Annotated in this window: 45 protein-coding genes, 1 tRNA gene and 1 rRNA gene (1 of these 47 running past the window's edge); 17 read left to right on the top strand and 30 right to left on the bottom strand. The window is 46.3% G+C overall.

Annotated elements, in window-relative coordinates; translation table 11 throughout:
* Positions 1-4,297 carry the 3' portion of a glutamate synthase large subunit gene (gltB, locus tag H6F77_RS17350; protein ID WP_190489796.1) on the top strand. Its footprint begins 404 nt before the window's first position, so only the last 4,297 of its 4,701 coding nucleotides appear in the window; its start codon lies off the left edge, out of view; it ends in the stop codon at positions 4,295-4,297.
* A gap of 115 nt (positions 4,298-4,412) precedes the next feature.
* Here the strand turns inward: gltB and H6F77_RS17345 are convergent, their stop codons facing one another.
* The 4 genes from H6F77_RS17345 to H6F77_RS17330 form a co-directional block, all read right to left on the bottom strand.
* Positions 4,413-5,456, bottom strand: a complete 1,044-nt coding sequence (locus H6F77_RS17345; RefSeq protein ID WP_309228869.1) for a polysaccharide deacetylase family protein — start codon at positions 5,454-5,456, stop codon at positions 4,413-4,415.
* 128 nt (positions 5,457-5,584) lie between these two features.
* Positions 5,585-6,580, bottom strand: coding sequence for a polysaccharide deacetylase family protein (locus H6F77_RS17340; RefSeq protein ID WP_190489795.1), 996 nt, complete (start codon positions 6,578-6,580; stop codon positions 5,585-5,587).
* A gap of 175 nt (positions 6,581-6,755) precedes the next feature.
* Positions 6,756-8,336: a bifunctional pantoate--beta-alanine ligase/(d)CMP kinase gene (locus H6F77_RS17335; protein WP_190489794.1), complete on the bottom strand. Its 1,581-nt coding sequence runs from the start codon at positions 8,334-8,336 to the stop codon at positions 6,756-6,758.
* Between the two features lie 126 nt (positions 8,337-8,462).
* Complete coding sequence (locus tag H6F77_RS17330; protein WP_190489793.1) at positions 8,463-9,620, bottom strand: septal ring lytic transglycosylase RlpA family protein; 1,158 nt, start codon at positions 9,618-9,620, stop codon at positions 8,463-8,465.
* 461 nt (positions 9,621-10,081) lie between these two features.
* Here H6F77_RS17330 and purM point away from each other — a divergent pair, with 461 nt between their 5' ends.
* The gene (gene purM / locus H6F77_RS17325; RefSeq protein WP_190489792.1) at positions 10,082-11,110 is read left to right on the top strand and encodes a phosphoribosylformylglycinamidine cyclo-ligase; all 1,029 of its coding nucleotides are present in this window, start codon (positions 10,082-10,084) and stop codon (positions 11,108-11,110) included.
* A gap of 1 nt (position 11,111) precedes the next feature.
* Here the strand turns inward: purM and H6F77_RS17320 are convergent.
* Positions 11,112-11,183 (bottom strand) — tRNA-Cys (locus tag H6F77_RS17320).
* 160 nt (positions 11,184-11,343) lie between these two features.
* Here H6F77_RS17320 and H6F77_RS17315 point away from each other — a divergent pair.
* Positions 11,344-15,351 (top strand): PAS domain S-box protein, encoded by a 4,008-nt coding sequence (locus tag H6F77_RS17315; protein WP_190489791.1) that lies wholly within the window; start codon positions 11,344-11,346, stop codon positions 15,349-15,351.
* Positions 15,352-15,541: 190 nt separating this feature from the next.
* On the opposite strand, the gene H6F77_RS17310 is transcribed toward H6F77_RS17315, so the two are convergent.
* Both H6F77_RS17310 and H6F77_RS17305 read right to left on the bottom strand, forming a co-directional pair.
* A complete protein-coding gene (locus H6F77_RS17310) occupies positions 15,542-16,219 on the bottom strand; it encodes a response regulator (RefSeq protein ID WP_190489790.1) in 678 nt (225 codons plus the stop codon).
* Between the two features lie 225 nt (positions 16,220-16,444).
* Entirely contained in the window at positions 16,445-17,143 is a 699-nt protein-coding gene (locus H6F77_RS17305; RefSeq protein ID WP_199321388.1) for a hypothetical protein, read from the bottom strand.
* Between the two features lie 188 nt (positions 17,144-17,331).
* Between H6F77_RS17305 and H6F77_RS17300 the strand changes: the two genes are divergently transcribed.
* The 3 genes from H6F77_RS17300 (at position 17,332) to H6F77_RS17290 (ending at position 19,718) form a co-directional block, all read left to right on the top strand.
* Complete coding sequence (locus tag H6F77_RS17300) at positions 17,332-17,634, top strand: slr0373 family blue light stress response protein (RefSeq protein WP_190489789.1); 303 nt, start codon at positions 17,332-17,334, stop codon at positions 17,632-17,634.
* A gap of 73 nt (positions 17,635-17,707) precedes the next feature.
* On the top strand, positions 17,708-19,219 hold the full coding sequence (gene ycf46, locus H6F77_RS17295) for a stress-responsive protein Ycf46 (protein WP_190489788.1): 1,512 nt from the start codon (positions 17,708-17,710) through the stop codon (positions 19,217-19,219).
* 142 nt (positions 19,220-19,361) lie between these two features.
* A complete protein-coding gene (locus tag H6F77_RS17290; RefSeq protein ID WP_190489787.1) occupies positions 19,362-19,718 on the top strand; it encodes a DUF1257 domain-containing protein in 357 nt (118 codons plus the stop codon).
* A 118-nt stretch (positions 19,719-19,836) separates the two neighbouring features.
* Here H6F77_RS17290 and aroF read toward each other — a convergent pair whose 3' ends face one another.
* The 5 genes from aroF to H6F77_RS17265 form a co-directional block, all read right to left on the bottom strand.
* Positions 19,837-20,895, bottom strand: coding sequence for a 3-deoxy-7-phosphoheptulonate synthase (aroF, locus tag H6F77_RS17285; protein WP_190489786.1), 1,059 nt, complete (start codon positions 20,893-20,895; stop codon positions 19,837-19,839).
* Positions 20,896-21,121: 226 nt separating this feature from the next.
* Entirely contained in the window at positions 21,122-21,604 is a 483-nt protein-coding gene (locus tag H6F77_RS17280) for a PAM68 family protein (RefSeq protein WP_190489785.1), read from the bottom strand.
* A 15-nt stretch (positions 21,605-21,619) separates the two neighbouring features.
* Positions 21,620-21,889, bottom strand: coding sequence for a 30S ribosomal protein S15 (rpsO, locus tag H6F77_RS17275; protein WP_190489784.1), 270 nt, complete (start codon positions 21,887-21,889; stop codon positions 21,620-21,622).
* A 228-nt stretch (positions 21,890-22,117) separates the two neighbouring features.
* Positions 22,118-22,558, bottom strand: a complete 441-nt coding sequence (ruvX, locus tag H6F77_RS17270) for a Holliday junction resolvase RuvX (protein WP_190489783.1) — start codon at positions 22,556-22,558, stop codon at positions 22,118-22,120.
* A 72-nt stretch (positions 22,559-22,630) separates the two neighbouring features.
* On the bottom strand, positions 22,631-23,869 hold the full coding sequence (locus tag H6F77_RS17265; RefSeq protein ID WP_190489905.1) for a GNAT family N-acetyltransferase: 1,239 nt from the start codon (positions 23,867-23,869) through the stop codon (positions 22,631-22,633).
* 330 nt (positions 23,870-24,199) lie between these two features.
* Between H6F77_RS17265 and cruF the strand changes: the two genes are divergently transcribed.
* Together cruF and cruG are read left to right on the top strand one after the other, a co-directional pair.
* Positions 24,200-25,123 (top strand): gamma-carotene 1'-hydroxylase CruF, encoded by a 924-nt coding sequence (cruF, locus tag H6F77_RS17260; protein ID WP_190489782.1) that lies wholly within the window; start codon positions 24,200-24,202, stop codon positions 25,121-25,123.
* A complete protein-coding gene (cruG, locus tag H6F77_RS17255; RefSeq protein WP_190489781.1) occupies positions 25,120-26,397 on the top strand; it encodes a 2'-O-glycosyltransferase CruG in 1,278 nt (425 codons plus the stop codon). Before cruF ends, cruG begins: the two co-directional genes overlap by 4 nt.
* On the opposite strand, the gene rnhA is transcribed toward cruG, so the two are convergent.
* On the bottom strand, positions 26,354-27,280 hold the full coding sequence (gene rnhA, locus H6F77_RS17250; RefSeq protein WP_190489780.1) for a ribonuclease HI: 927 nt from the start codon (positions 27,278-27,280) through the stop codon (positions 26,354-26,356). The genes cruG and rnhA overlap by 44 nt on opposite strands.
* 115 nt (positions 27,281-27,395) lie before the next feature.
* Positions 27,396-30,653, bottom strand: coding sequence for a CHAT domain-containing protein (locus tag H6F77_RS17245; RefSeq protein WP_190489779.1), 3,258 nt, complete (start codon positions 30,651-30,653; stop codon positions 27,396-27,398).
* 506 nt (positions 30,654-31,159) lie between these two features.
* On the opposite strand from H6F77_RS17245, the gene H6F77_RS17240 reads away from it, so the two are divergent.
* Positions 31,160-33,148 carry a DNA polymerase III subunit gamma/tau gene (locus H6F77_RS17240; protein WP_190489778.1) on the top strand — a complete coding sequence of 663 codons (1,989 nt, stop codon included), beginning with the start codon at positions 31,160-31,162 and terminating at the stop codon, positions 33,146-33,148.
* A gap of 50 nt (positions 33,149-33,198) precedes the next feature.
* On the opposite strand, the gene H6F77_RS17235 is transcribed toward H6F77_RS17240, so the two are convergent.
* Entirely contained in the window at positions 33,199-34,659 is a 1,461-nt protein-coding gene (locus H6F77_RS17235; protein ID WP_190489777.1) for a glycosyltransferase family 2 protein, read from the bottom strand.
* Complete coding sequence (locus H6F77_RS17230; RefSeq protein ID WP_190489776.1) at positions 34,613-35,587, bottom strand: radical SAM protein; 975 nt, start codon at positions 35,585-35,587, stop codon at positions 34,613-34,615. Before H6F77_RS17230 ends, H6F77_RS17235 begins: the two co-directional genes overlap by 47 nt.
* 497 nt (positions 35,588-36,084) lie before the next feature.
* Here H6F77_RS17230 and ebsA point away from each other — a divergent pair, with 497 nt between their 5' ends.
* From ebsA to rbsK, 3 genes are all read left to right on the top strand, one after another.
* On the top strand, positions 36,085-36,459 hold the full coding sequence (ebsA, locus tag H6F77_RS17225) for a type IV pilus biogenesis protein EbsA (RefSeq protein ID WP_190489775.1): 375 nt from the start codon (positions 36,085-36,087) through the stop codon (positions 36,457-36,459).
* A 26-nt stretch (positions 36,460-36,485) separates the two neighbouring features.
* Positions 36,486-37,574, top strand: a complete 1,089-nt coding sequence (locus H6F77_RS17220) for a phosphotransacetylase family protein (RefSeq protein WP_190489774.1) — start codon at positions 36,486-36,488, stop codon at positions 37,572-37,574.
* A 127-nt stretch (positions 37,575-37,701) separates the two neighbouring features.
* Positions 37,702-38,634: a ribokinase gene (gene rbsK, locus H6F77_RS17215; protein ID WP_190489773.1), complete on the top strand. Its 933-nt coding sequence runs from the start codon at positions 37,702-37,704 to the stop codon at positions 38,632-38,634.
* Between the two features lie 54 nt (positions 38,635-38,688).
* On the opposite strand, the gene H6F77_RS17210 is transcribed toward rbsK, so the two are convergent.
* Together H6F77_RS17210 and H6F77_RS17205 are read right to left on the bottom strand one after the other, a co-directional pair.
* The gene (locus H6F77_RS17210; RefSeq protein WP_242022239.1) at positions 38,689-39,948 is read right to left on the bottom strand and encodes an MFS transporter; all 1,260 of its coding nucleotides are present in this window, start codon (positions 39,946-39,948) and stop codon (positions 38,689-38,691) included.
* A gap of 398 nt (positions 39,949-40,346) precedes the next feature.
* Complete coding sequence (locus H6F77_RS17205; protein ID WP_190489772.1) at positions 40,347-40,814, bottom strand: MarR family winged helix-turn-helix transcriptional regulator; 468 nt, start codon at positions 40,812-40,814, stop codon at positions 40,347-40,349.
* Between the two features lie 176 nt (positions 40,815-40,990).
* Here H6F77_RS17205 and H6F77_RS17200 point away from each other — a divergent pair, with 176 nt between their 5' ends.
* Positions 40,991-41,638, top strand: a complete 648-nt coding sequence (locus H6F77_RS17200; protein WP_190489771.1) for a class I SAM-dependent methyltransferase — start codon at positions 40,991-40,993, stop codon at positions 41,636-41,638.
* 252 nt (positions 41,639-41,890) lie between these two features.
* On the opposite strand, the gene H6F77_RS17195 is transcribed toward H6F77_RS17200, so the two are convergent.
* The 4 genes from H6F77_RS17195 to H6F77_RS17180 all read right to left on the bottom strand — a co-directional run bounded on the left by H6F77_RS17195 (position 41,891) and on the right by H6F77_RS17180 (position 45,501).
* The gene (locus tag H6F77_RS17195) at positions 41,891-43,048 is read right to left on the bottom strand and encodes a tetratricopeptide repeat protein (RefSeq protein WP_190489770.1); all 1,158 of its coding nucleotides are present in this window, start codon (positions 43,046-43,048) and stop codon (positions 41,891-41,893) included.
* A gap of 109 nt (positions 43,049-43,157) precedes the next feature.
* Entirely contained in the window at positions 43,158-44,045 is an 888-nt protein-coding gene (locus H6F77_RS17190; RefSeq protein WP_190489769.1) for a 3'(2'),5'-bisphosphate nucleotidase CysQ family protein, read from the bottom strand.
* A 60-nt stretch (positions 44,046-44,105) separates the two neighbouring features.
* Positions 44,106-44,555: a hypothetical protein gene (locus tag H6F77_RS17185; protein WP_190489768.1), complete on the bottom strand. Its 450-nt coding sequence runs from the start codon at positions 44,553-44,555 to the stop codon at positions 44,106-44,108.
* Positions 44,556-44,619: 64 nt separating this feature from the next.
* A complete protein-coding gene (locus H6F77_RS17180) occupies positions 44,620-45,501 on the bottom strand; it encodes a sugar kinase (RefSeq protein WP_190489767.1) in 882 nt (293 codons plus the stop codon).
* 188 nt (positions 45,502-45,689) lie between these two features.
* On the opposite strand from H6F77_RS17180, the gene H6F77_RS17175 reads away from it, so the two are divergent.
* From H6F77_RS17175 to H6F77_RS27985, 3 genes are all read left to right on the top strand, one after another.
* The gene (locus H6F77_RS17175) at positions 45,690-47,954 is read left to right on the top strand and encodes an EAL domain-containing protein (RefSeq protein WP_190489766.1); all 2,265 of its coding nucleotides are present in this window, start codon (positions 45,690-45,692) and stop codon (positions 47,952-47,954) included.
* A 230-nt stretch (positions 47,955-48,184) separates the two neighbouring features.
* Positions 48,185-49,054: a 16S rRNA (cytidine(1402)-2'-O)-methyltransferase gene (rsmI, locus tag H6F77_RS17170; RefSeq protein ID WP_190489765.1), complete on the top strand. Its 870-nt coding sequence runs from the start codon at positions 48,185-48,187 to the stop codon at positions 49,052-49,054.
* Positions 49,055-49,091: 37 nt separating this feature from the next.
* On the top strand, positions 49,092-49,850 hold the full coding sequence (locus H6F77_RS27985) for a hypothetical protein (RefSeq protein ID WP_242022238.1): 759 nt from the start codon (positions 49,092-49,094) through the stop codon (positions 49,848-49,850).
* Between the two features lie 286 nt (positions 49,851-50,136).
* Here H6F77_RS27985 and H6F77_RS17160 read toward each other — a convergent pair whose 3' ends face one another.
* Entirely contained in the window at positions 50,137-51,198 is a 1,062-nt protein-coding gene (locus H6F77_RS17160; RefSeq protein ID WP_190489764.1) for a hypothetical protein, read from the bottom strand.
* A 555-nt stretch (positions 51,199-51,753) separates the two neighbouring features.
* Between H6F77_RS17160 and H6F77_RS17155 the strand changes: the two genes are divergently transcribed.
* Positions 51,754-52,098: a hypothetical protein gene (locus H6F77_RS17155; RefSeq protein WP_190489763.1), complete on the top strand. Its 345-nt coding sequence runs from the start codon at positions 51,754-51,756 to the stop codon at positions 52,096-52,098.
* 15 nt (positions 52,099-52,113) lie between these two features.
* Here H6F77_RS17155 and H6F77_RS17150 read toward each other — a convergent pair whose 3' ends face one another.
* The 7 genes from H6F77_RS17150 to rrf all read right to left on the bottom strand — a co-directional run.
* The gene (locus H6F77_RS17150; RefSeq protein WP_190489762.1) at positions 52,114-53,037 is read right to left on the bottom strand and encodes a nucleoside hydrolase; all 924 of its coding nucleotides are present in this window, start codon (positions 53,035-53,037) and stop codon (positions 52,114-52,116) included.
* 449 nt (positions 53,038-53,486) lie between these two features.
* Positions 53,487-54,113: a tetratricopeptide repeat protein gene (locus tag H6F77_RS17140; protein ID WP_190489761.1), complete on the bottom strand. Its 627-nt coding sequence runs from the start codon at positions 54,111-54,113 to the stop codon at positions 53,487-53,489.
* A gap of 118 nt (positions 54,114-54,231) precedes the next feature.
* Complete coding sequence (gene pckA, locus H6F77_RS17135) at positions 54,232-55,950, bottom strand: phosphoenolpyruvate carboxykinase (ATP) (protein ID WP_190489760.1); 1,719 nt, start codon at positions 55,948-55,950, stop codon at positions 54,232-54,234.
* A 47-nt stretch (positions 55,951-55,997) separates the two neighbouring features.
* Positions 55,998-56,147, bottom strand: coding sequence for a hypothetical protein (locus H6F77_RS17130; RefSeq protein ID WP_190489759.1), 150 nt, complete (start codon positions 56,145-56,147; stop codon positions 55,998-56,000).
* Positions 56,148-56,307: 160 nt separating this feature from the next.
* The gene (locus H6F77_RS28480) at positions 56,308-56,442 is read right to left on the bottom strand and encodes a hypothetical protein (RefSeq protein ID WP_255515783.1); all 135 of its coding nucleotides are present in this window, start codon (positions 56,440-56,442) and stop codon (positions 56,308-56,310) included.
* A gap of 887 nt (positions 56,443-57,329) precedes the next feature.
* Positions 57,330-57,476, bottom strand: a complete 147-nt coding sequence (locus H6F77_RS17125) for a hypothetical protein (protein ID WP_190489758.1) — start codon at positions 57,474-57,476, stop codon at positions 57,330-57,332.
* 81 nt (positions 57,477-57,557) lie between these two features.
* Positions 57,558-57,671: ribosomal RNA gene (gene rrf, locus H6F77_RS17120) — 5S ribosomal RNA — on the bottom strand; the annotation flags it as partial.

Genomic DNA, 57,671 nt, shown 5'->3' with positions numbered 1-57,671 from the left:
ATTAGATATAGTAGGCTGGCGAGTCGTGCCAGTGCAACCTCAAGTGCTAGGAGTGCAAGCGTCGCGGACGCAGCCCCAGATTGAACAGGTGGTAGTAGCTTCCCCGCTCTTAAAGGGAGATGAACTGGAGCGGCAATTATATTTAGCTCGTCGCCGAATTGTCAAAGCTCTATCTTCAGGAGGCGGCGATAGCTGGCCAGCCGTCAGCAGCCAGCCCGCCATGCGCAGCCCACAAGAGAGCCTTGATACCTCGGATTTTTACTTTTGTTCCTTTTCCTGCCGCACCATAGTATACAAAGGCATGGTGCGTTCAGCGGTTCTGGGAGAGTTTTACACAGATTTAAAAAATCCAGCGTATAAAAGTGCTTTTGCAGTCTATCATCGACGCTTTAGCACAAACACGATGCCCAAGTGGCCTTTAGCTCAACCAATGCGTATGCTGGGACACAACGGCGAGATCAATACGCTGCTAGGCAACATCAACTGGATGATGGCACGAGAAGCAGAACTCGACCATCCAATTTGGGGCGATCGCATTAACGATCTAAAGCCGCTCGTCCACATAGATAACAGCGACTCGGCAACGTTAGACAACGTGGCAGAATTGCTAGTGCGCTCTGGGCGCAGCCCGATGGAAGCGATGATGATTATGGTGCCGGAAGCGTACCAAAATCAGCCAGATTTGGCAAATCACCCAGAAATTGTTGATTTTTATGAATACTACAACGGCCTACAGGAACCTTGGGATGGGCCAGCTCTGCTTGTATTCAGCGATGGCAAGAAGGTAGGGGCAACTCTAGACCGGAATGGCTTGCGTCCAGCTCGTTACATCATCACCAAGAATGGGTATGTTGTAGTAGCTTCGGAAGCTGGTGTGGTGGAACTGCCAGAAGCCGAAATATTGGAGAAAGGTCGTCTCGGCCCCGGTCAAATGATTGCTGTTGACCTGGAAAACGGCGAAATACAGAAAAACTGGGAGATTAAGCAGCGGATTGCGTCCTCTGCACCTTATGGGGAATGGCTGTCTGCACATCGGCAAACAATGGCCGCTCAACCGTTTGGCGAGGCTACTCAGCTGGAAGGACAGGCGCTTCTGCAAAATCAAATGGCTTTTGGCTACACAACAGAAGATGTAGAAATGGTCATTACTGAGATGGCAGCTAGCGGGAAGGAGCCTACTTTCTGCATGGGTGATGACATTCCCTTAGCCGTTTTGTCGGAAAAGCCGCACTTGCTTTACGACTACTTTAAACAACGCTTTGCCCAAGTAACGAATCCGGCGATTGACCCTCTGAGAGAGGGAATGGTAATGTCGCTGGCGATGTCGCTAGGCGATCGCGCAAATCTGCTTGAAGTAAAAGCAGAGTACGCAGGGGTGTTAAAGCTGAATTCTCCTGTGTTGAACGATGCAGAACTGGAGAGCGTTCGCACCTCTGGTTTGGAAACGGCAACTTTGTCAACTTTGTTTGATATTGCTGCTGGGCCGGAAGGTCTAGAAACAGCAGTGCGGGCATTATGCAGAGGTGCTGCTGATGCTGTGCAAAACGGTAAGAAGATCCTAATCTTGAGCGACAGAAGCACTGGGGCTTTGGGTGAGGAAAAGAGTTATATTCCTCCCCTGCTCGCTGTGGGAGCAGTACACCATCACTTGATCCGTCAAGGTTTGCGCTGCAAAGCATCCCTAGTTGTCGATACAGCCCAGTGCTGGAGTACCCACCATTTTGCTTGTTTGATTGGCTACGGAGCGAGTGCAGTTTGTCCTTATTTGGCTTTAGAAACGGTTCGCAGTTGGTGGTCTGATTCTAAGACGCAAGCGCTGATGGAGCGGGGCAAAATTGCTAAGACTGCCATCGGCGATGCTCAGAAGAAGTATCGCAAGGCTGTAGAAGATGGTTTGTTGAAAATCCTATCGAAGATGGGAATTTCGCTGCTGTCTAGCTATCACGGAGCGCAAATATTTGAGGCGATTGGTATTGGCTCGGATTTACTGAAGTTGGGTTTTGCTGGTACGGCGTCGCGGCTGGGTGGCATTACAACTAGGGAACTAGCGACTGAGGTAATCTCATTCCACTCGGCGGCTTTCCCCGAACTGACGCGGAAGAAGTTAGAAAATTTTGGCTTCGTTCAGTATCGCCCTGGTGGGGAGTATCACATGAATTCCCCAGAAATGGCTAAGGCGCTGCATAAAGCAGTGGCGGGTAAGGCATACGACCACTACGAGGTTTACAAAAAGCAATTGGCGGGACGCCCGATAACGGCGTTGCGGGATTTGCTGGAGTTTAACAGCGATCGCGCATCTATTCCGGTTGAGGAAGTAGAGACTGTTGAGAGCATCGTCAAGCGCTTTGCTACAGGCGGTATGTCGTTGGGAGCATTGTCGCGGGAAGCGCATGAGGTGCTGGCGATCGCTATGAATCGCATCGGCGGCAAGTCAAACTCAGGCGAAGGTGGCGAAGACCCAGTTCGCTACAAAGTTCTGGACGATGTTGACGAGATGGGTCATTCCGAACTGCTGCCGCATCTTAAAGGGTTGAAGAAAGGCGATACGGCTTCTAGTTCTATCAAGCAGGTAGCATCCGGTCGTTTTGGAGTTACTCCCGAATATCTCATGAGCGCTAAGCAGATTGAGATTAAGATTGCCCAAGGTGCCAAGCCAGGAGAAGGCGGCCAGTTACCTGGGACGAAGGTAAGCCCGTACATTGCGATGCTGCGACGCTCAAAGCCTGGGGTGACGCTGATTTCTCCTCCACCGCACCACGATATTTACTCCATCGAGGATTTGGCGCAGTTAATTTTTGACTTGCACCAGATTAATCCGAAGGCGGGAGTATCTGTGAAGCTGGTGGCTGAAGTTGGTATTGGTACGATCGCTGCTGGCGTAGCTAAGGCGAATGCAGATATTATCCAGGTTTCCGGCCACGACGGGGGGACTGGAGCATCGCCGCTGAGTTCGATTAAGCACGCGGGTAGCCCTTGGGAATTGGGCTTGACAGAAGTGCATCGCGTGCTTATGGAGAATGAATTGCGCGATCGCGTCCTTCTCCGCGTAGATGGCGGTTTCAAGACTGGCTGGGATGTCCTCATGGGGGCGTTAATGGGTGGCGAAGAGTATGGCTTCGGTTCTGTAGCTATGATTGCCGAAGGGTGTATCATGGCGCGGATTTGCCACACTAATAATTGCCCTGTGGGAGTAGCTTCTCAACAGGAAAACCTGCGGAAGCGTTTCCCAGGATTGCCAGAACACGTCGTTAATTTCTTCTATTTTGTGGCGGAAGAAGTGCGGCAGCTGTTGGCACGGTTGGGTTATCGTTCTTTGAACGAAATCATCGGTCGCGCTGATTTGCTGGGGGTTCGGGAAGACATTAAGCTAACTAAAACAGCAGCGCTTAATCTCGACTGCATCACCAAGTTGCCCGATACGCGGGAGAATCGTTCGTGGTTGAATCACGAACCAGTACATAGTAACGGGCCAGTTTTGGATGATGAGTTGCTAGCTGATGCGGAGATTCAGGCTGCAATTCGCGACCAGGGTAGCGTGACCAAGACAATTCGGGCGGTAAACACAGACCGGACAATTGGGGCGCGGCTGTCGGGCGCGATCGCATCTGTGTATGGTAACACTGGGTTTGAAGGACAAATTACTCTCAAATTCCAAGGTAGTGTCGGTCAGAGCTTTGGAGCATTCAACCTTCCTGGTATGAATTTGTACCTGGAAGGAGAGGCAAATGACTACGTGGCTAAAGGAATGCACGGTGGCGAGATTATCATTAAGCCACCGACCGAGGCTAACTACAACGCTTCACAAAACGTGATTGTTGGCAATACCTGTCTCTACGGAGCTACGGGCGGTATTCTGTTTGCCAACGGTTTAGCTGGCGAACGCTTTGCCGTCCGCAACTCTAAGGGTCAGGCAGTAATTGAGGGTGCTGGCGACCACTGCTGTGAATATATGACAGGCGGCGTTATCGTTGTCTTAGGCAAGGTTGGTCGTAACGTTAGTGCTGGCCATACCGGAGGTTTGGCGTACTTCTTGGATGAAGATGGTAGCTTCTCTGACAAGGTTAACCGAGAGATTGTCAAGACTCAGCGGGTGGTAACTCCTGCTGGCGAACAGCAGTTAAAAGAACTGATTGAGCTGCACGCTGACCGGACTGGCAGCCAGAAGGCAAAGACAATTTTAGCCAACTGGTCTGAGTATCTGCCCCAGTTCTGGCAGGTAGTACCTCCTAGTGAAGCTAATTCACCTGAAGCTAGCGCTGATGAGCCTGCTGAGAAGGTGCTGACTCCAGCCCAGTAGACGCGGAAGCAACCGAACCGCGCTCCTATAAATTGATAAAGCCCGCCATTAAGGCGGGCTTCCTTTATTTAGCCCCATGCTTGTAGTCTGAGGGCAATATTTTATACAAGCAACTTTACTGCACAGAACTAGCGTCTTGTCGATCGCTCAAAGGTTTTTCAATCGCACCAGTAGCGCTAGCAGCTTTCTTAGCTTCCGTCGCTGCTAGCTGTTCCTTCTCTTGCAGTTCAAACAATTCGGATACCGTCACGAACTTGTAGCCCTGTTGTCGGAGCTTATTGATGATTATCGGTAAAGCTTTAACAGTGTTAACTCGATTGCCCCCACCGTCGTGCATCAGCACCATACCCCCAGGCTTGGCATTCCTCATCACATTGTTCACCAGCTTATCAACACCAGGGCGGCTATAGTCACTAGAATCAGCCGACCACATAGCAACTAGGTAATTCTTCTTTTTGGCGTAGTCAGCCACTCCGTTGTACAGGTAGCCTCCGGGTGGCCGGAATAGAGAAGTCCTGACACCTGTAGTTTTATAAATCAGTTCGGTCGTGTCCTCAATTTCCCTTGCCGCTACGGCAGCACTCATATTCTTATACCAGTGGTGCCAAGTGTGATTGCCAATAGCGTGACCTTCAGCTACAACTTGCTTACCCAGTTCGGGAAAAGCCTTCAAGTTTTGTCCGATCCAGAAGAAAGTCCCCTTAATGTTGTTTTTCTTCAAAATGTCTAGTATGGGCGGCGTATATTCCGGGTAAGGCCCGTCATCAAACGTCAGGGCAATTACTTTTTCCTGACTGGTTAGTGTTACCGCCTCAAGAGTCTTACCCTGAAACTGCTTTGGTACGCCAAAAGTAAGTCGCGCCTCTTTAGCTTGCTGTTCCAAACGCTGGATCAGCTTCCTAAAGGCATCATTCGGCTTTGCGTTCAAGTTATTACAGTGCGTTTGTGCATCTGCACTATTGCTACCAATGCAGGAGGCTACAGAAGCAACATCTTCACCTTGTTTCTGGGTCTGGACTTGTTGGGTAGCAGGGTAGGAAATTGCCTGGTAGTCCAGTCGGTTCCAAGGCAAAATCAGACTAACGATAAAACTACAAACGGCGGCTGCCACACCTAGCATTATCCTTCGCCGCCAAACAAACCAATTAACCTTTGCCACCTAAGTTCTCCTACACTCCTCGATTGCGATTTTAGATTAAATACTGCTATTAGCTGATTAACAGAAAGGCAAATTCTGGCTCCCCGTCAGGCTCGCGCTACCTATAAGCTAATAACACAAGAACAAGCCTAATTTCCGGCCTGCGAGTTGGAATCGCCATCACCTCTTGGCGAAGCTTCTTGAGTAGCGGGGGTAGCGATCGCAGGTTTCGCTGCTGTTACCAATTTTTCTTCTTTGTCTTGCATTTCTAAGAGTTCGGTCAGCGTGACAAATTTGTAGCCCTGCTTTCTGAGTTCGCTAATTAATCTCGGCAAAGCCTTAACAGTGCGAGAGCGATCGCCTCCACCGTCGTGCATCAGCAAAATACCGCCTGGTTTGGCATTTTTTAGCATATTATGAACCAGCCTGTCTGGAGAGAAAGGGCGATAGTCTATGGAGTCAGAGGACCACATAGCAATGACGTAATTCTTCTTTTGGGCATAAGCTACTAATCCATTGTTCATCATGCCCCCGGGAGGACGAAATATAGAAGTTCTTGCTCCCGTAGTCTTGTAGATTAGGTCTGCTGTGCGGTCGATCTCGCTCGCAGCAGTAGCTTCGTCCATGCGACGATACCAATGATGCCAAGTATGGTTGGCGATCGCGTGACCATCATCTACCACTTTCTTGGCAATATGAGGATATTCTTGTAAAACTTGCCCTACCCAGAAGAAAGTCGCCTTGATATTGTTTTTCTTCAGGATGTCTAGTATCTGCTCAGTCCATTTTGGCCAAGGCCCGTCATCAAAAGTCAGAGCAATGACTTTTTCCCCCTTGTTCAGTTTCGCCTCTTTAACAGTTTTTGCTTGAAACCGTGCGGGTACATAGAAACTCAGGCGTGTCTCTTTCTCTAATCTAGACAGCGCCTTATTCAGCGCCTCATTTTTCAATGCACTAGGGTTTTTTGCCTCAAGAGGTGCCCCCGTTGCGTTCTGTATCTGAATCTGTTCGGCTGGAGACTGGCTTGTCGCCTGTTCTCCTAATCGATTCCAAGGCTGCATCAGAGCAATCAGAAAACTACAAGCGGCTGCAACCAGAGCGATGGGTATCCTTCGCTGCCAAAAAAACGATCTATAGCTTCCCACGACAGGTCTTTTAACTCCTCAACTCCAAATAGCCGCAAATCGCAGATAGGAAATCCTCACCGGGTACGGCTCTAGCTCATGATGCTATTGCAAAATACCACCCCAGGGGAAGAGTCTCCGGTGTAAAAAGGCAATTTTTTTTCTCTGAAGAGCGATCGCTCTTGTCTCGGCTCGATTAATCGGGTTGAGACAAAAACAGCTTCTGTTTGTACAGGTTGACAATCCGCTCGGTAACTTCAGCAATACTAAGACCATCTGTTTGAATCTCGATGGCGTCGGCGGCTTTTCGCAGAGGCGCTATAGTGCGGGTGCTGTCGCTAAGGTCGCGATCGCTAATATCTTTCTCTAACTGCTCTAGGCTCACCAGTGGCTGCCCTTGACGGCTTAGGTCTTCCCTTCGGCGACGCGCTCGCTCTTGTACCGAAGCAGTTAAGAAAATTTTAACTTCGGCGTCGGGGAAAACGTGGGTTCCTATATCGCGTCCTTCAGCGACGATACCCCCCTGCTTACCTAAAAGCTGCTGTTGTTTTACAAGTTGCTGACGTACAGCAGCCTGAGCGGAAATTGCACTCACCTTTCCAGTGACTTCTAGGCTGCGAATTTCGTGGGTAACTTCTTGACCGTTAATCCAGACGCGGGTCAGATTTTGGGTATCTTTATCAGTAGTTAGATGAATATGGGCAGAACTTGCTAACTCCGCGATCGCAGGTTCATCATCTACACTCGTTCGAGATTGTAAAACCAGCCACGTTAGCGCACGATACATGGCGCCCGTATCCAAATAAAGCAAACCCAAAGCTTGTGCTAGTTTACGGGTTACAGTAGATTTTCCCGCTCCGGCTGGGCCATCAATGGCCACAATCGGCTGGCGGTTTCTGAGTAGTATGTTGTCAATCAAGCGGGTAGAGCCGACTCGGGCGGCGATCGCTAGCAACCCTGCTTCGTCAACTTTGTCCAAAGTCATTAATGTAGTTGGGTCAACCAGCTCAACATACTCGATTTGTACATCTGCCACAAGGGCTAATTCTGTCTTTACCGCCTCAAGTAGACTAGCGCGATCGCGTTTCTGCGCTCGAAATGCATTTTCAGCTTGTTGCAATCCCCGATATAAAACAGACGCCTGCTCTTTCTGTTGAGGGTTGAGATACTGGTTGCGCGAACTGTAAGCCAGTCCCGATGTCTCGCGTACCGTCGGACAAGTCATAATCTCAGTGGGCAAATTCAGATCCGCCACCAGACGCCGCACGATCGCCACCTGTTGAGCATCCTTTTGGCCAAAATAGGCATTTGTAGGCTGAATAATGTTAAGCAGCTTAGTTACAACGGTCGCCACACCTTGAAAATGCCCCGGACGCGATCGCCCGCACAAAACATCTGTCATGCTTTTTGGGGGAACAACGCTCACAGTTATGGGCAATTGGGGATTCGCATTTACTACCCCTTTATCCCAAGTCCCCAGTCCATATAATTCCTCAGCGGTGGGAGCAAAAATTGCATCAACCCCACTCTGTTCGCACAGTTTTAAATCTTGTTCAAACGTGCGCGGGTATTTATCAAAATCCTCTGCTGGGCCAAACTGTAGCGGATTGACAAAAATACTGACAATGACGATATCATTCTGCGCCTTTGCACCTTGGATTAAACTAAGATGCCCAACGTGCAAAGCTCCCATCGTAGGCACAAAGCCGATTTTCTTGCTGTGCCCATACAAACCCAAGTAGCAGCGCATCCCTGCTGTTGTTTTAAACAGACGCACAAAACCCCCCTTCAATAGTGTTGAGCGTTAAGTATTGAATAAAAGAGGAAGATCGACCACTTTCATCACTCTTTTCTTTTAACTCATCGCTCAACACTGGTAACTGATAAATTTTGAGGGTTTCAGCTAGTTTTCATCAACAGAAACTACCTGTTGCTTGCCTAAAACATCGATCCGCACAGGCGCGACGCCACTTTTCATAAATCCTAGAGCTTTGGCGGCGGCTACTGAGAGATCGATAACCCTGCCTCTTATAAAAGGGCCGCGATCGTTAATTCGCACAACTACAGAGCGACCATTTTTGAGGTTTGTCACCCTCACTTTCGTGCCAAAGGGTAAACTGCGGTGGGCAGCGGTCATACGATTCTGGCGGTAGATTTCACCACTGGCACTGCGATTACCATCAAATCCAGGCCCGTACCAAGATGCTAAACCACGAAGTTGGTAACGAACCCTTTCGACGAACCTTGGTTGTGTAGGAAGTATAAATCTATCTACCGCACTAACTACGGGTTTATCTACCAATCGGGCGTTAGGTGTACGCGCGATCGCTCTCAGCGGTAGAGCGTTTCCTATGAGGCGGCGGAGTCTATTTGTTGCTTGCAGCGCATCCCTAGCTTCGTTATGGGTGGTATCTGCCAAAATTGTTTTAGCGTCTATCTGTACTAACTCTTCGCCTGCTACTGCGATCGCGTAGGTACGCCCGCTCTTCCAACTAACGTTTATTGTCTCAGCATCGACCTTTTTTCGACTCAGTTCGTTGATCCGCGCCGCAACTGCTTCTCCACGGCGTACCGGATCTTCTTCAGGCTTATTACTATCCAACGCTCCAGGGAGCTGCTCCATCTCCTTTGGCTGTAAGACGCCTTTCCAAGGCTTTTCAGCATTACGCCTCGCTCTTGAAACGCTCCGCCCGCCATCTCCAGTTTCTCCCATCTTGATACGCCCACTTGGGTCGATACTCTGGCTTAGAAACGTCAAAACTGGAATGTTGCGGACATACAGCGTTGCCGCCTGCTGCCCATCTAAGCTATGAGCCAAGATTTTAGCAATTGCCTGGTTGTCCTCAGTTGCTTGTTGGGGCCGATCTTGTGCCACCTGAAAAACTTCAGGCTGTTGCACAACAATCTTGCCTACGCCTCGCTTGCTAAGAACCGATTTAGCCGACGGCGTTACTCTTGAAAAGTTAACGGCTTGGGCAGTTTCGGCATGACTGGGTGATGTGGCACCAAAGGCAGTAGTTAACAAGGCAGCAATAAGGCTACTCCAAAATCGATAATTCATGTGTCCGGTGTGAAACTTACTTGAAAGTCGAGGTTGAGCATTGCAGGTAGACTGGCAAAACAGCTCAACTGTGTAGCTAACTCGTACTCGTTCCGTTTTCCACCCTGGTTGTGGAACTGCAACAGACTACCATGAAGTTTCTAGCTTGGGGATCGGTATTTACCACGATTTAGGCGCAAATTCATCGAAATTTGACCCCCTGATTTTCGGTGCATCCCCCTTAGCATCTGAGTTTTTGCCTGATTGGCTGATTGTCATATTTTTAAAAAAACTTAACAAAACTTTACATAATTGACGTAAGTCTGCCATTTATAAAATTGTGATAAAAGAAGCCATCGGAATAGGTTGAGATCTCTTATCAGAATGCAGGGATAAAATAGCGCAGTTTCGCGATCGCTCACTCTGGGATAGCAGTGGCGTAAAATAACACCTGTCGAGCGGCGCTCATTCTTTTGGTAGTTATGGATTATCGAGAAGCAGGTGTAGATGTAGAGGCAGGTCGGGCTTTTGTACACAAAATCCGTAGTCTGGTGCAAAGCACGCATCGGCCAGAGGTATTGGGTGGACTTGGCGGCTTTAGCGGTTGGTTTCAGTTGCCCACAGGCTACAACGAACCTGTTTTAGTCTCAGGGACGGATGGTGTAGGCACGAAGCTAAAGCTGGCTTTTGATATGAATTGCCACAACACAGTAGGTATCGACTTGGTGGCGATGTGCGTAAACGATGTTTTAACGTGCGGAGCAGAACCCTTATTTTTCTTGGACTACCTAGCCAGCGGCAAGCTGAACCAAGAGCAGCTAACTCAGGTTGTTGATGGGGTGGCGCGGGGATGTCGCGAGTCGGGGTGTGCGCTGTTGGGTGGAGAAACAGCAGAAATGCCAGGTTTTTACCAAGTTGGGGAGTATGACTTGGCAGGTTTTTGCGTTGGAATTGTAGAAAAAAGCCAGATCTTAGATGGTTCCCAGGTAAACGTAGGGGACGTAGCGATCGCCTTAGCCAGCGGGGGTATTCATAGCAACGGCTTCAGCCTGGTAAGGAAAATTGTCAGCGATCGCGGCTTTAACTTACACGACAAGGTTGATTTTAGTGAGGGTAAAAGTTTAGGGGAAGTCTTGTTAACTCCGACTCGCCTCTATGTAAAACCCGTTCTAGCAGCACGCAAGGCTGGGATTACCATCCACAGTATGGCGCACATCACGGGTGGCGGGTTGCCAGAAAATCTGCCTCGGTGTCTTCCGCCAGGTAAATCTATCCAGATTAATTCCCAAGCGTGGGATATTCCACCAATTTTTCAATGGTTAGCCGAACAAGGTAGCGTTAGCCGCGATTCCATGTTCAACACCTTCAATATGGGCATTGGGTTTGTCCTACTCGTACCACCAGAGCAGGCAGAGGAAACCATTACCTATTTTGAATCACAAGCGATCGCTGCTTATGCTATCGGTGAGGTAATTCCCGGTGAGGGAGATTTAGTAGGTTTACTCGATTAAGAGGCGACACCCAGATTTGAACTGGGGGATGGAGGTTTTGCAGACCTCTGCCTTACCACTTGGCTATGTCGCCTTATTTTCAGATTCTTAGTATATCAAACTTTGCTCGTCGATCAATCCCCCCAGCAATCTTAGATTCCCATCTTGGGGGGGATTAAGGAAAAACAACAGCGATCGCAAATCTAGAATCTACAATCTAAAATCGAGTTGACCGCTGAAATCGAGGGTAAAAGGTGGAGCAAACTAGAAGCCAAATTCAAATTCCGCGCCCTGTAGAATTTGAGTTGCCTGAAGCAGAACGGTCTGAACAAAGCCTCGTGCAAGGTGTCGCCCTTGCAACTAACCAACTGCTGACGAGCGGTGATTATGCCACAGGAATCAATCTCGCCTTAGCAACGCTAGGGCGAGTAAGTGGTGTGGATCGAGTATATATTTTGGAGATTCATCCTCATCCGCAAACAGGGGAAACTTCAGTAAGCCAGCGGTTTGAATGGGCACATTCTAGTGTCAGCACTGAAATAAATAATCCTAACTTGCAGAACCTTACAAGAGATGCTTTTGACATCAGCAGATGGGAAGACGCTCTTACTCACGGAAAAACCAGCAGTGGTTTAACGCGAGAGCTATCAGATATTGAAAGGAAACTATTAGAACCACAGGGTATTTTATCGATATTAATTGTTCCCATTCCCGTTAGCGGAAAACTTTGGGGTTTTGTCGGGTTTGATGATTGCCATTCTGAGCGCCGATGGTCCAAAGATGAAGAAGCCGTTTTAACTACGATGGCAGCTAATATTGGCGGCATTATTGCTCTTAGACAGACAGAAGCAGCGCTGAAGAAAGCTAAAGACGAGCTAGAAATCCGAGTTGAGGAACGCACATCTGAGTTAAGGCAAGCTAACGAGCAATTATGCCAAGAAATTGATAAAGCCAAGCACACAGAGCAAGCATTACTAGAGGAAAAAGTTAAGTATCGGGAACTCGTCCAAAGCGCAAATAGCATTATTTTGCGATTGGATAAGAGGGGCAAAATTACATTTTTCAACGAATTCGCAGAAAGTTTTTTCGGTTACAAGGAAGCGGAGATATTAGGGCAAAATGCTGTGGGAACAATTGTTCCACAGAAAGATACTTCCGGGCGGGATTTATACGCCACGATACAAGATATTATTCATCACCCAGAGCAGTACAAGCGAAATGAAAATGAAAATATTTGTCGCAACGGGCAAAGTGTTTGGGTGGCGTGGACTAACAAAGCAATTCTGGATGAAAATGGCGAACTTAGCGAAATTCTTTGTATTGGCAACGACATTACAGAGCGAGTTAAGGTAGAAGCACGCTATCGAGCGATCGTTGAAGATCAGACAGAACTTATCAGCCGTTTTTTGCCAGATGGCACTATTACTTTCGTCAACGAAGCTCACTGTCGCTATTTTGGCAAACAACGTCAAGAGCTAATCGGGAAAAGCTTTTTCGCGCTTCTTTGTGCAGAAGATCGAGAAAAAGTGGCGCGATCGCTCGCCATTCTCAACTTAGAAAATCCCGTACAAACGATTGAGCATCAGGTAGTAATCCAAGGAGAAATTCGCTGGCAGCAATGGACTAATCGCGCTATATTTGACGACTCTGGCAACTTTGTTGAATTCCAGTCGGTTGGGAGAGATATTACTCATCTCAAACAGGTGGAAGCTGCACTGCAACAAGCCAACGAAGCATTAGAACTGAGAGTTGAAGAGAGGACAGCGGCGCTAAGGGAGGCTAACGCTCAACTTAAAATTGAGATTGCCGAACGCGATCGCGCTCAGAAAGCTCTTCAAGAAAGCGAAGAACGTCTTCGCACTGTTGTTGCCAATGCACCCATTACCCTATGGGCATTAGACGCCGCAGGGATTTTCACCTTTTCAGAAGGCGAACTACTAGAGGCGCTGCGACTAAAGCCTGGTGAAGTTGTTGGTTCGTCCGTGTTTAAGGTGTTTTCTGACAGTCCGCAAATATTAGAAAACAGTCGCCGCGCTCTGAATGGTGAAGAATTCACTTCTAGAGTAGAAATAAACGGTTCAGCATTTGAATCTTGGTATCGCCCGCTTAAAAACCATAACCCGGAAGTAACTGGCGTAATTGGTGCAGCTTTTGATATTACCGAACAGTTGCAAGCCGAGGAAGCGCTACGCGAGTCTGAAGAGAAGTTCTTTAAAGCATTCCATTCTAGCCCAGATACTATTACCATCAGCACGTTAGAAGACGGTCGATATATTGAAGTAAACGATAATTTTGTTCGCGCCAGCGGTTACGAACGTCATGAGGCGATAGGAAGAACCGCCTTTGACCTAAATATCTGGGTGAATGTGGAAGAGCGTAACAAACTAAAACATCTGTTGCAAAAGCAGGGGTTTGTCCGCAACCTTGAATTTGAGTTTCGCAGTAAGTCGGGCGACGTGTTGGTAGGGTCGCTTTCAGCAGAAATAATCGAGTTGAATGGTGTTAAGTGTTTGTTGGCTATCAACCACGATATTACTGAGCGAAAAGCTAGGGAAGTAGCGCTGCGCGAGTCTGAAGAAAAATTCAGATGTGCTTTTCGTTCTAGCCCCGATCCTATGACTATTACTACATTAGAAGAAAGCCGTTATATTGACGTAAATGATAGTTTTGTATGGAGTACCGGATACCAGCGCGAAGAAGCGATCGGGAATACAAGTGTGAATTTAGGTATCTGGGTTAATTTAGAAGATCGCATTAGATTCAGAAATCTTTTGGATCGTGAGGGAGTAGTTCGCAATCAGGAATATCAGTTTTATCACAAGTCAGGTGAAGTGCGCGTAGCGTTGCTGTCAGCAGAAGTTATCAAATTTGATGGTAGTAAGTGCGTGCTAGCGGTAAGTCACGATATAACTAGCCGTAAGCTTTTCGAGGAGCAATTGCTAGCTGCTGCCCAACGCGATCGCTTTTTGGCAGAAATTGCAGAGCGTATTCGCCGCAGTCTTAATTTGGATGAAGTTCTCAACACTACTGTTAAGGAAATTAGAGAATTTCTGCAATGCGATCGCGTCTACATCAGTAAAATTAATACTCACTCTTGTGGTGAAGTGCTTGCCGAATCTGTTAATTCTTTTTGGCCATCTATACTAGGATGGAAAGTTGAAGATGGCAGCCATCTTTCCATAGTTAAAACTTTATTTGAAGAGGATCGCGTCCGAGTAGTTGACGACACAAGCGAGGTAGAAGTCCCTCCCACAGTTGCCGAACATTATAGACAACATCAAATCAAGGCTACTCTTGCTGTACCAATTATGCTAGGCGAGGATTTGTTTGGCGTCTTAGTGGCTAATCAATGCTCATCACCGCGCCAGTGGAAACAAATGGAAATTGAGTTATTAGAGCAATTGGCAACGCAGGTAGCGATCGCTATTCATCAAGCCCAACTATACGAACAAGAGCAAGCTCTTACTGCTACTTTGGATCGTACTGTAAAAGAGCGAACAGCTCAGTTAGAACAAGCAGTTGCCGAACTTCAGGAACTTAATCAGGTAAAAGATATCTTTTTACACGCAGTCACCCACGATTTGCGGACTCCTGTAATGGGTTGGTTAATGGTATTAAAGAATTTACTAAATAGCGAAGTAGGAACTCGGCAAGACTTATCTCCATCGGTAATTGCTAATCCCCCATCTTCCATCCCAGTAGATCGTCGCATTTTAGAGAGGATGGTTCAAAGTAGCGATCGCCAACTTAGCATGATTAACTCCCTGCTAGATGTTCATGCTGCTGAAATTAAGGGAGTAGTACTCCAGCAAGAACCATTGCAATTAAGCCAATTAGTGAATGGAATTGTTGAAGATTTCGAGCCATTGTTAGCTAAAAATCAAGCAACATTAACGAATCTCGTACCAGAAAATTTACCTCTCATAAATGCCGATCCTCTTCAGTTGCGGCGCGTGTTTGAAAACTTGCTTAGCAATGCTTTGAACCACAACCCCCCTGGACTTCATTTGATTCTCACAGCCAAAGTACAGGAAAAGATGATGTACTGCACCATTGAAGATAATGGGGTTGGTATGAGCCAAGAAGCGAGCGATCGCTTATTTGAACTTTATGTTCGTGGCTCTCATGCTAGACGTTCGACTGGCATCGGCTTAGGCTTATATCTTTGCCGCCAAATTACAGAGGCTCACGGTGGCAAAATTGGCGTCATAAGCAGCATCGGAGCCGGAGCAACTTTTTGGTTTACATTACCCCTTGCGTAGTAATAATCTCTTACCTTTTCTTACCCTGTGTTTTTAAGGGATTTGGGCAGAGGGAAAAAGAGTGCAAAACAAATAAATTAATGGGGAAAAAGCCAAAAATTTGCTTATAAGTTGCCCTAGCGTCACCTATTCCTGATGTTGAGCTAAAATCCCCATTTTTAATTACAGGAATTTATAATCTTTAGCCTATTCACACCAGCCCGCTACGGAGCGCTACAACAGCCGCCTGAACTCGATCGTCAACTGATAATTTATTCATAATTCCGCGAACGTGAGTTTTTACGGTGTTGGGGCTGAGGTAGAGTTTAGCTGCAATCTCTGGATTGCTTAATCCGTCTACCATCAGTTTCAGCACTTCTAGTTCTCGCTGGGATAAATTAGCGATGTTGCTGTTGGGAGATGGCGGTTTGAGATTGTCAATGACTCGTCGTGCAATTTGCGGATCGAGGTAGGTTGCTCCTTCTTGAGCAGCGGCGATCGCTGCTAGCAATCTGTCTACACTCGCTCCCTTGATGCAGTAAGCGTCTGCACCGCTAGAAAGAGCAGCGATAATTTCAGTTTCAGTTGTGTGGGATGTCAGCATCACTACGCGAACATTAGGTAGCGCTGCTTTAATCTGCTGCGTGGCGGCAATACCGTCTAGGCGCGGCAACCCAATATCCATTACTACTAAATCTGGCTTTAATCTAAGCGCCGCTTCGACGCCTAAGTAGCCATCTTCAGCCTGTCCCACGATATTGAACTGCGGGTGAGCAGCTAATGATTGCTCTAAGCCTAGCTGCATCATCGGGTCGTCTTCCACAATCAAAATCCGTAAGATTTGAGATTCTGGGGACACATTTTGAGGGGATGCGGTTTCAGAGGACATGGGTTGTAACGGCACTGATGATAAGGAAAAATTGCTTAATTGGATGACTTGAAAGGATAAAGTATCGCGATCAGACCGATCCTATGTTAAAGATACGCGCTTATCCATAACTTTAGGTTTAGCGTTGAAGCAGAGTGGCAATAGACGTTACAAGCTTTTGTCAAATAATCTATTAAGCAGCTATTTCTGCTCCATCATCCCAGCTGCGCCAGCATTCTGAGGATGTTATTTCGGAGGTGGTGGGACTCGGTACTCAGTGGCGATGTAGTAGAAGAAGCGGTAGTAGTCGGGAAATTCCTGGCTAGGCGATCGCCCTTGCCAGTTGTACTGTATTTGCCCTTGTCTAAGTGTCAGGGTCATAAAACTGGTGTCTGAATTTATGTCTACTTGCAGTTCTCCTGTCACCCCTTGCTTGGTTGTCAAGTTCTGTTTTGAATGTTTTGGGCGATCTTTTTTATGGCCTTTTGTTCTGCGGGTGTAATATGCGCCTAAACTTCCATTGTCGGGCAAGCGCTGACCTGCCCAAGCGCGGATCTCTACGGCTGAGTTCTGCGGATCGCTAAATGCTTGCCCATCCCGATTATCGGGCATGGGTGACGCCACCCAGTTACTGGGATAGGGAAACTCAAAGCCATAACGCTGGTTATTATAGGTTTTCCAGGTTCCTGATGCAGTTCTTTCGGAAGGTTGGCAACTGGAGACGCTTAAAGCAAGTGCAAAACCAAAGGCTACCTTTGCTAAGGCACAAGTCATAATCAAAAATTTACTAAGCAATTGCTCGTTCTTTAGGGTGGCATAAACCCCATCTGTAGGAACACTTTGTATTTTGCTGGTAGACCTCCCCCCAGCATCGGCATCTTTTTTGCAGATGTAGTAAGTAATAGACACTGGCAAACCTACTTCCTCTGTGCCTTTTTTCGGCAATGGCGAAGCTACCTGGCAGACTTACTTCCCCGTTGCCTGTATCTTTCATTCATCCGCCAGTTCCCGATCGTCACCCGGAATGTAACAGAATGTTAAGATATTGACGTCATACTGGCTTAAGGTATTGACAGCCAGGAGTAAAGCCCATAAGCTAATTACTATACCCGGGTAGAACGACTGAGAGTTATATGCAAGATAAGCAAAAGGTTACGTTGTATCTTCCACCAAAACTCCATCGCCAGCTTAAAATTCGAGCAGCTGTTGATACGGAAACCATGTCAACAATTGTCGAAAGAGCAATAGCTTTCTACCTGGCTCATCCAGAGTTGGTCGATGAAGTAGAGGCATCCTACGGAAGAACGCACCGAGTCTATAGCTGTCCTGAATGCGCTACGTCAGTAGTATTGCAAGAAGGAGAAATGGTTACCTTAGAAAATCAGCCAAGTATACTCGCTGAAAAGCTTCCAAAGGAAAATCTAGTTCCCTGCTAAGGCAGGCACAGTTAGCTCGGGTGTTCGGTGAGTTTTGGCAGTTGTTGAGCCGTCTCTAAATAGGTCGAAGGTTATGCAAGAAGAGCTAAATATTCTAATACAAGCTCAATATCCTCTAATCTACCTCGTTACCTCTGAGGAAGAGCGGGCTGAACGAACAATTGCCACGATTGCTCAAAATCGGCCCCAACAGCGAAGAGTTTTTGTTTGGACGCTAACGCATGGAATTGTCGAGTACGGCCAACCGCGCCATGTAACTCAACACAATACTGTCTCGCCACAGGCGGCTATTGAGTGGGTAATTAGGCAGCGCGATCCCGGTATCTTTATATTTAAAGATTTACACCCCTTTAGGGACTCACCTGAAGTAACGCGCTGGATAAGGGATGCGATCGCGTCGTTTAAAGGCACGCAGAAAATAATAATTCTGATGTCGCCAGTGCAACAAGTTCCTATTGAGCTAGAAAAAGAAGTGGTGGTACTAGACTACCCCTTACCAGATCTAACGGAACTTAACCAAGTTTTGTCAAATCAGCTAGATCAAACTCGCAATCGTCGTCTTACAACGGAAACTCGCGAGAAGCTGCTAAAAGCTGCGTTGGGTCTGACGCGAGATGAAGCGGAGAAAGTTTATCGTAAAGCACATGTCAAAACTGGGCGTTTGACAGAAGCAGAAGTAGATATTATTCTTTCTGAGAAAAAGCAATTAATACGTCGCAATGGCATTTTAGAGTACATAGAAGAAGATGAGACTATAGATGCTGTCGGCGGGCTAGAAGAGCTGAAACGCTGGCTAGTACAACGCTCTAATGCTTTTACAGAAAGAGCTAGGGAATATGGCCTGCCTCAACCGAAGGGGATGTTAATCTTGGGTGTACCGGGCTGCGGTAAATCGCTGATTGCGAAAACAACCGCCCGCCTTTGGGGACTACCTCTCCTGCGCCTGGATATGGGTCGAGTGTATGATGGGTCAATGGTTGGGCGGTCTGAAGCAAACTTACGTGGCGCCCTAAAAACGGCTGAGTCGATTTCTCCTGCAATCCTCTTTATTGATGAATTAGATAAGGCTTTTGCGGGAACATCAGGTTCAGCGGATTCAGATGGTGGTACTTCCAGCCGCATCTTTGGCTCGTTCCTCACTTGGTTGCAAGAGAAAACTTCGCCAGTGTTCGTGATGGCAACTGCCAACCGTGTGGAACGCTTGCCTGGGGAGTTTCTCCGCAAAGGTCGCTTTGATGAAATATTCTTTGTTGACCTGCCTAATGCCGAAGAGCGTAAAGAAATTTTCAAAATTCACCTTGCCAAACGGAAGCGCGAACTTGAGCGATTCGACCTCGAACAATTGGCCAAGGTATCAGATGGATTTTCTGGGGCAGAAATTGAGCAGGGGCTAATTGCAGCAATGTACGAAGCGTTTGCCCAGGAGCGGGAATTTACCCAACTGGACATTATTGCAGCAATTAAAGCAACTCTGCCACTGTCGCGGACAATGACCGAGCAGGTGACGGCCCTGCGGGACTGGGCCAGACAGCGAGCGCGACCTGCTGCATCCTCCGTCGCGGAGTACCAGCGACTGGAGTTCTAAAGGCTTTCTCCTGCTCCCAACAGGAGGAAAGGCTAGCAAATTGCTAGCAGCTACAAAAAAAGCCGCCCATTCTCTCATAAGGCGGCGCGACCGAAAAAACCACGTTGTCGTATATCTTCAATCTCTACTGGAGGAAATCCGAATGTCTCACTTTAGCACCCTGCGGACCAAGATCACCGATGCCGAAATCCTGAAGGCTTCTCTGCGCGACCTGGGCATCTCCGTCAAGAGCGAAGCAGATGTACGCGGCTACAATGGCCAGCGCGTTCGTGCAGACTTGGTTGCAGTTCTCGAAGGCGAATATGATTTGGGCTGGTCTCGCAACACTGATGGTTCCTTTGACCTGATTGCCGACCTGTGGGGCGTTGCCAAAAAGCACAACCAAACTGAACTGATCAACTCGATCAACCAGAAGTATGCAGTTAACAAGACCTTGGCAGAAGTTAAGCAGCGCGGTGGTCTGCAAAATGCCAACGTTAAGCTAGTTCTGCAAAAGTAAGATCTGTGCGCGTTCCCAAACTGGCGGGTTAATCGATACCAGGTTAACCCGTTTTTTTACTAAACAGAAAGACCCAGCTGGATTCAGCCGGGTCTTTTTGTTTTTGATTTGTAATGTACTAGGCTAGAGCAACAGCGGGTTGGGGCCAGCGATCCACTGCTTTACCAATTACAGCCATCTCTTGCATCAGACGGTCGAAACGTTCTGGGGTGAGGGACTGAGGGCCATCAGATAAAGCTTTGGCTGGGTTGGGGTGGACTTCAATCATCAGGGAGTCAGCGCCTGATGCGATCGCCGCTAGTGCCATTGCTGGGACATATTCCGCGCGGCCAGTACCGTGACTGGGGTCAATCATAATTGGCAAGTGAGTGAGCGATCGCAACACGGGTACGCACGCCAAATCCAGAGTATTCCGAGCGTACTGACGATCGAACGTGCGGATACCCCGTTCGCACAAAATCACATTCGGGTTGCCAGCAGCCAAAATATACTCAGCCGCCATCAACCAATCTTCAATTGTCGCCGCCATCCCGCGCTTCAGCAACACAGGCTTATCCTGCGCCCCTACTTTCTTCAGAAGGGAGAAATTTTGCATATTTCTGGCACCGACTTGGATGACATCAGCTACCTCAGCTATTACACCCAGTTCAGATGCATCCATAACTTCGGTAATAATACCCAAACCAGTCGCCTCACGCGCAGCCGCCAGAAGCGATAGGGCACTTTCGCCATGACCTTGGAAAGCATAAGGCGAAGTCCGAGGCTTATAAGCACCGCCCCTCAAGAACTGAGCGCCAGCAGCTTTAACGCGGCGTGCAGTCTCAACAATCATTTCTTCATTTTCCACCGAACAAGGCCCAGCCACAGTTACCAAAGGCTGATGTTCGCCAAAGTGGATTGCGCCGTTAGGAGTGTTAACTACTATGTCACTTGCTTCACCACCGCGATACTCGCGGCTCGCCCGCTTAAACGGCTTTTCGACGCGCAGCACCTCTTCAATCCAAGGGCTGGCTTCCTGAATCTGTAGTGGATCTAGGTCAACTGTCTCGCCAACCAGACCGACTACCACCTTATGCTTCCCAACAATCTTTTCAGGTGTCAGGCCCCAAGTTTCGAGTTCCCCAGTAAGACGAGCAATTTCGGCTTCTGGAGTGCCGCTTTTCATTACGACAATCATGTTAAATTCCCTGTGAAGTTATTTGTTTGGTCATTGGCGCACAACTGGGATTTTATAGAATTCGCCTGCGGCTAGGGTAGTACAAATGCACAGATATTTATGAATATCTGTGCATTTGTACTACCCATCTTCTAGTCCTTTGTTGTGCGGTCATTGGTCATTGGTTATAGTTCATGGTTCATGGTTCATGGTAGCCACCAATGAGCAATGAACAATGAACAATCAACTAACTACTAACGTCCTTTTGCCGCGCCCCTCGCCATGCTGCGGTCATTCGTCCCCAGTTGGTAGTAAACTCGTTCCACCCTACAATACTCCCTGGTTTCTCTTCATCCCAAGAAGCAGAAAGGACTCCATAGCTCAACCCCAACACACCTAAGCCAAAAAAGCCCATACTCACGAGGAGAACTGCGATGTTGGGCAACTTGAGCCAGTGGTGGCTAACGATTACATAACTGGCGACAAAAGTTAACATACCCAGAAACGTGGGAACGCCGCACAGCAGCGCCATGCGGCGTGCCATGCGCTTGCTCACCACATCTGGAATTGTCATTTCGTCTTTTGTGACTTTTGTTTGCTGTGTCTGCTTTGCAGCAGTAGCAGGTGCAGATGGGGGAGTTTTAGCTACTTTTTTGCGATTTTTGCCTTTCTCGAACGGTAAGCGATCTTTTTGGGAAGATTCGCTAACGCTTTTTGGTTCGTCAGACATAAAGTATTATGCTCTCTAGCCGCGAATGCCCAGTTTAGCAATCAAAGCTTGATAGCGAGACAGGTCTTCTTTCTGAACATAGGCCAACAGGCGCTTTCTGCGACCAATAATTGTTAAAAGTCCGCGCCGGGAAGCATGATCGCTCTTGTTGCTCTTTAGGTGGGCGCTCAAGCGATTGATGCGTTCTGTGAGCATAGCGATTTGGACATCCGCCGAACCAGTATCGGTTTCGTGGACTTGATGCTCGTTAATAAGTTCGTGTTTGCGCTGTTGCGTCAGGGTCATGGATAAAGTCTATATCTAGAATGCAGCAATCTCCCATAATACCATCTAATTTGGTGTTTTGCGCGGGATGGAGATTGGCAAGATTAAGAAAAACGCAGTCTGTAGGTTGTAGCGCTTAGTGGCGAGAAAGAAATTGCGCTTTGGTATTGATAGCCTGCGATCGCGAAACTTTAATGCAATTCTCATCATCGCCAATTTTTCAAGCGCGATCGCCCACTAATTTTTTGTTCACAAACTAGGCGCTGGCTTCGCTCGCCGATCCTCTAACCACTGCTGTAAAATTATCGCAGCCGCCTTGCGGTCAATTAAACCTTTGTTGCGAGAAGGCGATCGCTGTTCGGCTTTCAATAATTCTTCAGCTTCAAATGAAGTTAGCCGCTCATCGACATACTCTACAGGCAATTTGAGAGCTGCTGCCACACGCTGGGTGAATTTCTGCACAGATCGCGCTTGTGAACCGAGATTCCCATCCATCGTGTAAGGTAAACCGACTACAAGCACCTGCACTCCACGTTCGATGATAAGCGATCGCAGTTGCTCTATATCTTGACTTAAGGTAGTGCGCTCAATTGTAGTTAAACCAGTAGCAATCAAACCAGAGCGATCGCATCCAGCAACGCCAATACGCTTGCTACCGACATCCAACCCCAGTGCCGAAATTTCAGGCATTTGTACTCAAAACTCAAATTTGCTCATTTTTATAGTTCATGGCTATCAACAATCAACCATGAACCTAATTAGCTATTCCCTAACATTTGGCAGCTCTGGCGGCGGTGCTGCGTCCTCAGACATCGCATTTGCAGGCGGCGGAGATACCGATTTCGATAAATCCTTCGCCGAAGAAACGTTTGAGTTCTTAGGTAGCGACTGTAGCCACGAAATACGGCTGGGTATGGGTTTGCGCGATGGCTGGAGACTTTGGAGCATCTCAGCCAACTGTAGGGCTTCTAAGGCGCTTGGCTTTGCCTCCCGAAGCTTATGCCAAACAGAACGAGACATCAGCAGGGTGTGTTCGATGCGTTCTGCGCCCAACTGTTCTAAATATTCTTCCCGTTCTTGCTGATAGTCTGCTGAAGCTAGATGTAACGCTTGAGCCGGATAAGCTTGGATAACCCTGGCCATTTGAGACAGCAACTCAGGATACAGCCATGTATAAGCTGGGTGTACCGTCAGATGAGCAATATGCGGCTGGGAACCATCACGGCAAGCACGCACCTGAAAATGACCTATCGCCGCTTTGCGCTGAGGTTCAAATACATAGCCGCTGACGGTTTGAGTGTTGCCGAACCATTGCTTCAAACCATCCACAAAAGCGCCCAAAAAGCTAGTTTTGAAGTCTTGGCTGCTGCGGTCAAAAACCTGACGCACTAGAGGCGGCATGGCCACTGTATCCAATTGATACAGCAGCGCAGCATCAGCATTACTTACGGGCAGCAAGTTAGGTAAATCTGGTTCCCGCTGGGCTAATTGATCGTGCAGTTCTGGAGCGATCGCCCAATACGTCATGTGCGCTAGAGGCTGAAACCCATTCTGCCGATACAAAGCTAGAGCTTCTTTGTTGTTGATATTGACTTCCAACAACCAAGTGTGGCCCTCCAAGATCGTCTCGAAGCAGTGGCGCAACATCATCGAACCAATGTCGCGATCGCTATCTGTCCCATCCACCAGCACTCGCTCTACTCGCCAGGTTCTGCGGTTGCGATTGAAGGGTAAAACTTGGATAATCCCCTTAATTTGGTTATCCTGCTCTGCCACATAAACGCAGAATGCGTGCTGCAAGGGGTTGGGAAACAAACTCAAAAACTTCAGTGGCCCGTACCACTGTCTTACTTTCGGTAACTCCCTATCCACCAGAGCTGTTGAGGAACTGGCATTGCCTGCCTCCAACTCAAGCGCAACAAGCCGTTCTATCGCATCTATATCGCGGTATTGAACGGGGCGGAGCGCCATATTCGCGTTTTGACGAGCAAATAAAGTCATGTCTGGTACAGCGCGGCTCTTGCCGATAGCGTCGGGTGAAATGCCAGGAGTGCTTTCCCAGCTTTCCTTGCAACCGACTTGCAAGTTCATTGAAAAGCCGCTAGCAAGACTGGGGGTTGGTATTTCAATCCCTAATAGGGATTCAATGTTAGTCCCCGTTCGCACTATCAATTTTAGCTTTAAATCCCGACGATCGTCAAATTTTATTGCTATAACGTGGTTTTTTAGGCCAATTCTTTGCCAGCCAAATATATAGGGGCACACCCCAAGACCGGGTAGTTGACAAACATTTGTAAACTACTATTAAGAAGATATCGAGTCGTATTTCAAATGAAGCAACTTGTCACTGTCGAGCGCATCTGCATGATTGGGCATATTGTATCAATGGCCTTTGGACTGGCGGGGCTGCTGATAGTTGTACCGAATGCCGATGTAATTTTGAGTTCATCGCCAGCGGGACCCGCCGTCTTTGAGTGGAGTATGTCCCTTGGCGGGGTGGTTTATATCCTCTTGGGAACCGCCGCTGTTGCCATTTACGCTTACCGGACGCTAGGGCTGTGGCACTGGCTGACTTTCATGTTACCGTCTGTTTTTCTATCTTTGGGCAGCGAACTACTGGGAACGAGTACGGGATTTCCCTTTGGTCACTACGCCTATCTGAGCGGTTTAGGATACAAAATTGCTGGGCTAGTGCCCTTCACGATTCCCTTATCGTGGTTTTATCTTGGCTTGTCTTCCTATTTAATTGCTCGCGCAGGTCTAAAGACTGGTCAAAAGTCAACCTGGGTAAGCGAAGTGGGAGCGATCGCGCTGGGTGCTTTGCTTCTCACCTGCTGGGACTTTGTGCTTGACCCTGCTATGAGCCAGACAAGCATCCGTTTCTGGTTATGGGAACAGCCAGGTGGATTTTTTGGAATGCCCTATCAAAACTTTGCTGGTTGGTTTGGTACTGGCGTGGTATTTACGTCTATCGCCGCATTCTTGTGGAGAAACAAGCCAACAGTTGTATTGAATCGCTCAAATTTGGGCTTGCCCTTAGCAGTATATCTGAGTAACTTCGGCTATGCAGCAATATTGAGCGTTGCATCTGGGTTTTGGGTACCAGTACTCTTGGGTGTGTTAATAGGCATTGTCCCTACAACGATCCTTTGGTGGATGGCTGCACCTGTATCTGTAGAAGAAGCATTAGCGGAAACCAGCGCCAGCTTCAAGCCAGAAGTCACAGTTGAACCAGTCAAAGTAGGGGTGAAGTGAGCTATTGGCTTACAGTACAGGGGGCGATCGCGATCGCGCTGCTGCTTATCCAAATCCCAGCAGCATTCATACTATTGTCACGCCTGCTTAAAGGGCCTTCTCGTCGTCCTCCCGTAGAACCCCAGACCCCGACGCCAGAAATGTTGGCTGCCGTTAGTGTAGTAGTTCCAACTCTAAATGAGGCAAAGCGCATACTTCCGTGTCTGTCTGGCTTAAGTCGCCAAAGCTATGAAGTCCGGGAGATTATTGTCGTAGACAGTAACTCCCAGGACGGTACCCCTGAATTAGTCAAAACTGCCCAACAGCAAGACCCCCGCTTTCGTCTAATTACCGACGACCCCCTCCCTTCTGGCTGGGTGGGGCGTCCTTGGGCATTGCATAACGGTTTTCTGTACAGTTCTGAGCAGAGTAAGTGGTTTTTGGGGATAGATGCAGATACCCAGCCAACGCCGGGTTTAGTTGCTGGCTTAGTCAAAATAGCTGAAGCTGAGAGTTATGATTTAGTTTCCCTCTCGCCTCAGTTCATCCTCAAATATCCAGGAGAGTGGTGGCTGCAACCAGCCTTATTAATGACTTTGCTTTACAGGTTTGACCCCAGCGGTACCAACCCCGACTCACCAGAACGGGTGATGGCTAACGGTCAGTGCTTTTTGTGCCGCAGATCAGTTTTAGCCCAAGTGGGCGGATATATCAGCGCTGGGTCATCTTTTTGCGATGATGTCACCTTAGCTCGAAATATAGCTTCTGCTGGCTTTAAAGTGGGTTTTCTAGATGGCGCTAGGGTGTTGAAGGTGCGGATGTATGAGGGCGCAGCTGAAACTTGGAAAGAGTGGGGGCGATCGCTCGATCTCAAAGATGCGTCCTCCAAAGCGCAGGTTTGGGGCGATTTATGGCTGCTTCTGTCTGTCCAAGGTATACCCCTACTGGCTTCTCTAGTTCTGCTTTCTTGGCGTTTGCTGGGGAATGTGTCAGCACCAGTCACCGCAGCATTGGGGTTGAACTTGTTTTTGCTGACGATTCGCATACTTTTGCTGTTTGCGATCGCTCCCTCTTATGAAAGCAAAAGCATTCCCCAACAGAGCCTGGAAACTAAGCATTCCCAGGCTCCGCCTGGGAACGAGGGCAAACCAAAGACTTTTGGCCTTTCAAAATTACCCTTTTACTTTTACCTTTCCCCTCTGGCAGATCCTTTAGCCGTCTTGCGGATTTTCTTGTCTGCAATCAGTGCGCCTACTCAGTGGCGTGGTCGGAATTATCCGACTCGTCAGGGTTAACTTGCAAATCCCAACGCTCTAACTGCCAGAGAATCTGATTACCTTCGCGCTTCACCCGCGACACAATCCAGTTACGCCAGCGCCATTCGTCACCGCGACTTGTGACAGCACTGGCGTTGACATCCATCAAATCGGCTAATTCAGAGCTAGTTATGAAATAGCCTTTAGCGGCAATTTCATCAGCAACTCGCATAGTTTCTATTAAATTACGGAGTTGGACGACCCTTGCCTCGCGGGGTATGTTGTCAAGGGTATCGGTTGTAATGGAAGCGGTAGAATCCACCATGACAAAATCCAGGGTAGGGGGGTCTGAGGATAAGTTACTAGATTGTAACGTTTGGCGTTCGCGCAGCGTGCCTGATGGCATCTCGATCCTGTCGGTTTCTCCTGTAACAACTGCCACATCTACTGGTGTTTGTTGCAGCGATGGAGTCTTCCCAGCAGCATAAGCCCTCGCGATCGCATCAGCGCGTTCATTTCCTACAATTCCAACATGACCCCGGACGTGTTGCCACTTAACCAGCCTGGAATTAGATTCATCCAGCTTTTCCCAAAGGTCTTTGTTAAGTACTGCCGTACCTGTGGATGTTTTCCAGCCTTTCTTTTTCCAGCCTTTAACCCACTTAGTAATACCGTTGATCACGTATTCGCTATCAGTGTAGATAATGACAGGCTCTTGCTGGTTAAGAGTTTTGATGAGTTTCAGGGCAGCAAGCGCCGCCTGCATCTCCATTTTATTATTCGTGGTATGGCCTTCAGAATTGCCCATTTCATAAATAGAGCCATCACTAAAATAAACTACAACGCCCCAACCACCAGGCCCGGGGTTGCCAGTGCAGGCTCCATCAGTGTAAATGCTTTGGACTGTGCGAGATGAATACATAAGAAGTTGGGAATTGATAAAAGTTAAGAGTTAAGAGTTAGGAGCCAAGAGTTAGAACAAAGTACTTATTAAGTTAAAACTCATAACTCACAACTCAAAACTCTACCATTACCCATTACCCAGAAATCGTATAAGCTGCCCAGTGATAGGGATGAGCATAAGGCGGCTCTGGCGAATTCAGTTTATCTGGGTTTTCTTGAAGTATCAGCGCTTCAAAACCCAGGTATGCACTAGCACTGCGATCGCTTTCCTCTAGCTGACCCGCCAAGTCTTGATACCAGTCGGCGAGTTGACTGTATGTGACGGTACGCAGCCACATCTGTGCTTGTTTTAGCGCTTCTCTTGGCTTGGCGCCCTCTTTAATCAACTTATAAAACTGAATCATCAGTAAAGCGCCAGAGGCTGCTTGCACCGTCCACAAAGTACTGACAACATGGGCAACACCAGCACGCATAAAGCCGGTTGCAAGACCAACGTATTCTGTAGTAATAGTTTGGTTGCCAGTTACAGCCGTTTCGCAAGCGGAAAGCGAGACTAACTGATAGCCACCCAGCGACAGACGGCAAATATCTTCTACTGTCAGCCGATCTTTGCCGGATAATGCTAAGGCTGACAGGCTGGGAGTGATGGAGTTGTAGGTTCCATGACCCGTGAAATGAAAGATATTGTAGCCAGCTTGTAAAGCATTTTCTACCGCTAATTTCGTTACTGCGGTATTAGCAATGCGGGTAGGATTGTCAAACATCTGGGCGATCGCAGCAGCTTCGAGTTCAGCATGTACGAGCGATCGCTGACCTGCACTCTTAGGATTTTCTACACTAAGTAGTTGTCCTTGTTCTATGGGCTGGCTAAATCCAGACCTCGCAACATTCAGGCCAATTTGGGCACTGGGTAGATAAGAGATAGCAAACTTCTCTGGAAATAGCGCGTGCAGCGGGAAGCGGTGCAAATCGCGGTGAGGAATCAAAATCACTTGATTCACATCATCTATCTCTGGCAATATGGCTTCAATATTAAGTATTTGAGCCATCTTGCCTAAACTATCTGTCAAATTATCGCGCCAACTAGCAACTGCTTCTGTTTGCTTATTTTTGCGATATTCCTGATATTGTTGATTCCAATCTTTTACCCACTCTTCCAGTTCGTACAACTGTCTGAACGATGCTGGTAGATTATCTTGAGTGCTGAGAACGCCAGTTTGTTGGAATAAATGGGTATCTCCCAACACGATTGGTTCTGGTGCGTCGTGTTTCAGAATAAAAGTGGTAAGAGAAGCAGGGCTGAGATGCCAATAAACTATAGCTGTTGAAGGATCGAGCAGTTGCTGGATGTTATTCCAACTAGCTAGCCCCACGTTTGTATTAATGCCATCTATCAACCAAGCCAAGCAGGCATTTTTCCCTTGCTCTGCAATCTCCCACGCCTGTACCAGTTGATTAGACTGAACGGCTATATCAACCGTCAACTGGTAAAAACCGACAAATTTGAGCGTAAGTTGGTTTTTAGCATAGTCAGATAGATTTGGGTCACTCAGCAGATACCGCAACAACTCAGAACCGCGCCGCCCTAATGCTTGTGCTTCACCAGTTTTGCCCAAACCCAAAAGCGGTTGTATCAGGTCTTGCAAAACCTCTAGATGCGCTTCGGGGAAATCTGATTCTGTGAGGGTTTGAAGAGCTTCGTGATACTCATCTACGGCGTTGAGCCAGTAGGAACGGGGTTGTGGTTCTAGTCGGCCTCGATTGTAGTGCGCCAAGCCGATAGACTGATGTAACTTACCCCAACCTTCAGGGTCGGTGTCTTGGCGAACATAGTTCAACCCTTCTTCATAACTTGCTAATTGCCCCTCATAGCCACGCTGGTTCACCGCTGGGTTTTGCTGGGCTATTTCACTGTAGGAAGTAAGCAAAGGATCGCAGTGAGCTGAACCGAAGGCTGCATCGCCTCGGTTAATCCAGACTTGCCAGGAGTCTAGCTGGGATTGCAAGGCGCGGTCATAGCTAGAGATTGCTTCTTCTAAGCGTCCTAAGCCAGATAGAGCATTACCCCGATTTGCCCAAGCTTCGCGATCGTCGAGTTTGAGTTGCAAAGCGCGGTCGTAGCTCGCGATCGCTTCTTCAAAACGTCCTAAGTCAGATAGTACAAGGCCCCTGTTGTTCCAAGCCTCGTGGTCGTCAGGTTTGATTTGTAGGGCGCGATCGTAGCTCGCGATCGCACTGTCAAAAAGTCCCAAGTCAGATAGCGCAATGCCCCTGTTGTTCCAAGCTACATAAGCATCTGGCTGCATTTCTAGGGCGCGATCGTAGCTCGCGATCGCTCCTTCCAAATCCCCAGCTTCGTACTGCTGAACTCCTTGATTAAACCAACCTTGTGCATCATCCGTCGGTTGATTTGCAGCCTCGAATTGCCTAGCCAGTTCCTCAACGAGCGCTTCTGGATCGGTTGTCTCAATTTGCAGTTGCGAAGCAATTTGCTCAACTAAAGCCGGATCTTGCTGCAACATTACCAACAACTCATCAAGGCTGACTTGTTTTGCTTGTGGATCGTCCGGATTATCATCCGCTAAGCCTGGGAGGATGGTTTCATCTTCGCTTCTTGGTGCCTCCTCGTACTCGTAGATGGGGCGGATATTAGGAGCGTCTTCTTCCCTCCAAGGGTCATCCTCCCCTTCGTAAGCAGGCGCTGTTGCGGCTTCCCCCCCCTCATCCACAGTCGATTGATTTGCAGCCTCGAATTGCCTAACCAGTTCCTCAACAATTACTTGTGGATCGGTTGTATCAATTTGCAATTGAGAAGCTATTTGCTCAACTAAAGCCGGATCTTGCTGCAACATTACCAACAACTCATCTAGAGTCACTTGTTGGGGTTGTGGAGCTTCCTGGCTTTCGTCTCCCATGCTTGGAGCTTGTTCGTACTCGTAGATGGGGCGAAAATCCCCATCCTCATCCTCGGTTGCGGCGTAGGGATCTTGTGCCGCTTGGTAGCCAGGTTGCCGCATCAGCAGTTGCATCCCAATATCTATGGCAACATCTCCTATTTCCCCAACGCCAAGTTCGCCCAGCGCCACCATTCTTGAAGCTAATTCGTTGTTGGGTGCGGGAGACGCCAGCACCCTTTCTCCAAAGCCACGCAGCCACGCCACCCATTCAGCCGCAGTCGCACGACCTTTAAGGGCGGCAAAAAATTGCAAAACCCGCTCCCGCTGCCAGCCATGACTAACGCCTTCGAGCAGTTGACCAAACAAAAAATCATAATCGGTATCGGTCAGGGATTTAGGCGGTTCCTTGCGAACAGGGAGCGGTGTTGGACTGCGCCCACCGCCAAATAAACCTTGAAACCACCTCGCGATCGCCTGCCAAATTCGCCTAAGCATCACCAATTCCCCGAACCGCATTTACCCCGATTTTATAACCGGATGTCTTAGATATTACTCAGGTTAGCGATCTGCTGAAGTAAAAAACCTAACTGCAATCTCCTTGCCCCCCCATCGGGGGGCAATTATAATTACGGTTAACCGTAATGTAGCTTTACGGTTAACCGACCATATTTAAGGACAGTAACAGAAGACTATTAGCGGTCTGTATGTGGATGCACTACAACGCGCCCCGGTTCAGCAAGGTAAAAGCATTCCCCTTGCCATACAGGGAACGCGAGCTGTCATACAAAAAAAAGAAAAGCTATGCGCTTCAAGATTTTTACCCAATCTGTATAGGCAAAGTAAAGTATTGTAAATAGCGATAGGGGTTGAATCTATTGGCGCATGGGCGGCTATGTAAAATCCCGATTGGGGATGGAAATAATCTCGCCTGGGTTGGGCTAGAGCAACACGCTAGACTTTTAAGGGCGACTATCCGTATCTCTTCTACTCGACCTCCAGCCGTGACTTACGAACCCCTGCATCACAAGTATCGCCCACAGACATTTGCAGATCTGGTGGGACAAGAAGCGATCGCTACTACGCTCACCAATGCCATCCGCCAAGAAAAGATTGCTCCAGCTTATCTGTTCACTGGTTCTAGGGGTACGGGCAAAACTTCCAGTGCTAGAATTCTGGCTAAATCCCTAAACTGTCTTAAAACCAATAAACCTGTACCCGATCCCTGTGGCATTTGTGATGTTTGCAAGGGCATCACTAAAGGTTCAACCCTCGACGTTATTGAAATTGACGCTGCTAGCAATACTGGCGTTGATAATATTAGAGAAATAATCGAAAAGGCGCAATTTTCTCCAGTTCAATGTCGATATAAGGTTTATGTTATCGACGAAGTTCATATGCTATCGAACGCCGCCTTTAACGCCCTTTTAAAAACATTAGAAGAACCGCCAAATCGAGTAGTATTTGTCTTAGCTACAACCGACCCTCAAAGAGTATTACCAACAATCATCTCCCGCTGCCAAAGATTCGATTTTAGGCGCATCCCTCTAGACGAGATGGTGAAACACCTGCGGAAAATTGCGGAAATTGAAAATATCAATATTACAGGTGAAGCAATAACACTTGTAGGCCAATTTTCTCAGGGTGGATTGAGAGATGCAGAAAGTCTTTTGGATCAACTTAGTTTATTAGCTGGGGAAGTTACAGTAGAGCGGGTTTGGGATTTAGTCGGTGCGGTGCCAGAACGAGATTTGATGGAGTTGTTGAGAGCGATCGCATCCCGCAATACTGAAGGTGTTCTTGAAAAAGCTCGCAACTTGATGGACAGAGGCAGAGAACCTCTGATCGTACTGCAAAATTTCGCTGGTTTCTATCGAGATTTGCTAATAGCAAAAACTGCTCCTAACCGCAGCGATATGGTTGCCTTAACAGCACCAACGTGGAGCGCTTTGTGCGAAATTGCTAAAGATATGGAAATTGCCGCTATCTTGTTTTGGCAGAAACACCTTAAAGATAGTGAAGTTCAAATTAAAAATACGACTCAGCCGCGTTTGTGGTTAGAAGTAACGCTGTTAGGATTGTTGAGCGAAGTTTCTAGCGTTCAATCAGAACAGTTTCAATCTCGGAGCCAGAGTAATCCACCTCAATATCGTCAAGAGAAAAGAACTCCTCCGGTACAAGAGCGTGAGGTAAAACAGTCTCCCCCTGTACAAGAAAAACCCGATGCATCAATTCCTCTACAAGGCAAAGACTCTCTCTCTTCGCAACCTAAAAACTCATATCAGCAGACGCAGCCAGAGGAGACACCAAATGTGTCGCCAACTCCCGTTAACAGCGTACAGCCAGAAGCTATACCCGCTGTAAGTCAGTCAATTGACTTACAAGAAACTTGGCAGCAGATGCTTTCCCATCTTCAGCCTATGTCCACGCAGCAGTTGCTACGTCAAAAAGGTCATCTGATAAGTTTTGATGGTGAAAGCGCTCTTATTAGCATTTCACCGATATGGAGGAATCAACTCCAGGGAAAAGTAGCTAATATCGAAGCAGCTTTTCAAGATGCTCTTAAATGCAAGGTAAGGGTTAAGTTGGAAGGGGGAATGGCAACGACGGCGACGGCAAAACAGGCTGATGTACAGCGATCGCCCTCTACACCTGCTGCTACTAAACCTGCGGAAACATCGACTCCCGCAGCAGTACCACCTTTGTCTAAGCCTGCTGAGCCATCTGTTGCAGCGTCAGTTCCTAAAGTTGCCGAAACTTCTAAGAAAGAATTACAGCCCTATGTAGCTAAAGAGAATAATTTTAAAGAAGAAGAAGTAGCGATCGCTGCTCAACGTCTCGCTAAGGCTTTCGATGGGACGGTGCTAATGCAGCTAGAACCGCCAATGATAGCCAGTAATACTCAAATGTCGGAACAGATTAGTGTTCTTGCCCCTGAACTGGAACCGCAGCCTGAAGAGGAGCAAGATGATGATGAGGATGTACCGTTTTGAGATTTGGAGTCCGGAGTCCGGGAACAGGCGTCTCCGGCTCCGCTGAAGACTCAAAACTCAAAACTCTCATCTGTACTGCCTTGATGCACCGTTTTAACCCATTTCAGGCGCTTGGGTCGGACGGAAATACGGGCGGTGGTACTGGGCATAACTATCAACCAGTGGAACATATAAATCGTGCCGCGTATGGTTTGAGACAGCGCGAGCAGAAAATTTTGCTGTTGTTCTTCGTCTCGACGTATGCGGCGCAGTCCCGTAGTCATACCGATGAGAGAAAGGGTAAGAGCCATACCAGTGAGGGGACTGAAGACGGGTGGACGATGCCGCGCGATCGCCATTAAACAATCTGGTACTCCTGCTGTTGGCAAGATGTACTGAATTATCCAAAACCCAAACATATCGAAGGTTTTGAGTACCCCCATACGGTTGCTAACAATTAGCCGCCAGTAGTCCAAATAGCGCTGATAGCCGCCTTCTGCCCAACGGTTGCGCTGATGCCACAGAGCGATCGCGCTTGTAACTCCTTCTTCTTGTACTGCTGGGATGTTGAGGAAATCGATATCCCAATGGTCTAAGTGCAGCCGTAGGGTTAAATCTAAATCATCTGTTATGGTTTCCTCATTCCAGCCGCCACAACGGTCTAAAGCGGCTCGCCGGACAAACTGACCGTTTCCGCGCAGTTCTCCAATGCCAGTAATAGCAGTGCGCTGTTGCTGGAAATACGAATCCAAGGCCATTTCTGCCGCTTGCCCCTTCGTCCAGAAATTGAGGGAGGCATTAGCGATCGCTTTTCGCACTTGCACTGCTCCCACCATTTGCCGCTCAAACAATGGCAACACTCGTCGCAACAAATCTGGAGTTACTTGAGCATCGGCATCAAACACAGCCACAAATTCGCCTTTTGTCAGAGGTAACACCTGATTTAGCGCCCCCGACTTACCGCCACCAGCACCAGCGCCTCGGCGCAGTACCTTCAACTGGCTGTATTCCTTAGCCAATTGATCCAACATTAGTGGTGTTTTGTCCGTACTGCGATCGTCAATTACCCAAACTTCATACCGATCGACTGGGTAATCCAAGTTGCAGAGGTTTCTTACCAAACGAGCAATTACTGCTTCTTCATTTTTAGCAGCCACTAGGAGGGAGACTAAAGGCCAATTTGACCTGGTTTCCTCTGACAACGGACTTGGGACGGGTCGGGGGCGAGCGAATAGGACGCGCAGTGCCTGAATGCTCAACAGACTCGTCAAGCCGAGTACCAGCCACACGCCCCAGGAAACCAAATGCAGGCCAATGGTGCTAGCCCAGATTAGGGTTAATGCGATCGCTGCTTTGCGGCGACGGTTCGACCCTCCCTGGAAGTAGTCGCTCTCAAGCTCTTCGAGTGTAGAGACATCATAGATTTCGTCTCCCCCGTCAGACAACAGCGAGTCTATTTTTGTAGAGACACGATTTATCGCGTCTCTATGCTCGTTGTAAGAATCGTTTTCTGGCCAGGAATTCTCCGGCATAGGTTACTTGATTCAACCACCAATACTTATCAACCCCCATAAAGAAGCTGGGGATCAGGTAACACCATACCGTACATCCTTCGCACACCGCTAGTTTGCCCTGAGATTGGCGGTATTTCTCTACTTCTTCCGATTTCCGGTATAGGTCGTAGAGTTTACCATCAATACTCACTCCAGCCTGGGCAAAGTGGTAGCAAGGCAACAGTAGCTTGTCATCTGGAGAAATAGCAATTACCGCATCCACCGCTTTACAGCGAGGATTTTTAGTATCATTACCCCCAGCTTCTATGAAGGCCAGTGCTGCCTTATTGTATCCGACATTGTTATATTTCTTGGCAGCATCCTCGATTGCCGCTACCATTTCGACTGTGGGATTCTTCTTTGAATTGTAGTTGTCGTGAGCTGTGAAAGCTGGGTTGAGCCATACGCGCGCGCCCAACTGTTTACCCAGTTCTCCCACTTCACTAATGCGATCGTAGTTCTGAGCTGTAACTGTGTGATTCAGAACGGGGTACTCGCCAAGGGAATGAGCTATCTTTACCGATTCCACTAATGTGTCAAAAATTTTCACTCCCCGCGAGTGGTCGTGAGTTTCTGCATCGGCGCCATCCAAGGAGAAATTGAGGAAGTCAACCAGACCTTTCATTTCCTTAGCCTTTTTAGGGTAAAGGATGGTGTTGGTTGTCATGCTGGTTGTAAAACCCTGCTTTTTAGCTTCGGCGTAAATTTCGGTAACATCTTGCCGCAGCAGGGGTTCGCCACCCGTGAAATCCACATATTTAACACCAAGGCGACGCAAATCCTGCAAATTGTGCTGAATTGTAGCAAAATCAGCTTCTTTGGGTGGCTCTAGCGCCCATATGTTACAAAAATGACAGCGGGCATTGCAGCGATAGGTAAGGTAGTAATTTGCAACCAGAGGTGCCATAGGTTCCTGCTGTAGGGTCTTCCATAGCATTCTTTAGCTTTAGTAAACCGTTAGTCAACACCTCTGAGGAAAGAAGCGTCCTGGGGAAGCGGTAATTTGGGATCGATCGTGCGGTATGGGGTAGTGAGAAAAAGTTTTGAGCGGAGCAGGAGTTGCTCCGCCTCCGGTTTTGAATTAAGAATTCTTTAATTCTTAATTCAACGCCGCAAGCTCAACACTATCTCTGAGTCCTATGCGCCGTGCTTTCTTAGAGCCTGTCCGATCGTGGGACAATATTAATTTGACTGCTAACAAGTTGAAATTAAACTAGATTAACAGGATTACCCCTAAATGCACTCGGAGAACAATACAACCTGTTGTGTCAGCCTCGTGCGATCGCTTGGTATGGCCTTCTTTTCCCCGATCTGACACTCATACTGTGTTCCCACTCCACCCAGTCAAAACATATATATACCTGAAAAACTGCCAAATCAACGGAAATTGAGGAAGATTCCACTATGTCTATTGAACAACTAAAGCCTGCTGAACAAGGAGCCGTAGCTGTCTATATGCCTTACTACCAAGGCGCAAAGCGCACTATGCTGCCTCTAGCAATTAGCCTTTATCAAAAAGGGTCATTAGAAGGGCAGCGTAAAATTGAAGGTGGTGAGAACATTCCTTTTGTAGCAACATGGTTTGTCTCCAAACTGCCCTCAGAACTGACCCGTTGCCGGATGCAGTTTGATAACAATGCGGAACTGAGTTACGAAGTCACTTTGGCAAATTCTGAGTTTGTCGATTTTTTAATAGACGTGATCAATACTTTCAAGCGCACGCGCTCTGCTGATTTTTCTCAAGCGTTCTACCGCAGGTTGCTACGGGCAGATACTTAAAAAACATTTAACACAGGAGTGAGGGTGTGCCAAAATTGCCTAAATATTTATTGATCGGCTCTACCAAAGCTTACAGCGGCAAGTCAGCGACAATTCTGGGAATTGCTCATCAGCTTCAACAAAAAGGTCTAGATATCGCCTACGGTAAACCTCTGGGTACCTTTATTAGCGCCAATCAAACAGCGCCAATTGATGAAGATATCGAGTTTATGACGCAGGTGCTAAAGTTGCCGCCAGAGCGTTTGGAATGGCCTCTGTTGTCTGTGGATGCTAACACCATTCACAAGCGTCTTTTGGGAGAAGACAAAACTGATTACGGTCAGTTTTTAAAGCATTACCTACAAGAGCCAGCCGGGGATTTGCTCTTATTAGAGGGACCGGGCACTCTTGAAGAGGGTAGCCTTTTTAATTTGTCATTGGCACAAGTGGCGGCTGCAATCGGCGCTTCGGTTTTACTGGTGGCTCGCTATCACTCTGCTGAATTGGTCGATTGCCTGTTGTCAGCTAAACAGCGCCTGGGTGACTACTTTCTGGGTGTCTTGATCAACGATGTTCCATCTGACCAGATAGAAGTAGCTCATACTATGGTGCGACCTTTCCTTGAGCAGCAAGGTATTGCCGTATTGGGGATGTTGCCTAGAAGTAGCTTGCTGCGAAGCGTCAGTGTTGGGGAACTGGTGAAGCAGTTAGAGGCTGAAATCCTCTGTCGTCCTGACAGGTTGGACATGATGGTAGAAAGCTTAACAATTGGGGCGATGAATGTAAATTCAGCCCTCGAGTATTTCCGCAAAGGAAATAACATGGCTGTAGTAACTGGGGGCGATCGCACAGACATTCAAATGGCAGCCCTAGAAACTTCAACTCAATGCCTCATCTTAACTGGTCACATCCCTCCACAAGGGTTTATCCTCAGCCGTGCTGAAGATTTAGAAGTTCCCGTTCTTTCTGTTGACTTGGATACGCTTAGGACGGTGGAAATTATAGACAATGCCTTTGGTCAAGTGCGTCTTCACGAACCGATTAAAGTTGAGTGCATCCGTCATTTGATGAACGAGCATTTCGACATTGAAAGGTTGATGAATCAACTAGGTCTAGAAGCGGCGGTGACGGCATGACGGACTAAGTAGGAATTGGTAATTGGGAATTGGGAATATCAAAGCTAGGAGTCTGAAGTTATTATTCAAAACTCAAAACCTGCTAAGCTCCGCTACGCTAACAAAGCTCTCCCATAACCCATTACCAATGAAAAAAATTATTGTGTTCGGCAGCATAAACATGGACTTGGTAGCTAGAACACCCCGCTTGCCAATTCCTGGTGAAACGCTGTTAGGAAATGACTTTTTTACCGCCCCTGGTGGCAAAGGGGCAAACCAGGCGGTAGCAGCGGCAAAACTTGGCATTGATACTCAACTGGTTGGGCGTCTGGGTGGGGACAGTTTTGGTCGCGAACTCCTCAGCAGCCTTAATTTAGCTGGGGTGGAAACCAGTGGGGTTTTAGTGGATGAGGCGGCGCATTCTGGTGTTGCTGTTATTGCCGTAGACGATAGCGGTGAAAATCATATTATTATCGTCTCTGGTGCTAATGGCCGCATGAATCAGGATGATGTCGAGCGTCTGAGGGCTTTGCTACCAGATGCAGCAGCGTTGTTATTACAGTTAGAGATTCCGGCTGCGGCAGTGCAAGCAGCGGCAACGGCAGCGCGAGAGGCGGGTGTTAGAGTAATTCTCGACCCAGCACCAGCAAGTAGAGGCGTACCTGCCGAACTTTACCCGTTGATTGACATTATCACCCCCAATGAAATTGAAGCAGGGCAGTTGGTGGGCTTTCCTGTAGATGGAGAAGAAGCAGCAGCAAGGGCGCTGTCTGTTTTACTTCAACGGGGAGTAGGAACTGCGATCGCTAAACTAGGCGATCGCGGGGTTTTGTGCGCTACGGCTGAGGAAACTTTCTTCGTTCCAGCTTTTCTTGTCCAAGCAGTTGATACTGTTGCGGCTGGGGATGCTTTTAATGGAGGTTTGGCAGCAGCTTTAGCATCCGGGCGATCGCTGCACGAAGCTGTTATCTGGGGTGCTGCCGCAGGTGCCCTTTCAGCTACTAAATCCGGCGCTCAACCTTCGATGCCTGACAGAGATACTTTTGATAAGTTTCTCCAGTCGCGCATTACACAAGAGTGAAATAGCTGAACAATTCCTGCCAAGACGAGGGCGCGATCGCTAATTGGCTTGACCTTATATAATGCCAATTTTGGTATAAATTGGGCGAATAATATCCCTTAACTTGGGTAGTTGTTTACTAAAAAGAATTGACCCTAATATACAAAAGCTCCCGGCGATAATTAAAGTATTTGGAGCGCCAATTCTACTAGCTAAACTACCAGCCAATAAATTTCCCAATGGTACGACGCCAAAAAACGCCATTGTATATATACTCATTACCCGTCCGCGCTTATCATCCTCGACAATTGTTTGGACGACTGTATTGCTAGATGTAAATTGCAGAATAAAACCTAAACCCACCAGCAACATCATCAGTAAAGAAATTACTAGCACGCGGGATAGAGCAAAACCAATAAGGCCAATTCCCATCAAGGCTGGAGCAAAAGCAATTAATTTGCCCAATCCTAAAATGCTTGGTCGAGTACTTAGATGAACCGCGCCAATTAACGCCCCAACTCCCGAAGCCGCCATCAAAAAACCTAGCGTTTCAGCGCCACCATGAAGAATATTAGTAGCAAAAATTGGCACGAGAACGGTATATTGCATTCCCATAAAGCTGACTAAAGCCAGCAGCATGATGATGTAACGAATTGGTGGGAAGCCGAAGGTATATGCAAATCCTTCTTTCAATGTTTTCCAAGGATGTTTATTAGAAACTTTTATTTTCCTGGGTTCTAGCTTCATTGCTAGCAAAGCTATAATAACGGCAATATAGCTAATGCCATCAATGAGAAAACAGTAACCTGCACCAACTGAGGCAACTAACAAACCTCCAATAGCAGGGCCAATTAGTCGCGCCCCATTAAACATGGAAGAATTGAGAGCGATCGCATTTGCTAAATCCTCTTTTTTTTCTACAATTTCTGGTACGAATGCCTGTCTGGCTGGTGCATCAACTGCATTTATAACCCCTTGAAATACACTCAGTACAATAATTTGCCATATATTGATTATCCCTGTTAATGCTATAAATGCTAGGGCTAACGACTGGATCATCGCCATTATTTGAGTGGCAATTAACAGCCGATGGCGCGGAAATCTATCTACTATTACACCTCCAAAAGGAGTTAAAATAAAACTGGGTATTTGACCAGCAAATCCAACAACACCAAGTAGCAAAGCAGAATTTGTAAGGCTATAAACAAGCCAAATTGTTGCAACTTGGGTCATCCAGGTTCCAATCAAGGACAGCCCTTGGCCTGCGAAAAACAGCTGATAGTTCCTCGACCTTAAGGCAGGTAATATCGGCATCATGCTAGTCTTTTTTTTCATCAATTTTTACTCTATTTTTAATTTTGGCTGACATCGCCGGATAAATTTGTGATTGGTAGCCTTTAATGCTCTCAGAATTGAAGACAACTTTCACGGATTTCTACTTCTTGCCCAGACTTCATATCTTCTAGCTGGGTTTATTTGAAATTAAGGATAATCCGATAATCGTTATCGACAATCGCCATTAAGTCGGTTGAGCATTCCATTATCCTTGTTCCTCTTTTGCTTGTCGCCGCTTTTTACTATCAGGCATTAATAAGCCCTCGTTTATTTCGCATACTAAATATTTAGTAAGAAAAATTTAAAGAGGCTTTGTTTCGTATACTTAATATTTTTGAAAAAAGCTCTGAGTGGGACATCAGCCGCTTGGACGAAAGTTGCCCGCAGGAAGAGTTGTCTTAAGAGAGATTCGCGATCGCTATATCTACCAACTTGGATATTAATTCTCGATCGTCTGGGGAAATACCGTTCATTGCTTGCTCTCTGATTTCCCATGCAATCGGGGGTAGCACTTCTTGAAGCTGCTTGCCTTCATCAGTCAGCCAGATGCGCCAAATACGGCGATCGCGGTTGTCACGCTGTCGATAAATTATCCCGCGTTCTTCCATGCGATCCAGCACACCCGTCAACGTACCTCCCACCTGTTGCAGTTTCTCGCTAATGCTAGAAGTAGGCAAGCCGTCTTCTTCCCACAGACAGCACAACACAACCCAGTGAAACGGAGTAAGTCCGAAAGGCTCAAGCCGATCTTGGAATCTGCGACTTGCAAGTTGAGATAGCAGTTTCAGTCGGTAGCCGATGCCGTAGGGTGCTAGAACTTCCCGCCACTGTTCCAAAGTCTTGCGATCTACAGGTGTGGTAGACATTTTAATTTATTTAGCGTGCGTAATATTATTGTAGATATATTGATATATTATCTCGACGGCGGCAAGGCGCAGTTGATATAAGCCGATCGCCTCTTCCAGATGCCCCTAATCGGCGTCTTCACAGTTCGTAATATTCTCTAAACTGGGAAGGGTAAAGGTATCCTCAGTTTAAAGTTATGCAGCTGCGACCCAATCAACGTACTAAGTTAGACGATACAGACGATACGCTGTTTTATTCCTATCCGCGTTTTGTTACCCATGTGGATGAAGGCTTCATCCAGCAGCTAACTGACTTATATAGAGAGAGGCTCAAGCCTAATACTCGGATCTTTGACATGATGAGCAGTTGGGTTTCGCATCTCCCGGATGAGATTAAATTTGCCCACGTCGAAGGGCACGGACTTAATGAGGAGGAATTGGCAAAAAATCCCCGCTTGGATCGTTACTTTGCCCAAAATCTGAATTTAGATCCAAAATTACCCCTTTTGGATGCAGAGTTTGATGCAGTTCTTAACTGCGTTTCAGTTCAATATCTGCAATATCCAGAGGCGGTATTTAGCGAGATTCACCGCATCCTAAAACCAGGGGGTATTGCAATTATTAGCTTTTCCAACCGGATGTTTTATCAAAAAGCGATCGCAATGTGGCGGGACGGTACAGAAGCGAGTCGGATTGAGTTAGTTAAAAGCTACTTTAACTCTGTCGCTGGGTTTAGCCAGCCCGAAGTTATTTCCCGTCAGTCTAATGCACCCGCTTTTATGCAAATGCTGGGTATGGGTGGGGGCGATCCTTTTTATGCGGTAATTGCTTCGCGTTCTGCTTAAGCACGTCCTGGCGCTTAAAAATCGCACCTTAACAAACAAAGTCCGCTTAGGAGGACTAAGAAAATTTCCAGGTTTTTCAAACCCGCCCAGGCGGGTTTTGTGCTTATATTTCCCTTTGAACCTTCTTAATTGAGAAGCAAGCAAAATGTAAATTTGAGCTGAGTAATATTAAATTATTTTCTGCATTTTAATCGACTTTCGGCATTAGCCTGGAAGTTAAACCAAAATTTTTTTAATCAATCAACCCCGATATTATTCCTCTGGTTTTAACACGCCTAAAATATAAATTTCGCCCAAATTATCGAGGGTTTCGCTAAGAGATTTATGTCCAGCGATGATTAAATCCATACTCATAGGGGTGTAAGCAATGAGGTTAGATTTATAGGTGCGTTCGGCAAACCCAATAATGACATCTTGCAACTCTGCGGGTTCTTGGAACATTTCTGGTAGTACTTTGTTTTTAAACATATAGCTAAGAGCTTGCGCGATCGCCACATCATCCAAGCGGCGTTTTTGTTGAAGTTGCTGTAGTTGTTGTTTTAGCGTTTGCCAGAATTGTTGCTCGGTTTGAAGCTCGTTGTCAGTTTCACCATCGTCTAAGTCTAAAATTTTACTTGCACGATTTAGCAGAAGATTAAATTCGCGATCGCTGTCAATGTCTTTGCCTTGCTGAGTATAAAGAGCTGCTAGGTTATTTATTAAAGTTTGTACAAAAGCTGGAGTTGGTTTGTTACCTCGATCGTAAAATTGCTCTAGCAAGTCGAGCGATCGCATCAAATAATTTTCAGCCTCATCCATCCTGTTCTGTCGGCGATAATTAGAACCCAAATTATTTGTCAAAACTGACAAGTCAAATAAAGCTTCGTCCAACTCATCTCTATGTTCTTGCGCTCCATCTATGCGTTTTTCCAAGATAGACTTAGATCTTAAAAGTAGAGCTTCAGTATCTTTAAAATCGCCTTTAGTATCCAAGTACAAACGAGCTAGATCGCCAAGAGACTTAGCTATAATTTGATGTTGCTGACCGTAGATATTCTCCCTAATAATTAAGCCGCGCTTGTACAATTTCTCAGCTTCTTCATACTTCCCCTGCGCGTGTAATACCACACCAAGCTGGTGGATATATTCCGATATGTCATTATGGTCGCTATCTAGAGTAGCTTCAGCGATCGCTACAGCGCGGCGAAGCATATTTTCAGCTAGGTTATAGTCTCGGTTATACAAATAGGCTATACCTAAATTTTTCAAGCATTCAGCTACATTTGGATTGTTCTCTCCAAAACAATTTATAGCTGCTTCAACCGCTTTCACTCCCACCTGAATAGCTTCTTCAGCATAACCCGTAAAGGCTAAACCTAGACAACGGTTGTTTAAAGTTTCCCAATCTTTTGGTCTGCTTTCTTTTGCCATAAATAACTTTTCTAACCTGGGGCTATTTAACGAGTATGTTAAAAAGTGATGCTGAGGTAATATGTGGGTAAGTATTGTACTGTTAGTATCGTGCAGAAAACCCTAGCTTTTAGCTATCTAGCTGTGCCAAAATTGTTGTAGCTTCTTCACACAAAGCTGGATGATATTCACCGTTACTAGCTATTACACAACCCCATTGAGTTACATCGCCCTGATTGTACTTTAAGGGTGTACCATCAGCATGAGTGAAGTGTCCGCCAGCTTCGGTCAAAATTAACTCTGGTGCAGCGAAATCCCAATCTTTAGGTGCTGATTTGCCGGAAAGGGAGATATAAACATCTGCCCGATGTTCTAAAAGCGTGATGATTTTGCAACCCACACTGCCGACATAATGTTTATTCTTATAAGAAAGCTGCTCTAAAAGTTGCTTAAATCGTTCATCTCGGTGAGTGCGGCTGACAACTAGGGTTAAATCTTCAGTTGCCTTTTTGCCATCCAGATGCAACTGCCTTACTTGCCCGTCGCGGGTTTCTACAAAAGTGCCGCCGCCTTTGGTTGCATAGTACAATTTACCAGTTTCAGGCCAGGGGACTACTGACAATATGGGTTGTCCTTCATGTACTAATGCAATGTGGACGGCGTATTCGCCAGTTTTGTCGATAAAATCTCGCGTGCCATCGAGGGGGTCAATAATCCACACCCAAGGTTGAACGAGTGCTGGTGAGCCAGATTGATGAGTTTCTTCGCTGAGGTAGCCGAAATCTTGATTGCCGAAAGACGCCTGCAAGTTATTGAGAATGTAGTCGTTTGCTGCTACATCTGCGGCAGTTACGGGGCCACCTTTTTTCTTCTGAATTTGTAAGTCTTCCCCACTGCGATCGCCTGTATAAAACGATTGCAGAACTTCTGCCGCACCCCAACCGACTTCACGAGCGATCGCTACTACTTCGTCGAGTCCCTCATATCTGTTTTCACCCAAATATTTTAATATTGTCACTCTATCTTTCCTCAACAGTTAATTATTGCATCGGTGGACGCTGCCCACTTTACATTTTAGCTACTGAGCAGAAGCTATCCAGTAACGGCGGCAACTCCACAATAAAGCTGCACCAACCGCAATGTAAATTAAACCTCGTATTTCAAAGCTAACACCAGCAACCCGCAATGCTAGACCAATCAGCATCATCGTCACAATCAAAGCAATAGTTTTAGATCCAAACATTTGAAATATACTCTTCAATGGGTTTGGTTCTTGAAGAGTATCAACCCGGTCAATAACGCGATTTGCCAGCCGATCTAAAATAATTTTACCTTTGAGCAGGCCAATGCTAAGGGCAGTTGCACCCCCTAGCAAATGTTGGGTATCTAATAATCCGAGATAGGGAAAATGAAACCAGAATACCAGCCCCATGCTCAAAAGGCCGAACCCTACTACCATCCAAATGCTAGCAGCAATCCAGAGATGTTGCTGCCGCGTTAAACCGCTGTTTCTTGGAGCGCTTTCCATAAAATAATTTATAAGGACTAGGCTGATTTTATTATTCTATTGCCACATTATGCGATAAGAATTTTTAATCTCGTTCCGTCATCCAGCGCCTAGTGCCAAAAAATTGACAAGACTGTGAAGCAATTTTTGCACCAGCGGCTAGAGCATCTATAAACGTTGCTTGTAAAATGTAATGACAGAAAGCACCATGAAAGATATCACCAGCACCTAACGTATCGACGGGCTTAATTTTAGGAATTTCTATAATGCCACTTTTACCAGCAGCGATATATTGAATGGGATGTTCTCCTCTAGTAATTGCGATGTAAGGAATTCCCATACTTGAAAGATAGGAAAAAACTTCTTCGCTACTATGGCAACCAGGGGGATAATAGTTTGCTGAGCATATGGCGTAATCGACGAAAGGTAATATTTTCTCTAAGCCTGGTTTCCAGCTACCCCCGTCTAGTACAACTGGAATATTTTTGGATGAAGCTGTTTGCGCGATCGCTTCCCCTACTGCTATTTGATGCCCGTCAATCAGGACAATATCAACTCCCTCTAACCTAGTGCTATCACTGAGGGGAGTAAGGGAGGGTAGTTTTTCCGCAGCAACTTGAGACTTAACCGCATTGATAGAAATCACAGCGCGATCGCCTGTTGCCTGGGTAATGATGATGGAAGATGTCGGGGGCGGCTCGCTGCGATCGGGTGCCAAGTCTAAAACTGTCACATGATGACTTTCCAAATCTGCTTTGATCAGAGAATTAATCGGATGGACGCCAATACTACCCAAAACTGTTGCTCGATTGTTCAGATAACTGAAAGCGACTGCTGCATTGGTTGCAGGGCCACCCGCGCTTACAGCGTAGTCAGAGGCGACAATTTTCTGGTTCTTATCGGGCAGCCCTGCTGTTAAGTAAACCAGATCTAAAGTCACTAATCCTACAAAAAATCCCTGTTTCATTAGCGGCAATACATATCACTAAAAGCAAAAATATACGGGTCAGTTTATTCAAACTTGTCTTAACTCGTATTGATAATATAAGTTTCTTCACGTATTTGCTGGAAAACCAAGCAGAGTACAATAAAAATATAAAAGTTATAAGCAATACATAAAATATTTACATAAAATTTAAAGAAAACGCTATCTTTATGTTGGAACTTTTAAAAAACCTCTTGGCCACGAACTCGTTTATTCCGCACGGACACTGCTATCTATGGAAGTCAGAGCTGTTGTCGTTGCACATAGTCTCAGATTTATCGATAGCACTAGCTTATTATTCAATTGCTATCACGCTTATCTACTTCATCCACCAGAGGCGAGATGTGCCATTCCGCTGGATGTTTCTGCTGTTTGGAGCATTTATGATTTCCTGCGGCACCAGCCATGTGATGGAAGTTTGGACGCTTTGGCACCCAAACTACTGGCTGTCTGGTTTTATAAAAGCGATCGCGGCTTTTATGTCTTGTTACACTGCTGTAAAACTGGTTGGGTTGATTCCCAAAGTGCTTGCACTCCCCAGCTCTGCCGACCTAGAAGCAGCTAACCAAAAACTAGCAGCAGAAATCAGCGATCGCCAGCAAGTAGAGGCAGCGCTACGTCATAGCGAGGCTCGCTTCCGATCGGTATTTGAGGGAGCAGCCATCGGCATCGCGCTCATAGACGTTAACGGACAACCTGTGGCGATGAACCCTGCTTTATCACGGATGCTGGGTTACAGCGAGAATGATTGCCAACAAATAACTTCTAGGAAATATACCGATTTAGTAAATTTGCCTACGGGTTGGGAGCGTTATCAGGAGTTAATAAGCGGGAAAAGTGACTTCTACCAAATGGAGAAGCGTTACCTTAGCAAAGATGGACCGCTGCTTGAGCGCGACGACTCATACCAAATGGAGAAACGTTACCTTAGCAAAGATGGGCAGTTGCTCTGGTGTCATATCACCGTTTCCAGCGTGCGGGACGGTGAAGGAAAGCCGCAATTCGGCATTCGCATGGTGGAAGACATTACTAAGCGCAAGCAAGCAGAGGTGGCGCTGCGGCAGTATCAAGAACATCTCGAAGAACTGGTAGGAGAGCGTACTGCTCACCTGCAACAAGCAAATCAACAACTATCATGGCAAGCAACCCACGATCAGCTGACAGGTTTAGCCAATCGCCGCGAATTTGAAAAGCGCCTGGAGGAAGCTGTAGTTGATGCCAGAACGTCAAAACATACACACGCGCTTTGTTATCTGGATCTCGATCGGTTCAAGATTGTCAACGATACTTGCGGCCATGTCGCTGGCGATGAACTGTTGCGTCAGGTCAGCAGTTTGTTACAAAACAGCGTGCGTAAGACAGATGTTCTGGCGCGGCTGGGAGGCGATGAATTTGCCTTATTGCTGTACAACTGCCCTCTAGAGTCAGCGCTAAGAGTAGCTCAACAGTTGCAAGAAAGTATTAATATATTCCGGTTTGCGTGGCAGGAAAAACCTTTTAGCATCGGTGTCAGTATTGGTATTGTGACGATTAACGAGCAAACTACCAACGTAGACAAGGTATTAAATGACGCTGACGCTGCATGCTATGCCGCTAAAAATAAAGGGCGAAATCGCGTCCATCTCTACGAAGCTAACGATGTAGATTTAACACAGCAACGGCTAGATATGTTGTGGGTGGCGCGGATAGAGAGAGCGATCGCAGACGATCAGTTTTGCTTGTACTACCAACCCATCGCCCCCCTCAACGCGGACCTAGCTACAGGGTTTCATTACGAGGTTTTGCTGCGCTTGGTGGATGACAACGGCGAGTTGATACCGCCAATGGCATTTCTCCCGACAGCCGAACGCTGTAACCTGATGCCAAGCGTTGACCGCTGGGTAATCCGCACGTTCTTTACTTGGCTATCCGATAGTTCATCTGGCATTTTGAGAAAGCCACTAAATTTAAAATCAATTTATGCAATCAACCTGTCTGGTGCTACCGTTAACGACGACAATTTTATTGACTTCCTCAAGGAGCAGTTGTCAATATATCAAATCCCGACGGGGCTAATTTGCTTCGAGATTACAGAAACAGTAGCTATTGCAAATCTGGGTAAAGCTGCTGGGCTGATTAAAGATTTAAAGTCGTTGGGTTGTCGCTTTGCTTTAGATGATTTTGGCAGCGGTATGTCTTCTTTTGCTTATCTTAAGTCTCTGCCTGTTGATTACTTAAAAATTGATGGGGCCTTTGTTAAAGACATTGCCGACGATCCGATTGATTTTGCGATGGTGGAAGCATTCAACCGTATCGGGCACGTAATGGGTCTTCAAACTATTGCTGAGTATGTTGCTAATGATTCTATTCTACAAAAGGTAAGATCGCTAGGGGTGGATTATGCTCAGGGTTATTTTATTGCTAAACCTAAACCAATTTTAGATTTTAGAATTTAAATTGGGTGTTACTGTCATGAAGTACAAAGTAATAAATATAGCTTTAAGCGCAAAAGTTTAGCTCGAAAGTTCGCTATGGCTAGCCCAGAATTTAGGGAAGATGCGTTTAAAATAAGTTGCTAATTGCAAAACTAGGCTTTACATAATCTTGAATCAATTTAATCTAGTTGAGAAAGCTAATCCACAATACAAAAGATCCGGGGCGAAAGCTCTAAAATTAAGTGACGAGAATGCAGACAGATTCAATAACTAGAACACTTTATGTAGTGGGAACGCCAATTGGAAACCTGGAAGATATGACTTTCCGGGCTGTGCGGATCTTGCAAACAGTGGATATAATTGCTGCTGAGGATACGCGACATACAGGGAAGCTATTGCACCATTTTCAGATTAATACTCCCCAGATTAGCTACCACGAACACAATCAACAACAGCGTATTCCAGAAATATTAAATGAGCTGGATAAAGGAAAAGCGATCGCTCTGGTTACTGACGCTGGAATGCCTGGAATCTCAGATCCAGGCTATGAGTTAGTTAAAGCTTGCATTGAGGCAAAAATTCCAGTTGTGCCGATTCCTGGTTGCAGTGCTGTTGTCACTGCTTTGAGTGCATCGGGGCTACCTACAGATAAATTTGTGTTTGAAGGCTTCTTACCAGCAAAAAGTAAAGACAGGCAACAACGTTTGGAAGCTTTGCAAACAGAATCGCGTACCATAATTTTCTATGAATCTCCGCACCGCCTGCGCCAAACTTTGCAAGACTTAGCAAATGTTTTGGGAGAAGTAAGACAGGTGGTGTTGGCAAGAGAGTTAACTAAATTGCACGAAGAATTTTGGCGGGGAACAGTTGAAGATGCGATCGCGCTCTATAATTCCCGCGAACCTCAAGGTGAATTTACCCTGGTTCTTGCTGGTACTCAACTGTCGATGCCAATTTTAACGGAAGATGCTCTAAAATCAGAGTTGCAGGAACTTATCAAACAAGGATTATCGCGCAGTCAAGCTAGCCGCCAGTTAGCCCAACAAACCTCCCTCTCTCGCCGCCAAATTTATCAGCTAGCGTTAGCAATTCCGGATTTACCTTTATCGGAATTGGAGTAGTAGAGTGGCAGTCCCCACTTTAGGAAAATTGCTTAATATGAAATCTCAATTCTTCCTCTTTGGTTGCTTAAGTTTAATGATAGCGATCGCGGGTTGTAGTACCGCACCGCCGCCACCAACTCCCGAAGCTAGCGTTACCTCTCCAGTTACGTCCAAGCCATCAGAAACTAATCCGACACCTCCGCCACTCCCCACACCAACGAAGTCACCCCGCAGTTCCAATCTCGATGCTGCAAATCCAAGTTCTGCTGCTGTTTCTGAAGATAAGAAAATCTCAGCAACTGGTATTGGACAAGCTAAGTTGGGGATGACTTTGGGACAACTCAAAAAAGTGCTGGGTACCAAGGCTCAGTTTAAAGTAGAGTCGCCTTATATCGTAGACTTTGATGCGATCGCTGTCAGCCAATCTGGCAAAGTTCAATACTATATCCTCTACCCCGCCGGAAAACCTCTGGCTGATTCCGATAAAATCGAATTTTTGGAAACAGATAATCCTGATTATCTGATGGATAAAGGAGTCCGTGCTGGAACTACGCTTAAAGAAGCAGAGGCAGCATACGGAGACGCTTCTTTATCTTACAACTTCGATAATGAAGGTAGAGAATATGTCAAATTTGCCAATCAACCAGCTAAAAATATCTCGTTTCGCCTTGGAAATGCGAATGATGGGAGTCTTTCGGGGGTTTATCCAAAAACGTCTGGAGAGGGTGGCTTATACCAAACTAAGGACTATAAGGACAACTCTTCAATTCGGTTGATTGAACTTAGCTGTTCGGGTCAAAGTTGCGGCAAATAATCGAGCAACGAGATAATTGATATGTATTGCAACCATTCAATTATCTTAATGGCGTTAATTTACTATGGCAGTTAAGCGAGCAGCAACGCTCTGTTAGCGCTTAAGGATTGTTTTAACTACTGCTCTGCTTCTAAAGTTTTTTTACTGCTTTATCAAGCTGCATTAGTTAAATTGCGGCTAAATAACGTGAGCGATCGCGCCAAACTGTGCCTGCGATTACTATTTAGTTATTGGTTGAAGCACTCGCGCCTAATTAACAATAACTAATGAGAACTTTTGGCTTTGTTTAGAGGTTTTTGAACACATCATCAGAAAATATCTCATTCATGGTACGCAGATAAGGCAATATGACTGCCATTTCACTAGGAGACAGATGATTGTGCATTTCCCAGCCCATAGTCTGGAGCATTTCTTGCACGAGTCTCCAGCTCACATTCAGGCGGGGATATAACATCACGCACAGGGGAAAGAGTTCTCTGAGAACTGCACCCATGTTGTCTTGCAAAACGCATAGACACAGATAGACCTGAAACATTTCAGCGTCGCGGATGCTAGCGGTTTTGACAATTGCATCTCTCAAAGAACCGCTGTAGGTACGATAGCTGGGGTGCTGACGGCAAACATTATTGCAAACAACTTGGGCAATTTTTGTGCTGACGGGCAAAAGACGCTGAACTGCTTTCAGAGCCGGAGAATCAAAATCGTGGTTCCCCGCAGCTTCGTAGGCAGCCCGTAGCGGCATATACATATGATCGTCCATCATTTTCAAGTAGGGCATCCACTCTACTTGTTCTTGTGGCGAGAGCCACTCCAATAACATTTGCCCAGTGTAGTGAAACTGCATGCTCACGAAGCCGATGGCGCGAGGATCGACGCTTGTGTAGTTCTGCCGCACCCGACCGAAGTCCCCTGCTACTGTAACTGACACCCTTTGTGCCGTATCCATCCCAGAGTAGGCATTTAACACTTTTTGGAATAAGAAGCGAGTGTCTGCGGCAATCTCCAATGGGTTGATCAAGTCGGGGTTGATGCCGTGTCGTCGAATTTCCTCCGATAGCAGCGTTTCTGTTTTAGACCAAGCGTTGGCGCTGGCTAAATTCAGGTTTTCCATCAACTTGCTAGCGGTGCGATCGCGCCCTTCTTTAGAATTAATCTCCCTTAAATTTGCATCCTTGCGGTTTTGCTGCGCGTCATATTCCGCAGTAACGGAAACGTAGTATTTCCTCGCCCACAAAGCCGCAAGCGAATGAACTGTAAATTGCGCTGATTTAGATGTGCCGTCCACTGAGGAAATTGTATTGGCAGGAGACTGATAATTAGCCGCTATAGATGCAATTTGGGGAGTCATCGGTTATTCCAAAAGTTTCAAAATGAATTAATCAAGCAACCGAAGGCAATTGAGCCACGTATTTTTGCGCTTTCTAAATAAAGCTAGTTTCGCGGGAACACAAGGTCGATCCGGCTGTAGCTTATAAGCTTCGCCATAGGCTGTGCTGACCCGAAAGGGCTGCATACCTGCGCGAACGTACTTTACAAAGTTTTTACAAAAGCTCTATAGCTTCTTTATATAAATGAAGCATGCAGTATTTTTACTGGTTTTTGATTAATAAGAAGCAAAAATTTTACAAATCTTTACATTAAATAAAATTTTCTCATACTTATAATCATAAATTCACGAAATGGGACAGTTTTATGAAAAATAATTGCTAAAGCGGCTAATAATTTTCTACACTCTCATAAACTAGCTGCTTTTAATAACTTAACATATGTGGAAAATCATCTATATAAAGTAGGTAATTTAAACAAGACTTAAGTAAGATTACCGAGACGCGAACGAAGCCTCTGCAATACAATGGTTAGGCATCAACCGCAAGATATATACCTAAAGGCGCATACTAAGATTATGATAGGACTCTCGATCCGAGTTATAGGGTTCCTCTTGCTGCTTACTGGCATTTATTTTTTAGGACAAAACATTATCTTTGCAAGCCATATCTACCCTTACTATTGGCGGAATTTACCTGCTATGGGTTCCGTTTTAGCCACCGCGATCGGTGTAATTTGTTTGGTATTTTTTAGGAGAGAAACTGGCAATTTCGGAGCAATTTTGTTGGGTATTGGCATTGTCTTAGTTTTTATAAGCGGTGGGGTTTTATTAAAACCAACTAGCCTCTGGAATTTCTTCGTCGGGTTTGCGGCTTTGGCAGGTGGATACAAGTTGTTCAACGAGGGCAGAATTAGGTTTTAGCATAGGCGGAATTATTTAACGCGCCCATTGCTGCAAAATGTAGGCATAGAATTGCTCTTTGTCCACGTTATACATTACGCGAATTTTCCTGCCACCAGCTTCAACTTTCGTCCGTCCTTGACTAACTCCTGTTGTAACAATTACTGTTTCTTCTTCACGTAATTCATAAAACTCTGGATGTCCCAAGTAGGCGGTAGCAAGAACATCCCAGAAATAATAATCTTGGGGGATAACGAGGGCATAACATTGTCCTACCAAATCGGAAACAGGATAACGACGTTGTTTTCCCATCTGATGAACTAATTCTGAAGTTACTGGTACATTGTTGGTTAAATCTAACGGGCAAAGTATGATAGGGATAGAAGTTTGCCAGACGCGATCGCATGATATTGGGTCCCAATAAGCATTCCATTCCGCAGAACCATCTTGTCTTGGCTCGATATCTTTACTCACATTACCAGGAACATTTAGTGCCCCTCCCATCCAGACAATTTCTTTAATTTTCGCTTCAATTTCTGGTGCGATATCGAGGGCAGTTGCTAGTGTCGTTAGGGGGCCAGTTACCATTATGGTTACTGGTGATGGTGCTTCTTTTAATATTCGCACCATAAAAGATTGACCGCTTTCTTTTAGCAACGGTGTTTGAATTATTTCTCGTTCGTTAAGAATAGGGAGATTATCAACAACAAAAGAATCGCGGCGAAACAAACGCGGAAAGGGATTAATACCGCGCACGGTACTTTCTGCAACTGGAATTTTAGAATGACCCATCAAATCGAGAATTTTGCGAGTTGCGCTGACAGCAGGTTGAACATAGCAATCAGCAGGGGTAACGACGACACCTAACAGTTGAATATGTTCCATTGTCAGCAGCAGCATAGTGGAGAGATAGTCATCTACTCCACCATCATGATCCATTAATACAAGTTGTTTGGACATGGGCTTAAATTGGGATTTTAATAATATATAACTTATAATTGGCTCTTAAATGCGATCGCACTCCTTATCACTAGCTAGCTTTGAAAAGCACGAAGCTAAGCTCAATCTCCTTTGTCTTTAGCTGGGTTAGAGTAATGATGGCTTAAATTGAGATTAATATAAAAAAGCGATCGCCCTAAATTTTATATGAAGCTGCAAGAAGTTGAATACAGCACCCTCCAAGCCGTCGGTTATGACGAGGAAACTGAAACCTTTTAATTTTTTTTCAACAGCAGCAAAACTTTCCGGTATTTTGAAGTTCTTAAAACAGTCTATGACGAACAGCTGGAATCGGACTCGCAAGGAAGCTATATGAGAGATCTTGTTATTGATTTATATCTTTACGAAGAAGTCAATAAACGCCGTCAATAAAAGCGCGATCGCTCTAAAAAAAATTTGTTTTGCTAAAATTATCCCGGCGAACTCCATCCCCTCATCGTTTTGTGTACAGAAGCTACATTCCACATATAATCATCCAGGTGGTGTTCTTCCACAGCCTTGATAATGTATTGTTTCGCCATCTCTGTATTATTCTCGGCTTCGTAATACAAACCAATGTAAAGATGGCTGTAAAACATTCCGCGATCGCCTTCTTCCTTTCCCACCGCCATAACATCATCAATTGTGCAATTCCCAGCATAAAGATCGTACACCCGCCGCATAACCAAGCGGGGATCGTTCCTAACAATTGATAGCGAATTTCGCGCCTCAGCTACACCTTTGGCGCGAGCTATGCAAAGATATCGCCATACCGTTTCCTCCACATCTTGGGCATTTACCCTTAAATCCACCTCAAACTGCTTTGCGCCTTCCTCAAATCTGTCTGCATAATAAAAAGATAACCCGCGCTGCCATAGGTACGGTAAGATAGCTGGGTTAAGCATTTCTGCGCGGTCGAAATCTTGAATTGATGCATCAATTTTAGCAAGTTTAAAGTAAACCATACCCCGGCGAACGTAAGCATTTGCATCGTTAGGTTTAGAGCGTATAACGTAGTTCCACCGTTCGAGTTCATTTTCAAGCGATGTTTTCAACATCAAAATCACCTCACTGTATGAATCAATTTAAAAAGCAAAATCTAAAACCTCAAATAAAATAAGCCAGGTTGTCGCCGACCCAGCTTATTTTAACTCAAACCTAACCCCTTAAAACGCGCTATTCTACATAGGGGCCAGCCTTAACTATTTCTGGACTAGCCATTTTAAACTGCTTGAAGTTTTCTACAAACTTCTTAGCCAAAAGCTGCGCTTGGCGGTCGTAAGCTAATTGGTCGCTCCAAGTATTCCTCGGATCTAAAATTTCAGAGGGCACATTAGGGATATGTTCAGGCATCAATATCTTAAATATTGGATGAGGTTTGAACGTAATGGTAGCAAGCTGATTGTTGATCGCTGCATTTACTATCGTGCGAGTATGTTGAATGGCAATGCGGCGGCCAACTCCATATGGGCCACCGGACCAACCAGTATTTACTAGGTAAACTGTAGCATTGTGCTTTGTTAGCCTTTCCAACAACATCTCGGCATACACAACAGGTGAAAGGGGTAAAAATGGCTTACCAAAACAAGCGGAAAAAGTTGCTTGAGGTTCTGTAATTCCGCGCTCTGTTCCTGCTAATTTGCTAGTGTAACCAGATAAAAAATGGTATATTGCTTGCTGTTGGCTGAGTTCGGCAATTGGTGGCAGCACCCCGAAGGCATCAGCAGTTAGGAATATTACCGTATTTGGATGACCTCCCATACCTGCGATCGCGCAATTGGGAATAAACTCCCGTGGATAAGCAACTCTTGTATTCTCAGTCAAGCTGTCATCATCGTAATCTGGTTCTCTTGTATCTTCATCGAGAACTACGTTTTCCATTACCGCGCCAAAGCGGATGGCTTCCCAAATCTGCGGTTCGTTTTCGCGTGACAGTTTAATAGTTTTGGCGTAACATCCTCCCTCAAAATTAAACACACCAGAGCCAGACCACCCATGCTCATCATCTCCAATTAGAAGACGGTTAGCATCGGTAGATACAGTTGTCTTACCAGTACCAGATAGACCGAAAAATAAAGCTGTGTTGCCAGTTTTATCCATATTTGCGGCACAATGCATCGGTAAAACGTCGCGTTTGGTCATGAAGTAATTCATGAATGAAAATACTGACTTCTTTATCTCTCCCGCGTATCGAGAACCCCCGATTAATACAATTTTTTTCTCTAAACTGACAATGATAAATGCCTCGCTATTAATACCGTCAATTTCTGGATCGCCTTCCATTCCGGGAACTGCGATTACTGTAAAATCAGCCTGATGGTGTTGTAATTCTCCTACAGTTGGCCTGATGAATAGCTGATGAGCAAAGAGATTTTGAAAAGCTAGCTCATTAACTATTCTCACGCCCATCCTGTAGCTGGGGTCGGCTCCTACATAGCCATCAAATATATATAAATCTCTACCCTGAACATAGGTAAGCACCCGCTTATACAGAACGTTAAATTTTTCCACCGAGATAGGTACGTTAACCTTGTTCCAATCCACTTCGTCATGGATGCTAGGTTCATCAACAATGAACTTATCTTCAGGCGATCGCCCGGTGTATTTACCCGTTTTGACGCTCAAACTCCCATTAGCCGCTAGAACGCCTTCTCCCCGCGCCAAAGCGTGTTCTATTAGTTGGGATACTGGTAGATTCCGATATACATTACCCAGATTTTTCATGCCGAGAGAATTTAGCAGGCGACTTGGGCTGACGTTCGCATTGGCATTTGCCCCTGCTCCTGCACTGTGGGCTAAAGTCGGTTCACCTAGCGGATTGACCACTATATTTGGGTATCTGTTGCAGACATGAGGAGTCCCCAAAGACTTTTGTTTGTAAGTCTTTCCATTCATAATCAACCTCTTGTAAAAAGTAAGAATTTGGTTGTAGCTTAGATTGTTTATTGGTTGCGATCGCCAACATCAAAAAAGTCCTCCTTAGTGGAGAATTTTTCTAATAAATGGTGAATTGCAATAAACTTTTTTTCCCTATCTTCATCATCGGTTTCTACGATAGGGAGCTTGGCAATGCTTGTAGGAAAAGGATGCAATTTCTTGTAAACCTTTAATTCTATTATTAGAATGCATTTGCCTTAGACGCCATAAAATTAGCTTAAATTACTCATTTTTTTAACTAATCTTTATAATATTAGTACTAAAAGTTAAATTTTTAATATTTCGGGCAAAGTATGATATAAGAAACAATATATCTTATGGGAGCGGCGATCGCACGTTCTCGGCTGGAGCTAAGAAGCGATCGCTCAAACTGGGGATGGTGCGATCGCTGAGATTCAAATGCCTTAAATAAGGTGTTCCATATTTAACTTGCCTATAGGCAATGTCCAAAAGTTTGAAGCGTATCGTTTTTCTTCCTTTTGCATGGCAGCCTTTTAAGTTTTGTCTTGCTTATCACTACCGTGGAAACACTTAGTGGGACTGAAACAAAGTTCAAGTCCAAACAAAGCCTAAACTCCCTTTATAAGGGATAAATACATTCGTATTGTGGTTCAACCACTCAATGAAACGGCTAGCCAGCGCTGTGCTAAAGGCCTCCAAGGCTTCAGTAAAAGTGTTCAAAGGTTTTTATTTGCCCACCTGCGTCTGATCCCGTCAGTTAGAGCGTGCCATAAAATGAAACTATAGGCACAAAAGACAACAACAAAATGCCTCATCAGACTGAATTTGTCTCGGAATTGATATTCACGAAGCCCCAATCTTCCCTTTGCTTCCCGATATAAAAACTTCTAGCCAATTCCTTGGAGCATAGGTGGTTACTATCCACTCTGCTTTGGTACTGAATAATCCAAAATTGGTGATATAAATAGTCAATGTCGTTCGCTTAGCTGAAGGTTGAGGCATTCATGACGATAGCAATTGTTCACCTTCCTTCGTGTCTTGATAGTTCAACTTCAAGAGTCGCCACCCAAACGATTTTAGTACTGCTTAAAGTAGCAGAAGATTCAAAGATAGATTCAGGGTGGTCAAAAGCATATTGACCTGCTTGTAATTTATGGGCATGGCATCGCGTCTTGTACAGCTATTTCCCCAACAAAGGGATTAACTCAGTTAAATCGTGCTCCATAATCTTTCTCCAGCAGGAATAGTTTAAGGTGAATGGCTCAATTTCACTATGACACCCGACACTACAAATGCTCCTCCAACCGTTCCTGCAAGTCTCTTATGGGTCTCAACAACTAAGCCTAGCGGTATGGGAAACAGCGGGGTGCAACTGATTACCAAACTGCGGCTATGAAGAAGCGGAATATGCCTCTATCACCCCCCTTGCTGCTGCGAAAACCCGCAATTGTTTGTAGAGACGGCCACCGCTCTCGGCTAAACTGCTGGGTGAAGGTGGTGTGGGGCTTGATTGCAAGAGCCATCAAGCTAAAAGCCCGCGATAGGGAAGAGTTGTATATGTATAGCAAAAAGCCCCCTAGAGGAGGCTTTTTGGATTATATGTAACCTGGCACGGAGCTATTTTCCCGTAGGGTCGCCCCCAAAGTATCTTTGCCGCTGCGGCGTTTCACCTCCGAGTTCGGGATGGAGTCGGTGTGGAGCCACCGCGCTAAACGCAC

The sequence above is a fragment of the Microcoleus sp. FACHB-831 genome (assembly GCF_014695585.1).
Lineage (GTDB): Bacteria > Cyanobacteriota > Cyanobacteriia > Cyanobacteriales > FACHB-T130 > FACHB-831.
The sequence above is the reverse complement of the archived record's forward strand: the minus strand, read 5'-3'. Positions and strand labels throughout refer to the sequence as shown.

What these genes read in the sequence shown, in the direction of transcription:
- H6F77_RS17330 (WP_190489793.1), bottom strand. Translation starts at nt 9,620, where the DNA reads ATGAATTATCGATTTTGGAGTAGCCTTATTGCTGCCTTGTTAACTACT.
- purM (WP_190489792.1), top strand. Translation starts at nt 10,082, where the DNA reads ATGGATTATCGAGAAGCAGGTGTAGATGTAGAGGCAGGTCGGGCTTTT.
- H6F77_RS17310 (WP_190489790.1), bottom strand. Translation starts at nt 16,219, where the DNA reads ATGTCCTCTGAAACCGCATCCCCTCAAAATGTGTCCCCAGAATCTCAA.
- H6F77_RS17300 (WP_190489789.1), top strand. Translation starts at nt 17,332, where the DNA reads ATGCAAGATAAGCAAAAGGTTACGTTGTATCTTCCACCAAAACTCCAT.
- ycf46 (WP_190489788.1), top strand. Translation starts at nt 17,708, where the DNA reads ATGCAAGAAGAGCTAAATATTCTAATACAAGCTCAATATCCTCTAATC.
- H6F77_RS17290 (WP_190489787.1), top strand. Translation starts at nt 19,362, where the DNA reads ATGTCTCACTTTAGCACCCTGCGGACCAAGATCACCGATGCCGAAATC.
- aroF (WP_190489786.1), bottom strand. Translation starts at nt 20,895, where the DNA reads ATGATTGTCGTAATGAAAAGCGGCACTCCAGAAGCCGAAATTGCTCGT.
- H6F77_RS17280 (WP_190489785.1), bottom strand. Translation starts at nt 21,604, where the DNA reads ATGTCTGACGAACCAAAAAGCGTTAGCGAATCTTCCCAAAAAGATCGC.
- rpsO (WP_190489784.1), bottom strand. Translation starts at nt 21,889, where the DNA reads ATGACCCTGACGCAACAGCGCAAACACGAACTTATTAACGAGCATCAA.
- ruvX (WP_190489783.1), bottom strand. Translation starts at nt 22,558, where the DNA reads ATGCCTGAAATTTCGGCACTGGGGTTGGATGTCGGTAGCAAGCGTATT.
- H6F77_RS17265 (WP_190489905.1), bottom strand. Translation starts at nt 23,869, where the DNA reads ATGACTTTATTTGCTCGTCAAAACGCGAATATGGCGCTCCGCCCCGTT.
- cruF (WP_190489782.1), top strand. Translation starts at nt 24,200, where the DNA reads ATGAAGCAACTTGTCACTGTCGAGCGCATCTGCATGATTGGGCATATT.
- rnhA (WP_190489780.1), bottom strand. Translation starts at nt 27,280, where the DNA reads ATGTATTCATCTCGCACAGTCCAAAGCATTTACACTGATGGAGCCTGC.
- H6F77_RS17245 (WP_190489779.1), bottom strand. Translation starts at nt 30,653, where the DNA reads ATGCTTAGGCGAATTTGGCAGGCGATCGCGAGGTGGTTTCAAGGTTTA.
- H6F77_RS17235 (WP_190489777.1), bottom strand. Translation starts at nt 34,659, where the DNA reads ATGCCGGAGAATTCCTGGCCAGAAAACGATTCTTACAACGAGCATAGA.
- H6F77_RS17230 (WP_190489776.1), bottom strand. Translation starts at nt 35,587, where the DNA reads ATGGCACCTCTGGTTGCAAATTACTACCTTACCTATCGCTGCAATGCC.
- ebsA (WP_190489775.1), top strand. Translation starts at nt 36,085, where the DNA reads ATGTCTATTGAACAACTAAAGCCTGCTGAACAAGGAGCCGTAGCTGTC.
- rbsK (WP_190489773.1), top strand. Translation starts at nt 37,702, where the DNA reads ATGAAAAAAATTATTGTGTTCGGCAGCATAAACATGGACTTGGTAGCT.
- H6F77_RS17210 (WP_242022239.1), bottom strand. Translation starts at nt 39,948, where the DNA reads ATGAAAAAAAAGACTAGCATGATGCCGATATTACCTGCCTTAAGGTCG.
- H6F77_RS17205 (WP_190489772.1), bottom strand. Translation starts at nt 40,814, where the DNA reads ATGTCTACCACACCTGTAGATCGCAAGACTTTGGAACAGTGGCGGGAA.
- H6F77_RS17200 (WP_190489771.1), top strand. Translation starts at nt 40,991, where the DNA reads ATGCAGCTGCGACCCAATCAACGTACTAAGTTAGACGATACAGACGAT.
- H6F77_RS17195 (WP_190489770.1), bottom strand. Translation starts at nt 43,048, where the DNA reads ATGGCAAAAGAAAGCAGACCAAAAGATTGGGAAACTTTAAACAACCGT.
- H6F77_RS17185 (WP_190489768.1), bottom strand. Translation starts at nt 44,555, where the DNA reads ATGGAAAGCGCTCCAAGAAACAGCGGTTTAACGCGGCAGCAACATCTC.
- H6F77_RS17180 (WP_190489767.1), bottom strand. Translation starts at nt 45,501, where the DNA reads ATGAAACAGGGATTTTTTGTAGGATTAGTGACTTTAGATCTGGTTTAC.
- H6F77_RS17175 (WP_190489766.1), top strand. Translation starts at nt 45,690, where the DNA reads ATGTTGGAACTTTTAAAAAACCTCTTGGCCACGAACTCGTTTATTCCG.
- rsmI (WP_190489765.1), top strand. Translation starts at nt 48,185, where the DNA reads ATGCAGACAGATTCAATAACTAGAACACTTTATGTAGTGGGAACGCCA.
- H6F77_RS27985 (WP_242022238.1), top strand. Translation starts at nt 49,092, where the DNA reads ATGAAATCTCAATTCTTCCTCTTTGGTTGCTTAAGTTTAATGATAGCG.
- H6F77_RS17160 (WP_190489764.1), bottom strand. Translation starts at nt 51,198, where the DNA reads ATGACTCCCCAAATTGCATCTATAGCGGCTAATTATCAGTCTCCTGCC.
- H6F77_RS17155 (WP_190489763.1), top strand. Translation starts at nt 51,754, where the DNA reads ATGATAGGACTCTCGATCCGAGTTATAGGGTTCCTCTTGCTGCTTACT.
- H6F77_RS17150 (WP_190489762.1), bottom strand. Translation starts at nt 53,037, where the DNA reads ATGTCCAAACAACTTGTATTAATGGATCATGATGGTGGAGTAGATGAC.
- H6F77_RS17140 (WP_190489761.1), bottom strand. Translation starts at nt 54,113, where the DNA reads ATGTTGAAAACATCGCTTGAAAATGAACTCGAACGGTGGAACTACGTT.
- pckA (WP_190489760.1), bottom strand. Translation starts at nt 55,950, where the DNA reads ATGAATGGAAAGACTTACAAACAAAAGTCTTTGGGGACTCCTCATGTC.
- H6F77_RS17125 (WP_190489758.1), bottom strand. Translation starts at nt 57,476, where the DNA reads ATGGCTCTTGCAATCAAGCCCCACACCACCTTCACCCAGCAGTTTAGC.